The organism is Rhodopirellula baltica SH 1, from assembly GCF_000196115.1.
In the GTDB taxonomy this organism is placed as follows: domain Bacteria; phylum Planctomycetota; class Planctomycetia; order Pirellulales; family Pirellulaceae; genus Rhodopirellula; species Rhodopirellula baltica.
Genome location: NC_005027.1, coordinates 5080001 through 5137671, shown reverse-complemented (window position 1 = coordinate 5137671; position 57671 = coordinate 5080001). Strand labels below are relative to the sequence as shown.

The 57671-nt window shown below is 55.0% G+C and carries 46 protein-coding genes (1 of these 46 cut by a window edge); 14 read left to right on the top strand and 32 right to left on the bottom strand.

Annotation, left to right across the window (positions count from 1 at the left end):
• The first annotated feature begins 101 nt into the window (after positions 1–101).
• The 3 genes from arsD (at position 102) to RB_RS19570 (ending at position 3108) form a co-directional block, all read left to right on the top strand.
• On the top strand, positions 102–470 hold the full coding sequence (gene arsD / locus RB_RS19580) for an arsenite efflux transporter metallochaperone ArsD (protein ID WP_007324069.1): 369 nt from the start codon (positions 102–104) through the stop codon (positions 468–470).
• Positions 471–532: 62 nt separating this feature from the next.
• Positions 533–2314 (top strand): arsenical pump-driving ATPase, encoded by a 1782-nt coding sequence (arsA, locus tag RB_RS19575; RefSeq protein WP_011122358.1) that lies wholly within the window; start codon positions 533–535, stop codon positions 2312–2314.
• A 59-nt stretch (positions 2315–2373) separates the two neighbouring features.
• Positions 2374–3108 (top strand): phytanoyl-CoA dioxygenase family protein, encoded by a 735-nt coding sequence (locus tag RB_RS19570; protein ID WP_011122357.1) that lies wholly within the window; start codon positions 2374–2376, stop codon positions 3106–3108.
• Positions 3109–3227: 119 nt separating this feature from the next.
• Here RB_RS19570 and RB_RS19565 read toward each other — a convergent pair whose 3' ends face one another.
• Positions 3228–6266, bottom strand: coding sequence for a sulfatase-like hydrolase/transferase (locus tag RB_RS19565; RefSeq protein WP_231846506.1), 3039 nt, complete (start codon positions 6264–6266; stop codon positions 3228–3230).
• 414 nt (positions 6267–6680) lie between these two features.
• Between RB_RS19565 and RB_RS19560 the strand changes: the two genes are divergently transcribed.
• On the top strand, positions 6681–7511 hold the full coding sequence (locus tag RB_RS19560; RefSeq protein WP_011122354.1) for a carboxylesterase family protein: 831 nt from the start codon (positions 6681–6683) through the stop codon (positions 7509–7511).
• 32 nt (positions 7512–7543) lie between these two features.
• Here the strand turns inward: RB_RS19560 and RB_RS28180 are convergent, their stop codons facing one another.
• The gene (locus tag RB_RS28180) at positions 7544–7852 is read right to left on the bottom strand and encodes a hypothetical protein (protein ID WP_231845804.1); all 309 of its coding nucleotides are present in this window, start codon (positions 7850–7852) and stop codon (positions 7544–7546) included.
• On the opposite strand from RB_RS28180, the gene RB_RS19555 reads away from it, so the two are divergent.
• Positions 7839–8876: an AI-2E family transporter gene (locus RB_RS19555; protein WP_231845803.1), complete on the top strand. Its 1038-nt coding sequence runs from the start codon at positions 7839–7841 to the stop codon at positions 8874–8876. The two genes, RB_RS28180 and RB_RS19555, sit on opposite strands and share 14 nt — an antisense overlap.
• Positions 8877–8932: 56 nt before the next feature.
• Here the strand turns inward: RB_RS19555 and RB_RS19550 are convergent, their stop codons facing one another.
• Both RB_RS19550 and RB_RS19545 read right to left on the bottom strand, forming a co-directional pair.
• A complete protein-coding gene (locus RB_RS19550) occupies positions 8933–12046 on the bottom strand; it encodes an efflux RND transporter permease subunit (RefSeq protein ID WP_011122351.1) in 3114 nt (1037 codons plus the stop codon).
• 3 nt (positions 12047–12049) lie between these two features.
• Positions 12050–13387, bottom strand: coding sequence for an efflux RND transporter periplasmic adaptor subunit (locus RB_RS19545; RefSeq protein ID WP_231845802.1), 1338 nt, complete (start codon positions 13385–13387; stop codon positions 12050–12052).
• A gap of 321 nt (positions 13388–13708) precedes the next feature.
• Here RB_RS19545 and RB_RS19540 point away from each other — a divergent pair, with 321 nt between their 5' ends.
• Positions 13709–14413, top strand: coding sequence for a potassium channel family protein (locus tag RB_RS19540; RefSeq protein WP_011122349.1), 705 nt, complete (start codon positions 13709–13711; stop codon positions 14411–14413).
• Positions 14414–14467: 54 nt separating this feature from the next.
• On the opposite strand, the gene RB_RS19535 is transcribed toward RB_RS19540, so the two are convergent.
• Both RB_RS19535 and cls read right to left on the bottom strand, forming a co-directional pair.
• Complete coding sequence (locus tag RB_RS19535; RefSeq protein WP_011122348.1) at positions 14468–15922, bottom strand: APC family permease; 1455 nt, start codon at positions 15920–15922, stop codon at positions 14468–14470.
• A gap of 34 nt (positions 15923–15956) precedes the next feature.
• Positions 15957–17432, bottom strand: a complete 1476-nt coding sequence (gene cls, locus RB_RS19530; protein WP_011122347.1) for a cardiolipin synthase — start codon at positions 17430–17432, stop codon at positions 15957–15959.
• 329 nt (positions 17433–17761) lie between these two features.
• Here cls and RB_RS19525 point away from each other — a divergent pair, with 329 nt between their 5' ends.
• The gene (locus tag RB_RS19525) at positions 17762–19378 is read left to right on the top strand and encodes an arylsulfatase (protein WP_011122345.1); all 1617 of its coding nucleotides are present in this window, start codon (positions 17762–17764) and stop codon (positions 19376–19378) included.
• A gap of 447 nt (positions 19379–19825) precedes the next feature.
• On the opposite strand, the gene RB_RS19520 is transcribed toward RB_RS19525, so the two are convergent.
• The 3 genes from RB_RS19520 to RB_RS19510 all read right to left on the bottom strand — a co-directional run bounded on the left by RB_RS19520 (position 19826) and on the right by RB_RS19510 (position 23017).
• The gene (locus tag RB_RS19520) at positions 19826–21244 is read right to left on the bottom strand and encodes a hypothetical protein (RefSeq protein WP_231845801.1); all 1419 of its coding nucleotides are present in this window, start codon (positions 21242–21244) and stop codon (positions 19826–19828) included.
• Between the two features lie 56 nt (positions 21245–21300).
• Positions 21301–22425: an HlyD family secretion protein gene (locus tag RB_RS19515; RefSeq protein WP_164922246.1), complete on the bottom strand. Its 1125-nt coding sequence runs from the start codon at positions 22423–22425 to the stop codon at positions 21301–21303.
• Positions 22426–22603: 178 nt separating this feature from the next.
• On the bottom strand, positions 22604–23017 hold the full coding sequence (locus RB_RS19510; protein ID WP_011122340.1) for a DUF3302 domain-containing protein: 414 nt from the start codon (positions 23015–23017) through the stop codon (positions 22604–22606).
• A gap of 348 nt (positions 23018–23365) precedes the next feature.
• Here RB_RS19510 and RB_RS19505 point away from each other — a divergent pair, with 348 nt between their 5' ends.
• A complete protein-coding gene (locus RB_RS19505) occupies positions 23366–24775 on the top strand; it encodes a DcaP family trimeric outer membrane transporter (RefSeq protein ID WP_007340894.1) in 1410 nt (469 codons plus the stop codon).
• A gap of 40 nt (positions 24776–24815) precedes the next feature.
• On the opposite strand, the gene RB_RS19500 is transcribed toward RB_RS19505, so the two are convergent.
• The 3 genes from RB_RS19500 to RB_RS19490 are packed head-to-tail and all read right to left on the bottom strand — an operon-like array spanning position 24816 to position 28680.
• Entirely contained in the window at positions 24816–25754 is a 939-nt protein-coding gene (locus RB_RS19500; protein WP_011122338.1) for an SHD1 domain-containing protein, read from the bottom strand.
• A gap of 32 nt (positions 25755–25786) precedes the next feature.
• Positions 25787–27712: a chromosomal replication initiator protein DnaA gene (locus RB_RS19495; protein ID WP_011122337.1), complete on the bottom strand. Its 1926-nt coding sequence runs from the start codon at positions 27710–27712 to the stop codon at positions 25787–25789.
• The gene (locus tag RB_RS19490; protein ID WP_011122336.1) at positions 27709–28680 is read right to left on the bottom strand and encodes a nuclear transport factor 2 family protein; all 972 of its coding nucleotides are present in this window, start codon (positions 28678–28680) and stop codon (positions 27709–27711) included. The genes RB_RS19495 and RB_RS19490 overlap by 4 nt, the downstream gene beginning before the upstream one ends.
• 178 nt (positions 28681–28858) lie before the next feature.
• Between RB_RS19490 and RB_RS19485 the strand changes: the two genes are divergently transcribed.
• Positions 28859–30295, top strand: a complete 1437-nt coding sequence (locus RB_RS19485) for a carbohydrate porin (RefSeq protein ID WP_164922245.1) — start codon at positions 28859–28861, stop codon at positions 30293–30295.
• Between the two features lie 25 nt (positions 30296–30320).
• Here the strand turns inward: RB_RS19485 and RB_RS19480 are convergent, their stop codons facing one another.
• From RB_RS19480 to RB_RS19445, 8 genes are all read right to left on the bottom strand, one after another.
• Entirely contained in the window at positions 30321–31634 is a 1314-nt protein-coding gene (locus tag RB_RS19480; protein WP_011122334.1) for a BatD family protein, read from the bottom strand.
• Complete coding sequence (locus RB_RS19475) at positions 31631–32260, bottom strand: tetratricopeptide repeat protein (RefSeq protein ID WP_011122333.1); 630 nt, start codon at positions 32258–32260, stop codon at positions 31631–31633. The genes RB_RS19480 and RB_RS19475 overlap by 4 nt, the downstream gene beginning before the upstream one ends.
• Entirely contained in the window at positions 32260–33213 is a 954-nt protein-coding gene (locus RB_RS19470; protein WP_007333663.1) for a vWA domain-containing protein, read from the bottom strand. Before RB_RS19470 ends, RB_RS19475 begins: the two co-directional genes overlap by 1 nt.
• Positions 33210–34247 carry a vWA domain-containing protein gene (locus RB_RS19465; RefSeq protein ID WP_164922244.1) on the bottom strand — a complete coding sequence of 346 codons (1038 nt, stop codon included), beginning with the start codon at positions 34245–34247 and terminating at the stop codon, positions 33210–33212. The genes RB_RS19470 and RB_RS19465 overlap by 4 nt, the downstream gene beginning before the upstream one ends.
• Positions 34241–34750: a DUF4381 domain-containing protein gene (locus RB_RS19460; RefSeq protein ID WP_011122331.1), complete on the bottom strand. Its 510-nt coding sequence runs from the start codon at positions 34748–34750 to the stop codon at positions 34241–34243. The genes RB_RS19465 and RB_RS19460 overlap by 7 nt, the downstream gene beginning before the upstream one ends.
• Positions 34747–35676: a DUF58 domain-containing protein gene (locus RB_RS19455; protein WP_164922243.1), complete on the bottom strand. Its 930-nt coding sequence runs from the start codon at positions 35674–35676 to the stop codon at positions 34747–34749. The genes RB_RS19460 and RB_RS19455 overlap by 4 nt, the downstream gene beginning before the upstream one ends.
• Before the next feature lie 42 nt (positions 35677–35718).
• Positions 35719–36678 carry an AAA family ATPase gene (locus tag RB_RS19450; protein ID WP_164922242.1) on the bottom strand — a complete coding sequence of 320 codons (960 nt, stop codon included), beginning with the start codon at positions 36676–36678 and terminating at the stop codon, positions 35719–35721.
• A gap of 298 nt (positions 36679–36976) precedes the next feature.
• Positions 36977–38512 (bottom strand): arylsulfatase, encoded by a 1536-nt coding sequence (locus RB_RS19445; RefSeq protein ID WP_007324038.1) that lies wholly within the window; start codon positions 38510–38512, stop codon positions 36977–36979.
• A 636-nt stretch (positions 38513–39148) separates the two neighbouring features.
• Here RB_RS19445 and RB_RS19440 point away from each other — a divergent pair.
• Positions 39149–39340, top strand: coding sequence for a hypothetical protein (locus tag RB_RS19440; protein ID WP_007324036.1), 192 nt, complete (start codon positions 39149–39151; stop codon positions 39338–39340).
• A 199-nt stretch (positions 39341–39539) separates the two neighbouring features.
• Positions 39540–40397, top strand: a complete 858-nt coding sequence (locus RB_RS19435) for a pirin family protein (RefSeq protein ID WP_011122326.1) — start codon at positions 39540–39542, stop codon at positions 40395–40397.
• Positions 40398–40450: 53 nt separating this feature from the next.
• On the opposite strand, the gene RB_RS19430 is transcribed toward RB_RS19435, so the two are convergent.
• The 3 genes from RB_RS19430 to RB_RS19420 all read right to left on the bottom strand — a co-directional run bounded on the left by RB_RS19430 (position 40451) and on the right by RB_RS19420 (position 42783).
• Positions 40451–40897, bottom strand: a complete 447-nt coding sequence (locus RB_RS19430) for a GNAT family N-acetyltransferase (protein ID WP_164922241.1) — start codon at positions 40895–40897, stop codon at positions 40451–40453.
• 123 nt (positions 40898–41020) lie between these two features.
• Positions 41021–41287: a hypothetical protein gene (locus tag RB_RS19425; RefSeq protein WP_007340909.1), complete on the bottom strand. Its 267-nt coding sequence runs from the start codon at positions 41285–41287 to the stop codon at positions 41021–41023.
• Positions 41284–42783 (bottom strand): YeiH family protein, encoded by a 1500-nt coding sequence (locus RB_RS19420; protein WP_231845800.1) that lies wholly within the window; start codon positions 42781–42783, stop codon positions 41284–41286. The genes RB_RS19425 and RB_RS19420 overlap by 4 nt, the downstream gene beginning before the upstream one ends.
• Here RB_RS19420 and RB_RS28175 point away from each other — a divergent pair.
• Positions 42782–42940 (top strand): hypothetical protein, encoded by a 159-nt coding sequence (locus RB_RS28175; RefSeq protein ID WP_231845799.1) that lies wholly within the window; start codon positions 42782–42784, stop codon positions 42938–42940. The two genes, RB_RS19420 and RB_RS28175, sit on opposite strands and share 2 nt — an antisense overlap.
• Positions 42941–42984: 44 nt before the next feature.
• Here RB_RS28175 and RB_RS19415 read toward each other — a convergent pair whose 3' ends face one another.
• Positions 42985–43497, bottom strand: coding sequence for a MarR family winged helix-turn-helix transcriptional regulator (locus RB_RS19415; protein WP_007340912.1), 513 nt, complete (start codon positions 43495–43497; stop codon positions 42985–42987).
• Positions 43498–43780: 283 nt separating this feature from the next.
• Between RB_RS19415 and RB_RS19410 the strand changes: the two genes are divergently transcribed.
• Entirely contained in the window at positions 43781–45220 is a 1440-nt protein-coding gene (locus tag RB_RS19410) for an FAD/NAD(P)-binding protein (RefSeq protein WP_007333676.1), read from the top strand.
• 50 nt (positions 45221–45270) lie between these two features.
• On the opposite strand, the gene RB_RS19405 is transcribed toward RB_RS19410, so the two are convergent.
• On the bottom strand, positions 45271–46863 hold the full coding sequence (locus RB_RS19405; protein ID WP_011122320.1) for an ABC transporter permease: 1593 nt from the start codon (positions 46861–46863) through the stop codon (positions 45271–45273).
• Between the two features lie 175 nt (positions 46864–47038).
• On the opposite strand from RB_RS19405, the gene RB_RS19400 reads away from it, so the two are divergent.
• A complete protein-coding gene (locus RB_RS19400) occupies positions 47039–47833 on the top strand; it encodes a DUF1559 domain-containing protein (protein WP_011122318.1) in 795 nt (264 codons plus the stop codon).
• Between the two features lie 20 nt (positions 47834–47853).
• Here RB_RS19400 and RB_RS19395 read toward each other — a convergent pair whose 3' ends face one another.
• From RB_RS19395 to RB_RS19365, 7 genes are all read right to left on the bottom strand, one after another.
• Complete coding sequence (locus RB_RS19395; RefSeq protein WP_011122317.1) at positions 47854–48858, bottom strand: class I SAM-dependent methyltransferase; 1005 nt, start codon at positions 48856–48858, stop codon at positions 47854–47856.
• Positions 48855–49955, bottom strand: a complete 1101-nt coding sequence (locus tag RB_RS19390; RefSeq protein WP_007331193.1) for an ABC transporter ATP-binding protein — start codon at positions 49953–49955, stop codon at positions 48855–48857. Before RB_RS19390 ends, RB_RS19395 begins: the two co-directional genes overlap by 4 nt.
• On the bottom strand, positions 49952–52282 hold the full coding sequence (locus RB_RS19385; RefSeq protein WP_011122316.1) for a hypothetical protein: 2331 nt from the start codon (positions 52280–52282) through the stop codon (positions 49952–49954). Before RB_RS19385 ends, RB_RS19390 begins: the two co-directional genes overlap by 4 nt.
• Complete coding sequence (locus tag RB_RS19380) at positions 52279–52641, bottom strand: hypothetical protein (protein ID WP_007324023.1); 363 nt, start codon at positions 52639–52641, stop codon at positions 52279–52281. The genes RB_RS19385 and RB_RS19380 overlap by 4 nt, the downstream gene beginning before the upstream one ends.
• A 12-nt stretch (positions 52642–52653) precedes the next feature.
• The gene (ppk1, locus tag RB_RS19375) at positions 52654–55050 is read right to left on the bottom strand and encodes a polyphosphate kinase 1 (RefSeq protein WP_164922240.1); all 2397 of its coding nucleotides are present in this window, start codon (positions 55048–55050) and stop codon (positions 52654–52656) included.
• Positions 55047–56249, bottom strand: a complete 1203-nt coding sequence (locus RB_RS19370) for a c-type cytochrome domain-containing protein (protein WP_164922947.1) — start codon at positions 56247–56249, stop codon at positions 55047–55049. The genes ppk1 and RB_RS19370 overlap by 4 nt, the downstream gene beginning before the upstream one ends.
• Positions 56250–56687: 438 nt before the next feature.
• Positions 56688–57671: the 3' portion of an ATPase with chaperone activity gene (locus tag RB_RS19365; protein ID WP_231845797.1), read on the bottom strand. Its footprint extends 699 nt past the window's final position; only the last 984 of its 1683 coding nucleotides appear in the window; the start codon falls outside the window, past its right edge; the stop codon is at positions 56688–56690.

The window sequence follows — 57671 nt, the reverse complement described above, 5'->3', positions numbered from 1 at the left end:
GATACGAAAGGGCGAGTTGACTGATTCGCCCGTTCCTTCGTCCTTCTATTTATCTATTTGTATCGTCTAGCGGCGATTGGCGATCTGCAGAGGAAGAAACAATGAGTCACGTTCAAATTTATGACCGAGCGATGTGTTGCAGCACCGGCGTTTGCGGGCCTCAGGTGGATGAAACGTTGCCAAGGTTCGCAGCCGATTTGGATTGGCTGAAACAACAAGGTCATCGTGTTGATCGATTCAATTTAGCGCAGGAACCAGCCGAGTTTGCTGGCAACGCGACCGTGCAGCAGATGTTGAGCGAAGAAGGTGTCGAGTGTTTGCCTTTGGTTCTGGTTGATGGCCGAATCGTCAGTCGCAGTGACTATCCTTCGCGAGAGAATCTGGCGTTGTGGACGGCAACGAAGACGCAAATGAAGCCCATGCTGCCAACGGCGGATGGTGGATGCTGCGGCGGTTCGAGTTGCTGCTGATCTTGTCTGACGATCCATCGAACCGATGGCCGATCAATTCCTTCTTTTAGCGGTCCACAGTCATGCACTATCTCGAATCACCCACTCGCAATTTGTTCTTCACGGGCAAAGGAGGCGTTGGCAAAACGTCCATGGCTTGTGCCACCGCGGTTCGTTTGGCGGATCGAGGCCGGCGCGTTCTGCTCGTGTCGACCGACCCCGCGTCAAACTTGGACGAAGTCCTCGGCGTGACGCTCAGTAACAAGCCGACATCCGTTCCGGCGGTGGACAACCTTTCGGCGATGAACATTGATCCGGAGCAGGCGGCGGCGGAGTATCGCGAGCGAATGGTGGGGCCGTATCGAGATGTTTTGCCCGAGGCTGCTGTTCAGAGCATGGAAGAACAGTTCTCGGGATCGTGCACGGTGGAGATCGCTGCTTTCGACGAATTCGCCAGACTGTTGGGCGACGAAAACGCGACGGCAGACTTTGATCACATCGTTTTTGACACCGCGCCGACCGGACACACGTTGCGGTTGTTGACGTTGCCATCAGCTTGGTCGGGATTCATGGATGAAAACACGTCCGGAACATCGTGTCTGGGACCGCTGGCAGGTTTGCAAAAGCAGCAAGCGATCTACCATTCGACGGTGGAGTCCCTTGGCGATTCATCTCGCACAACGTTGGTGTTGGTGACTCGACCGGAAGCGTCCACGCTTCGGGAGGCTGATCGAACCAGCGACGAACTGAGGGAGCTCGGCGTTGAAAACCAAGCCTTGGTGATCAACGGAACCTTCGAGGCAAGAGACAAATCAGATCCGATTGCCAACGCGATGGAACAACGGTGCAAAGAAGCGTTGATGGCGATGCCCAGCGGGCTCGCTCAACTGCAACGCACGGTTGTGCCTTTGGCACCTCATGGCTTGGTTGGTATTGACGCTCTACGTCTGCTCGGGAGAACTGAACCGAACGGGGAGATGGCCAGGAACGAGATTGCCGGTGAAGAACGCGTTTCGATCTTGGAGGCATTGCCCGCATCCGCTTTGATCGATCAGTTGGCGACTCAGCAACACGGCGTGATTCTGACGATGGGCAAAGGTGGCGTCGGTAAAACAACCATCGCTGCTGCGGTTGCGGTGGCACTTGCCGAACGCGGCTTGAAGGTTCATTTGTCGACCACCGATCCGGCCGCACACGTGAGCGCGACCTTGGCCGCTGAAGAGTTGAGCGGTTTGACAATCAGTCGGATTGATCCCGCCGAAGTGACCGAGGCTTATCGACAAGAAGTCTTGCGGACCGCGGGAGATGGTTTGGATGAGCAAGGGCGAGCGTTGTTGGAAGAGGATCTTCGTTCTCCCTGCACGGAAGAGATCGCCGTGTTTCGAGCGTTCGCCGATGCCGTGGCGGAAGGCGAGGATGGCTTTGTCGTTCTCGACACCGCGCCCACCGGTCACACGATTCTCCTGTTGGATTCGGCACTTGCATATCATCGCGAAGTTTCGCGGCAGACCAACGAGGTGCCTGAAAGCGTTCGGGAATTGTTGCCACGCTTGCGAGATTCAGATTTCACGCGGGTGTTGGTGGTGACGCTGCCCGAGTCGACCCCGGTACATGAAGCTCAGCGGTTGCAACAGGATTTGCGGCGAGCGGAGATCGAGCCGTTTGCTTGGGTGGTCAATCAATCGCTTAGTCCGTTGGTTGTCAAGGATCGGATTCTGGTTGGGCGTCAACAAAACGAAGAGCCTTACCTGCGTGAGGTATTCACTCAGCACGCGAAGCAAGCGGTGATCATTCCCTGGCAACTTGACCCGCCAATCGGAATCGAAGGTTTGCGGGAGTTGACCGCAGACAAGGCTTCTTGCTAAGACAGAATCTTGTTTGACGATTCGATTCAGGCAAGGCATACCGACAGGCGACCAATTCAATGAGCAGCGACGAGCTGGATCGAGATGGATTCCAGATTCTTCGCGGCGCGGTGCCGAGGTCGATGGTTAAGCATCTGCTGGATGTTTGCACGCAGACTTTGATTCAGGAGTCAGAGTCCGTTCGGGCTCGATCCAGTCGCGGTCATGTGTACGCGGCTCGCAATTTGATCGGCAGCATTCCCGAGGTGACGACGGTTTGGCAATGCGAACCGTTGATTGACTTTTTGAAGAAGCAACTCGGTGATGAGTTGGGATTGGTGCGAGCTTTGTTTTTCGACAAGCCGCCCGATCGGACCTGGGCGTTGCCATGGCACAAAGACACATCCGTTGCGGTTGAAGATAACGCAGTGGATTCCGATTGTTTCTCTCGTCCGACCGTCAAGGCAGGAGTCCCTCACTTCATCGCAGCGGACGACGTGTTGCGACGGATGCTGACACTTCGGATTCATCTGGACGAAGTGACGGATGAGAATGGCCCACTGCGAGTGATTCCCCGTTCGCACCATTCAAGCGACAGCGATGGGGAAGATGTCAGTGCCGCCATGTCAATTTTCGCGAAGGCGGGCGATGTGTTGGCAATGAGACCCTTGCTCAGCCATTGCAGCGGCTCATCCCAGCCGGGCACGCGGCGGCACCGGCGAATTCTGCATTTGGAATTTGCCGAATCGAGGATTCTACCGGACGGCGTGAAGTGGCATGACTTCGTCGCACCAACGTCTGCGAGTGGCTGTTAGCTGGATAAGGTCACCCCAGCAGCTGACATGCAGGAGAGATCTTGCTTGGTCGTTTCGACGCGGATCGGCAATGAGTTGGTTGCCCGGACTTCTGCACCGAGTGGACGCGTCTCGCCTGGTCAGTTCGAGGGTTCCAGTGTTGGATCAACCTCTTCAAAGTAGAAGTCGTACCACGCTCGTTCTCGCATCTTCTTTCCGATTGGCATGCCTTTGGGCGATAATTCGGATGTCCAGGATGCCAAGCTGGCGTGAAGTTTGTTAGCGAGTTCTGGATATTCTTCCGCGAGATTGCGATGTTCGTGTTGATCGCTTTCCAGATCGAAAAGGAAGCGACGACCATCGCCAGCGAAGATGTATTTCCACTTGCCACGGCGAATCGCGGCTTGATCCCAGAACCGGAAATACAACGTTCGGGTGGGTGGATTTTGGATGTCGTTCAATCGAGGAATCAGATCGATGCCGTCGAAGGCTGCGTCACCGGACGGGAGTTCTCCGCCGGCGAGTTTCAAAACACTCGGTGCGATGTCCAATGCACTGACCGGCCAGTCGTAGGTGATTCCGCTGGGCAATTGAGTGGGCAGGCTCCAAATCATTGGCACGCGGATGCCGCCTTCGGAAAGCATTCCTTTTTCGCCGACCCAAGGATCGTTGAGTGATCCGTCCCAACCACCAGCGTCGCCGTTGATGGGTGAGTCGGTCTTTGTCATTTTCAGCGGTGCGCCGTTGTCGCTGGTCATGACGATCAATGTGTTGTCGAGCACTCCTTCGGCTTTCAACTGGTCGACGATTTGACCCACGCCGTCGTCAATCGCTGAGATCATCGCCAACGCGTAGCGACGTCGCTCCGGCATCGGTCCGGGAAAACGATCGAGGTATTTTTGAGTTGCTTCTAAGGGCGTGTGCGGACCGTAGTAATTCAGCTGCAAGTAGAACGGCTGATCATGATTGCGTTGAATGAACTTGACCGCCGCATTGGTTTGGACATCAATGCGAAAACGCTCGTCACGAATCGGTTTCATTTCTGCGAGCAACTCACCCGAGGTGAGGTCAAAGTTGGTGCGATAGTTTGTTCGCTCGCCCCAGTAATATTCGTCAAAACCTTGTTGCGATGGTGAATAGGGTTCGATTTTATTCCATGGAATCCGGACCTTGCGTCTGGGTTTACCAGCCATCGCCGGCAATTCGCGACGCATCCAATCGATACAGGTGACGTTGGGTTCCAAGTGCCATTTGCCGACGAAGCCGGTTTTGTAGCCTTTGGGTTGCAAGTGTTCGGCGATGGTCACCGCATTGGTCGGCAGTGGCATGTCCGGGATGGTGTCAATGCCGAGACGTTGTTGGTACCGGCCAGTGATCAATCCGGCACGCGATGGGCTGCACTGGGGGGCGGTCACATAGGCGTTGGTGCAGCGAACTCCGCGTGCGGCCAAGCCATCAATGTGTGGTGTCTGAATATCGTCGACCTCGTTCTGACAACTCAGATCGGCCCAGCCTTGATCGTCGGTGAGGATGACGACCACATTGGGTTTGCTGGCGGGAATGACCGCTTGAGCCGTCCGGTCGCCAATTTGGAAGTAACCAAGTTGTTTGTCTCCATCGGATTCTTTTACCATCCAAATGGCGCCCGGGCGGGTCGATTGGGTTTTCGTTTGCCCTGGCTGAATCAGACCATAAGACTTTGACTTTGATTTGGCATCGATCCAGCATAATTCGACTGGACCACGCTGTTGGTTGATGAAGTGCACCGGAAACGGGTTTCCGTCGGGCTTGGACGCGGGGATGCCTCCCTCGGGGATCGTACGAAAGGTTAGTTTCGCGAGTGACTTCACCGACGGTTCGATACGTTTCGCGAATTTTGTCGGTGATGTTGAACGGAACTGGGCGAGTTGTTCAGACGACTCTGGTTTCGTTGCCAAATTGTTCCATTCGTAGGGATCGGCTTCGATGTTGTAGAGCTCTTCGCTCCCGTCTTGATAGTGAATGTATCGATGAGTCCGACCGCTCACGGCGTAGGCACCGGGGTGAGACAGGTAGGTGACCGAGTTGTGTTTCCAAGTGTCGGTCTTTGGTTCCTTCAGCAAAGGCAGAAGACTTGGCCCATCATTGACCGGATTGGAGGGTAATTGACAAAGGTCGAGCACAGTCGGAAAGAGGCTGAGTAGATTCACCGGAGCATCACAACGGGCTCCAATCGGCGTGCCGTTCGGGAGCGACGGACTGGATGTTTTTGGAACTCGAATCATCAATGGGACACGAGTAACACCTCGCCACGGCGTGTACTTTTGCCAATGCTCTTTTTCACCCAGTTGCCAACCGTGATCCGACCAAAGCACGACGATGGTGTTGTCGGCATTCGGTCCAGACTCCAATGCATCTAACAGGCGACCGAGCATCGCATCGGCAAAGTGGATGGAAGCGAGATAGCCTTGGATGCCCTGTTTCCATTGGTCCTGCTTTTGGATGTGGGCAAAGTAGCGATTGCGTGCAGCACGCTGTCCAATCGGAGGGACGTCATCCAAGTCATTCTCGAGGTATCCCGGTGGGAGCTGGATCGAGTCGAGAGGAAAAGGTTCGAAGTATTTCTTCGGTACGAACCAAGGTTCATGTGGCCGATAGATTCCGCAACCGAGGAAGAACGGTTGATCATGCTTTTGTTGTAGTTGTTCGCCGATCCATTGGCTGACCGCCCAGTCGCCACCGAACTCTTCATCTGTCACGTCGAGTGCCGCCCAGTCCGTTTCGACGTATTGCCATGGTCCGCCGCGTTTCAGGTTGACGGGGCGTTGTGAAGGATAGAAAGTTTGTGGGAAAGGATTCTCGGATTCCGCTTTGGGGAAATATTCATCCCAGGATGCGGCATCGATGAAGTAATGCAGCAGTTTGCCCGATCCCGAAGCGTGGTAACCATGGTTCCTCATGTATTGAGGCAAGATGACATCGTCCGGCATGACCTCACGCATTTGTTGGCGATTGTCATACAGGCCCGATTGGTTGGGAGCTCTTCCGGTGAAGACAGCCGAGCGGCAAGGGTTGCAAGCGGGTGCGGGGCAATGAGCGTTGGTGAAGAGAATACCGCTGGCCGCCAATCGGTCCAAATTGGGTGTGATGGTTTGCGGATGGCCCCCCAAGCAACCTATCCAGTCATTCAAGTCGTCCATTGCGATGAACAGGACGTTCGGCCCCGATGGTGTCGGCGGTGAGTCCGCGAAAGTTGACGGCGCGGCCAACAAAATCCAAATCATCGAAGCGAGCAAAAGGCGATGCATCATCGCGAATCTTTCGGGGCGCGAGAAAACGGGCGTGGGTGTTGAGAACCGATCGTAACTCGTTCATCGAGACAGAATGAACGTTGCAATCGACCATTGGTCTCCGGGAAAGTCCGGGTGCAGGTGTCGATGATACAATGCGGCCGTCATCGCTGTTTTGTTTCGATTCGTGACAGCGGACAAACTGCCGCTATCCATGGATTATGCTGCAATGCGATGACGTTCCATCGCAGGATGCGGAGGCGGATCGCTATGCGTCGCCTCTAACTATTCCCATCTGCATCAGCTACTTTTGATAGGCAAACCATGAAACGCAGTCCCCACGCTTCCTTTGTCCTGATCTTTGCTTCGACGATCGTTGCCATGAATTGTCCCTCCAGCAACGACTTGTCGGCACAGGATTCTGCGTCATCGGATGTTGAATCTGCGTCGCAAATTCAGGTGGAGCCGGGCCAGCAGTCTGAAAATTTCTTTGTCATTCCTGAACCCGCTGAAGGTCGGCCGGAGAAGCTTCCGTTCTTGCTTTACACACCGAGCAACTACCAAGCCGGGCAGAAGGTTCCGATGCTGTTGTTTTTGCATGGGTTGGGCGAAAGCGGTGATGGAAATTTCAAGCAACTGGCCGTTCACGGGCCACCCAAACGAGTCGCGAAGGAAGGAAAGGAGTTTCCGTTCGTGATCGTGTCACCTCAAAGTCCGAAGCCGGGTAAGGATCGCGCGGACGTGGTCGAGTCGTGGAAAGTTGACGAACTGATGGCTTTGCTTGATCACGTGGAAGAACATCTTTCGATCGATACGTCTCGCGTTTACTTGTCCGGGTTGAGCATGGGCGGTTTTGGGACATGGCGTTTGGCAGCGACTCATCCTGAACGGTTTGCCGCGGCCATTCCGATTTGCGGTGGCGGCAAGACCGAATGGGCTGACCAACTCGCGACGCTTCCTATTTGGGCGTTTCATGGCGGGAAGGATTTTGTCGTCGAGCTTAAAGAAAGCGAAGAAATGGTCGCCGCGATCCAACGAGCCGGCGGGGACGTCAAGCTCACGATCTACCCAGAAGCCGGGCATGACAGCTGGACAGAAACGTATGCCAACCCTGAGGTTTACGCCTGGTTGTTGCGTCACCAAAACGAAAAGTGAACCGCTGCGAATCTATGATTCGCAATAACACATCAGTCGCTGATGCATTGATGCCAGCGAAGAACAAACGTGACTGATTGAACAAGTTGTCTGGTCACGAGCGGTGACTGATGATGAAAACGGCGATTTGGTATAGTTCCGCCGAGCAGCCCGAGCGAATCCTGCCAAGCCGCAATCATCGTTTCCAACGCAACCAAGACGAAGTCACCCATGACGAACCGGCCTTCACGAAGCAACCCGGTCCAGGATGCCTGTTTGCTGATCCTCACGGCAATTGCGTTGACGGCGGCGGTGTATTGGTTGAGGTCTGTATTGATTCCGTTTGTCGTGGCGTTGTTCATTGTCAGCGGGATCACGCCGATCCTGGACTTTTTGCAGGCCCGTTTGAACGTGAATCGCATTGTCGCAGCGGGAGTCACGTTTGCGCTGGCGATCGGTGGAACATTCCTGGTTGGGATGAGCATTTGGTTGTCGATGGCTCAGATGTCCGAAGAGGGCAAACTGTACCGAATGCGGGTGTCCGAGATTGTTTCGAACGCGGAAGACTGGCTGCATGAAAATGTTGCTGAGCGTTTTGAATCCAGCGAAGTGGGAGAACGCTCGGAAGCTGCGGTTGCTGATTTGGTGGAAGAATCAGAAGCAACGGTCGTCCCCGCGGAGCGGCAGGAACCCGACGAGTTGCTGGCCAATGCGGCAGCGGATTTGCGAGACCAGTTGGAGGCTTTTCTACGAAACGCAGTAGCGACGCTATCAAGCGAACTGTTCCAGCTTGGGTCGACCAGCATTGTGATTTTGATTTATGTGTTCTTTTTGCTGCTTGGCAATTTGAGCGGATATGGCGAGAACACATTAGCGTATCAAGTTGATCGGCAGGTTCGATCGTACTTGTTCGTCAAGACGATGATCTCTCTGGCAACCGGCATCGTGTTCGGGATGGCACTTTGGTTGTTTGGTGTTCCGATGGCGCTCACGTTTGGGTTGTTGGCATTCCTGCTCAATTACATTCCCAACATCGGTCCTATTCTGGCCAGCATTTTGCCGCTGCCTTTCATTTTGTTGCATCCCGATGGCAGTATGCTTTGGATGATCATTGCGATTGCGGTGACGTGTTCGATTCAAGTCGCCAGCGGAAACTTGTTGGAACCGAAGCTGATGGGTAATTCGGCCGACTTGCATCCCGTGGTGATTTTGCTGGCACTGATGTTTTGGGGAACGCTTTGGGGGATCACCGGGATGTTCTTGGCGACGCCCATCACGGCAGCAATCAAGATTGCACTGGATCGAATGGATGTGACTCGTCCGGTGGCACGCGTCATGGCAGGTCGTTTAGGACCAAAGGCCAACGACTCGATCGCGACAAGCTGACTCTCGTCAGTGGCGCCGGGATCGAGCTAGCAAAGACAACTTTCGTCGTCGTGATATCAATTGTCGGACTTGGGTGCCATTCGTTCGGACAGCGTTCGGAAGACGACAAAGAACGTGGGGACGAGTAGCAGCGCGAAGACGGTGGCGGCGATCATGCCGCCGACAACCGCGGTTCCAACCGCTTGGCGACTGGCAGCACCGGCACCGGTCGCAACCAGGAGCGGTAAGAAACCAAGGATCGACGAAAACGCCGTCATCAGGATGGCTCGGAATCGAAGCTTGGCTGCCGTGGTCGCTGCATCGCGGGGGGATTTCCCCTCAGCACGTTGTTCGCTGGCAAACTCCACAATCAGAATTGCGTTCTTGCTGGCCAGAGCGACCAGCAACACAATTCCAATTTGAGTGTAGGTGTTGTTATCGCTTCCTCGAAGCATCAGCGACAAGGCAACACCGAGAGCGGCCAGAGGCACGACTGCGATGACCGCGGCGGGGCTGGTCCAGCTTTCGTACTGTGCGGCAAGAACCAAGAAGACGAACAAAATTGCCAGGCCGAAGATCAAGTACTGACCACCGGAGGCTTGTTTTTCTTGGAATGACATCCCCGTCCATTCGTAAGAGAATGAAGCGGGTAGGGTTTGATCAGCCGTTTGTTCCATCAGCTCCAGTGCGGTTCCGGAGCTGACGCCGGGTGCTGCGGAACCATTGACGGCGGCGCTCGGGTACATGTTGTATCGACGTACCACGTCAGGCCCAAAATCATCTCGCACCGTCACGATCGATCCGAGTGGGATCATGTTGCCATTGCTGTCACGTACATCGAGCTGCGTGATGTCCGAAGCGGATCGTCGAAACGGTGCTTCGGCCTGCGCTCGGACTTGATACGAACGATTATTAAGAGTGAAGTCGTTGATGTAGGACGAACCCAGCGATGCTTGCAAGGTCGCGAACACGCTGCTCAGCGGAATGTCCATCGTCTTCGCTTTTTCTCGGTCAACATCCACGTAGAGTTGAGGGACGGTGGCTCGGAAGGAACTGTTCAGAGCTGCCAAACTGGATTGGGTGGATGCGTTGGCGACGAGTTCTTCCGTCGCGTTTTGCAACGGAAGGTAGCCATTGCTGCCGCGGTCTTGGACTTCCATTTGAAATCCGCCGGCCGTCCCCAAACCATCGATCGGAGGTGGAGCAAACGTGAACAGGATGGCGCGTTGTTCGGACGCGAATTTTTGCTGAATGTATTGCTGGATCGCAGTGACGCTTTCGGTTTTGGCATCCCGGTCTTCCCATGGTTTCAACACCAGAACCGAGAATCCGACGTTGGGACCACCACTCCCACCGAGCAACGAGTAGCCGGTCACGGACAACCAGCCATGGACTCCTGGGGTTTGTTCGAAGATCTGGTCTAAGTCTTTGATCACTTCATCGGTGCGTTCTTTGCTGGCTGCGTCAGGCAACTGAACGTTGACGAACAACACACCTTGGTCCTCGTCTGGAACAAATCCAGTGGGCAACTGTGTGAGGATCCAGCCCGTCGCCATCACCAAGGCGATGGATGCAACCGACACAACCAATGTCAAGCGAACCAGTCTGGCCACCGTGGCACCATAGATGGCCGTGGTTCGTTCAAAGGCTTGGTTGAACAGTCGAAATCCGATGAACTTAGTCTCGGTTGGTGGCCGAAGGAAAATCGCGCAAAGGGCGGGACTGAGCGTCAGTGCGTTGATCGTGCTGATGATCACCGATGCTGAGATCGTCAATGCAAACTGGCGGAACAATTCACCGGTGATGCCGGGCATGAATGCACACGGAACAAAGACGGCTAGCAACACGAGTGTTGTGGCGATCACTGGCCCGGTGATCTCGGACATGGCTTTGACTGCGGCGTCTCGGCTGGACAGCCCATCGGCGATGTGTCGTGATACGTTTTCAACGACCACGATGGCGTCGTCGACCACGATGCCAATGGCGAGCACAATGCCGAACAGGGATAACATGTTCAGCGAGAACCCGATGCCTGCCATGATGGCGAAGGTGCCGATCAAAGAGACCGGAATCGCCGCGACGGGAACCACCGTCGCTCGCCAATCTTGCAGGAAGACAAAGATGACGAACACAACCAACGCGATTGCCATCGCCAATGTCTTGTAGACTTCGGTGATGGAGGCGGTGACGAATTCAGTCGCGTCGTATGCGACTTGGTATTCCACGTCATCCGGCCAGTTTGCCGCCGAAGACAGTTCGTCCATCTTGATCCGGATCGCCTCTGCGGTTTCCAGAGCGTTGGCGCCCGGCAACTGGTAGATCGCGAGCGTCGCGGCGGCGTCGCCAGTGAAAGAACTGGAATAGGTGTAGGCCTCGGCCCCAAGCTCAATGCGAGCGAGATCGCCCAGACGCAGCACTTCGCCGTTGTCACCGGTGCGGACGATGATGTCTTGGAATTGTTCGACGCTTGAAAAGCGACCTTGCGTGTTGACTGAAAATTGGAACGCGGTGCCGGATTCAGCAGGCGGAGCCCCAATTTGTCCCGCCGCGACTTGAACGTTTTGTTCGGAGATCACCGAGACCACATCTTCGGTTGTCAGTCCACGCTGTTTCAACAAACGCGGGTCCAACCAGACTCGCATGCTGTAGTCACCATCGCCAAATGACTGAACGTCGCCGACGCCTTTGATGCGACTGATCTCGTCTCGAACATCGAGCGAGAAGTTGCTCAGGAACAATCCATCGTGAGCTCCACCGGGTGATGTCAGCGCGATGAATTGAAGTGTTTGTGTGGAACGCTTCTTGGTCGTGATGCCTTGTTGCCGAACCTCTTGAGGCAAGCTGGCTTCCGCACTGCCGACTAGGTTCTGGACCAAGACCGAAGCGATGTCCAAATCCATTCCCAACTCGAACGTAACCGTCAGGGTGTACAGACCTTCGTTAGTGCTTGTCGATGACATGTAAATCATGCCTTCGACGCCATTGACCGCTTGTTCAATCGGAGCGGCAACGGTTTCAGCGACCGTTCGAGCATTCGCGCCGGGATAGACCGCCGTCACTTGGACCGTGGGCGGCGTGATCGGTGGGAACTTCTCGATCGGAAGTCCAAAGAACGAGACCGCACCGGCGATCACAATCACGATGGAGATCACCGTGGCAAAGATCGGGCGGTAGATGAAAAACTTTGACATGGTTCAGTCCGCGGTGGATGAATCGGGGGCGGGTTCATCGTTGGTCGGATTGACCGTCGGTGCTGTTTCAGAATTGGATCCTGGTTCGGCGGATTCATTGTTGGGGCCAACCGCCGCTTGCAACATTGGGCTGTCCTTCGTGGACAATTCCGTTGGCTTGGGTGTGACGGTGCTGCCTGGTCGAGCGCGTTGCAGCCCATCCAAAACAAACGTGTCTGTGGCGGTAAGACCTTCTTTGATCAGTGCCCAGCCATCGAGCGTTTGGCCAATGGAGATCTTGCGTTGTTCGATTTGGTTTTCGGAACCCACTAACATCACGTACGATCCCGTTTGATTGCGGACGATGGCTCGCTCGGGAATCAAAATGGCATTCGAGATTTCTCGGACCGGCAAACGGATGATCACAAACATGCCCGGCAACAGTTTGCCGTCTTGGTTGTCGAAATCGGCTCGCAAGCCGAACGTTCCGGTCTCTTGATCGATACCACGTTGATCGACGTAGTCCAACTTTCCTGACAGCCATTGGTCGGTGTCGCCGTCACGTTGCAGATAGACCGGGATCTTGGACCAGTCCTCGGGGGAGTCTGCCGGTTCATCGGTTTCAGGTCGGGCTTCGACGAGTTCCAACAACTTTCGATCGCTGATGCTGAAGTTGGCAAAGATTTTTCGTTGGTCCACAACGGTCGCAAGTGTGCTGCCGACTTGAACGAGGTTGCCGAGTTTGATTTCTGTTTTGGAAACGCGACCTTCGATCGGGGCACGAACGACGGTGTACTTCAAATCCAGTTCTGCTTGCGCCAGTTGCGCTTGAGCTTGAAGCAGCTTTGCTTTGTCGGCTTCGATATTCGCCTCGGCGGCCTTTTGCTGGGCCAATGCTGAATCACGACTGGCCAGTGCGGCATCGAGTGTTGCTTGGGATCCCGCATTGGATGCTTCCAAGCGTCGTTCACGCTTCAGGTCGTTTTCGGCCTTCTGTACTTCGGCCAACGCGGCGGCCAGTGCAGCTTCGCTCACCTGGATGCTTGCTTTGGAAGCCTCCACCGATGCTGCGGCGGCATTGCGGTTGGCCTCATAGGTATCCGGTTCGATCCGGTAGAGCTCTTGGTCGACGCTCACAAATTGCCCCGGTTCAAAGGAAAGCTTTTCAACGAAGCCTCCAACTCGGGCACGAATGTCGGCCTGTTCCACCGCTTCGGTTTCGCCGTTTTCTTCGATGAAAATGGTGAGGCTTTGTTGAACGGGATTCGCCGTCGTCACTTCAGGAGGCGGAGGAGCCTGGTATTCGTTCGAGGCGGGTGTGCAACCGAACACTGCGAGCAGGCACAGGACCAATGAGTTCAACGTGCTAGCGAAGCAGGTATGCCGCCTCGGTTTCGCAAGCGTTGGACAAAGGCGGGCAAGTTGGAGTTTGTTCATGCGTCAAAAGGGGACAGCGTGATGAACCTTGGCAATGGAAAGTCCCGACGAGAGTCGTGAAGTTCCTGGTGAAAATAGAAACCTTGCGAATCGAAGCGATCGACTCAGTGGCGGGATCCGCGTAGCATCCTACACCAAGCGGATTGAACGTCCTACGCAGCAATTCCGAAGCGGGGGAATCTGAACCGGGAATTCTTGCTCTCTACAATCCGTGGCTCGCTTTCCTCGACCCATTGATCCGTCGGCATGACACTCCCACTCAAATTTGAATCGCACCGATGGTTGAGAGAACCTCGGCATGGCGAATTGTTGCTGGCTTTGATTGCCCTGATTTTTGTTCAATCATGTTTGTCCGTGGAGAATGTGGTTCATCGGGTAGTTCTCAACGGATTTTTCTTTGTGGTCGTTCTGTCGGCGATTCGTTCATTTTCCGGTTCCACCAAACGGATGTGGGCGACTTTGCTGGTGGGAGTCTTGGCGTATGCAACTTCTTGGGCCAACGAGATCACAGAGATAATGGGTTTGGCAATCGCCAGCGATCTGTGTTTTGCAATGGTGTTCTTTGCTCTCATTCATGCGGTCGGCGTGAACGTCTTTTGCGAGGGCCCGATCGATGCCAACCGAATCATCGGTGCCGTGTCGATCTACTTTTTGCTGGGGTTGCTGTGGGCGTTTCTCTACACGTTGGTCGAACTTGTCGAACCGGGTTCGTTTTTGTTTCCGATGCCAGCATCGGAGATGCCGCAGAACACTCGATTGATTAGCGAATTCATCTACTTCAGCAACGTGACGCTAACAACGCTTGGCTATGGTGATGTTGTGCCATTGTCTCGGCCAGCCAAGATGTTAGCTGTCATGCAAGCGATGTTGGGACAACTTTACGTGGCAATCGTGATCGCACGCATGGTCGGATTGCAAGTGTCACAGCGCCGCGAAAACGCGGAAGAGTGATCGGCCTGTAGCAACGGATCGAGCGTTTGTTGCATTGCGACGCGTATTCGAAGTTCAGCTTGGTTGCTCGTGCGTGTTGTCTGATTTGAACTGAGTCGTCAGCACGTACATTGTCCCGCCAACCATGAATGTGATTCCAGTCGCAATCAATTGCTTTGGATCATTGAGCGTCATGATGGCGGCGGAAACGATTGTTGCGGCGACATAGAAAGCGGGGGCGATCAGCCAATGTTTGGGCGCAGCCTTTGGGTGATTGCGGATTGATGGCAAGAAGAGGCAACAAACCGAGCAAGCCGCAGACAGCGAAAGTGTCAGTCCGAGGTAGGATAACAAGCCTTGCAAGTCTGATATCAATACCAGTGTGATTGCCACCATCATTTGCACCACCGTCGCGGCGAAGGGCGCTTCCCCTCGGAACCGCATCCAAGCGGGCAGCATGCCATCGTCAGCCATTTTCGCGTACACACGTGGTGCCGCCATCATCATGCTGAGGACAGATGTCAGCAAACACAGTGCAATCGTCCAGCGGACGAAGTGAGCGAATCCATTGCCACCCAGACTGGCGGCCGCGATTGCCGCCACATCCGGTTTGCCAACGATGCTCGCCGCGGAGGGGGCAAACACAAAGACGGCGTTGAGGCATAAATACAGCAACGTCGTCGCGAGTGTGCCGAAGACCAATGCTCGAGGCACCACACGAGTCGCGTCGATAACTTCATCGGCGACATAAACCGCTGCGTTGAAGCCCGAATAGCTCAGCGAGATCCAAACCAGACTTCCAGCGAAGGCAACCCACGGCGACCATGAGGTGGTTTCGGCAGTCATTTGCACTTCAGAATTGCGGACGATCAAATCGCCACCGAACCACTGGTAGACGGCGAAGAGAAGGATCGTGGCCAACAGAATCAGTTTGACACTGACAGCGATGTTCTGTGTGGTGGCACCGACCCGAGGATGCAAGCCATGAAAGAAGCCCGCCAAGACGATCGCCATGATGGTGACGATGCCGGCGGGCATCCATTCGGGACGCAAGTGTTCGGGTAGGAGATAACCTTCCAGTGCCGTGGCCGCGAAAGCGATCGCGCCCGAAAAACCTGCGATCAATGAAACCCATCCGGCAACGTATCCCAGCAACGGGTGTGCAGCCCGCGAAAGAAATAGGTATTCGCCACCCGACTGTGGCATGACTCGGATCAACATGGCGTAGCTGATGGCGCCCGCGACAGCGATGACACCGCCGGCCAGCCACGCCCACAGGACTAGTTGGGGAGAACCCAGATCGGCCAGCGAATACCCAGAAGTCGTGAAAACGCCAGCGCCGATCATGTTGGCGATGACTAGAAACGCGAGGGTCCAGAATCCGTATTTGCCGCTCAAACGACTGCTTTCGAGATGATATTCCGAGCTTGAATCGGTGCCGGCAGAAGCAGGGAAACAGATCGTCCGGGGCCGGTGGTCGCTAATGTAGTCCAATCGCCGGACGTCTTCACCGCCACACGTCGCAATCACATTTGATTCCGGCAGCGACCCAAAAATCGAGGACCTAAAGAATCGGGCCGAGTGTCGCCAGCACGTTGTTCCACAGTCGCCGGGGAAGCGACCAGTCGGAAACCTGCTGTGCCGTGATCTCGTTGGAGCGTTCGATATAGACGCGTTGTCTCGCGAAGACATCAGCGGTCAGTTGCGGGTCATGAAACAAAATGTTGTTTTCGTAGTTCAGATCAAAGCTGCGGCGATCCATGTTGGCGGAACCGATCAGAGTGACTTCGTCATCCAGAGTCACAGACTTGGTATGCAACAACCCACCGGTGTATTCGTAGATTCGGACGCCGGCTTCTAGCAGTCCCGCGTAGTAGCTTCGGCTGGCTCCCCCAACAATTCGCGAATCATTGTTGGCGGGCAGGATGATGGTTGTTTCGACGCCTCGCCATGCCGCGGCGCAGAGAGCTTGTTGCATGGATTCGTTGGGCACGTAGTACGGCGTTGAAATTGTCAGTTTGCGTCTCGCCGTGTGGAACAACGTTTCGAAAACCTCGGGCATGGCAGAATCGCGAACGGTTGGTCCCGTTCCAATGACTTGCGCTGAAAAACCAGGCCCGGTGTTGGGAAGCGGTCGGTCGAGCAGATCGGTCAGGTCGTCATCGGTACCGGCCATCCAATCAGCGACAAAGAGTTCTTGGTTCTGTCTGACCACCGGTCCTTCGAAACGAATCACAGCGTCGACCCAGGGAGCGTACTTGGGTTTGACGCGGAATTCGGGATCGGCGCAGTTCTGGCTTCCGCAGTACGTGACCGATCCATCGATCACCAGGATTTTTCGGTGATTGCGAAGGTCGATGCGTCCGCGAAGTGCACGTAGCATCAAGTTGCCAATTGGCAAAGTTCTCGAAAGATGAACGCCGGCTTCCTGCATCTCCTTCCAATGAGTCGATCGAATGATTGTCCGTGACCCCAAGTCATCCGCCATCGCTCGGCAAGTAACGCCTCGCTTCGCCGCTCGTTTGAGTGCCTCCACCATCTTCAATCCGTTGTTGTCGGGCAACCAAATGTAGAAGAGCAAATGCACATGGTCGGTTGCTCGATCGATGTCGGCGATCATGGAGTCGACGGCGGAGTTAGAATCTTGCATCAACGTTCCGGAGTTGCCACCGATCGCTTCGAATCCATTGATTGATTCACCCATTCGAAACAAATGCTGGTATCGGATTGGGACGTTGGCCAATGTGTTCCGAGATTCCTCAGGATTGATCTCTGGCATCGTCGGCAAGCGTTTGATCACTTGCTTCATGCGTTCCATTCGGCGACGACCGATGTTGGTTTCGCCAAACAACACATACAGCAGCACACCTAAAAACGGCACCGCTGCAATGATGGTGACCCAAGCGACACGAGACGCCGGTTCGCGATGGGGCCGCGTCATCACGCGAATGATGGTGATGGCTTCTATGGTGACGTGCGCGACCAACCCGATCGAAACCGCATCGATATGAATTTGAAAGTATTGTCCGAGATCCATCATTCGATCAGTTTATGTTTCGTGAAGGTGCGTTTTGGTCGGACATTGCAACCGAATGTCGTGTGGCACCGGAAGACGCACAGTGTAGGCCCGCACCGCGGTGCTCGGCAGTCTTCCAAGACGCGTGCGTATGGACAATGATTGTTCACAAATAAGCTACCTTCGACATCAGAACGTTGTTTGGATTGCGCGGTTCTGGATATTATTGTTGCATTCAAAATGCAAAAATGCTTGAGAGTGTTGAAGCATTTTATTGGAGCAATCTTGTTCCGGCACCTCTGTGAGTGGCAGGCAAACGTCGGCAAGCGAATCATCAGAGCTGCTCAGTCGGCATGAACATCAATATGGAGCAGCAGATGGTTGCAAAGTGGTTGCGTGGTTTTGGCATTTTGTGCGTTCCTGCTTTATGGAGCGTGTCGATTTGCAACGCGGACACGCCTGGGTTGGATCGAACCGTCGTTTCGCTCGAGAATCACGAGGCGGCAATCCCGCTTGCAACGCAAGATCAGGCCGCGGAAGACAAACTGGCTGAGATCAAAGCCAAGCATGGAAAGCGTCCGAATATTCTGTGGTTGGTGGTCGACGACATGGGGTACGGGGATCCGGGATGTTATGGCGGAGGTGCCGCGATTGGTGCTGCAACGCCTAACATTGATCGGTTGGCCAGCGAGGGATTGAGGCTGACGAGTTGTTATTCCCAGCAGACCTGCACTCCAACTCGTTCGGCGATTCTGACCGGTCGTTTGCCAGTCCGGACGGGGCTGACTCGACCGATCTTGGCCGGAGACAAATTGACTCGAAATCCTTGGGAAGACGAGGTTAGTCTTCCGAAGCTGTTGAGTGACGCCGGTTACTACACGTTGCTGACCGGGAAGTGGCATGTCGGAGAACCAGTTGGAATGCGTCCGCACGACATCGGTTTCGATGAGTACTACGGGTACTATCCTGCCCAGAAAGAAATCTCTCAGCGATTCGATGAGCGACGTTTTCCCGATTTGGTCAACAATCCGGAACGGGCACGCGCCTTTGAGGCAATCGCACCGGACAACCATCTGACGCATGGTTTCAAGGGTGGCCGGACAGAAAAGCTGAAGCAGATTCAGTCCACGGAAGACATGGGGCGCGCCGAAAAGGTGCTAGCGGATTTTACGATCCAGCGGATCAAGGAATTGGCCAAGGAAGACCAACCTTTTTTCTTGGAGCATTGCTTCATGAAGGTCCACTGCGACAACTTTCCCAACCCCGACCTGGGACCTTTGAGCGCCGCGAAATACTACTACAAAGAAGCGGTTGCAGAGGTGGACCTGCATGTTGGCGAAATCATGGCTGCGTTGAAAGAAGCTGACGTCCTAGGAAACACGTTCGTGTTCTTCACCAGTGATAACGGACCGCAAATGGACGGATGGCCTGATGCAGGGTATACGCCGTTTCGTGGCGCCAAAGGAACGACTTTTGAAGGAGGCGTTCGCGTTCCGGGGATTGCGTATTGGAAAGGTGTTGTTTCCGGTGGGCGACAAAGTGACGGATTGTTTGATTTGCTCGATTTGTTTGGTGTGTCGCTAAAGTTGGCAGAAATCCCGACCAGCGATTTGCCGGTAGATCGTTACTACGACTACATCGATCAAACGTCCTTCCTGCTGCAAGACGATGGGCAATCCAAACGTGAAGCGGTCTACTTCTGGTGGGGGAAAGAACTGATGTCCTGCCGCATGCACGAGTACAAGGTGCACGTCAAAGCGGTGCTGCCGGAATCCACGCACATGCACATCGACTATTCAACTTTGGTTGATGTCGGTTTAGCGCCTTGGCTGTTCAACCTCTACATTGATCCCAAAGAGCAGTTGCCCGTGGGGCACCGACGCAATGCGTGGCTCGCAACGGTTCTAGGAAAGCTGAAGGCTCATGCGACAACTTTCAAAAAGTATCCCGCCAAAGAAGTTGGACTCTAAGAAGCTTGAGAAGACGCTCGCCGACAATAGTAGGCCAGCACCATGGAAGTCGAATGGCAAGTCTCACCTTGATGGGGCGACTCTGTACAGACCATGCTCGGGAATTTGTGTTCGACATCGTAGGGCTGCAGAGCAACAAAAAACCGATCGACAAACCAGTTTAAGTCTGGTGTCGATCGGCTTGAAGAGCGTCGAAGGAAGGCAATTTGTTGCTTAGCACAACGAGCAAAGGATAAGTGTCGGACAGAGAGTGTGGTATAGGTTTCCTGCCTGTGTTCCTCGCAATCACAGGCTGGAAGCCTATCAGGCTGTTGATTTAGTCGCATACCGAATGACAATCATTAGCCGTTGGGCGTTAGCCCCGGTTGGCGTCTAATCAACCGCCGCTAACGCGGTGCGGCTCAATACATCAACAGCCTGCTATGCCACTTGTTTACCGCTCAGTCCTTAGAACTGCATTTTGTACTTCTGAGTCATGTCGCGACGCATGGCGGCGGTCAGTTTGTCGATTTGGTTGAGCGCTTCGCGGTAGTTTCCATAGGCGTTACCTTGGGCGATGGCACTGGTGACACGCTGATAGTCGGAAGTGCTGTTGGAGTTGTAGTATCCATAGCCATCGTTGTAGTAGCCCGTGTCCAAGCTTTGACTCGCTTTGACCTTTCCGGCATCGATGTTGGTTTGACGAACCGTCAGTGCGTTTCCGCGAAGAAGTTCGGCCACGTTGGTTCCGTACTGAATCATGTCGGGGTCGACATTGAGCGTGCCGAGTTCATCAATTTGGCGAGCACGTTGATCGCTCCACTTTGCCATCGCCCCGGCGGTCTGCGATTTGTGGTCACGTGTGTGTTCGATAATCGAGTTGACTTCATCGAAGTAATGCTTGGATTCGTAGGCAACGCGTTGCTCTTCGCTCTGCTCGGACAGGCTGGCTCGTGCGGCGGCCTGTTGAGCTTGGCTTTGCAGGCTGAAGATTCCCATCAAACCGCTGAGGCTGGATTGAGTGATGGGACCTTTGAGTGAAAGAGCATTTCCGTCGACCGAGACTTCCCATTGTTTGACTTCCGGAGCGTCAGTTCCGTTGCGTTGAAGAATTTCGGCAAGCAATTCGGGAGCGATCAGTTTCAACGAGGAGGGCGATTTCGAAAATTCGAATTTGGCGATGCATTCGTTGAGGCTTCGTCGGCCAACGATGATGCTGCAACCTTGGATCGATGCCAAAGTGCCAGCAACGGATTCGGGCGAGTTGGATTTCAGTGATTCGAGTCCTTCGAGCCGAGTCTTCAATGGGATAGGCGATAGAACGTTGTTCAAATCAATCGCCAACATGAACGACAGATACGACTCCGGTTGCTTTGCATGGGCGCTCAAAAACGGCGTGTACTTCACGTCGATGACTGGAGTCAACCATCCCGCCAGCAGCGAGCGGTCGGTCGGACGAAGGATGCCCAAACGTTCCGGGTGGTCCTTGCCAGGAACGAAATAGGTTTGATTGGGAGCATGAACGACATCTTGGTTGACGACATTGTCGACATAGCCACCCAATCGATCAGCCAATTTTTTGGCGTCGACGGGTTGATTGAGGACGGCATATCCGGCTTCCCATTTGGGACGCAGGGATCCGATGTCGAGGTCAGCGAGAAACCAGACTTCGCTGACTGTCGAAGCAGCGGCTGGGGAGAAGCCAGCGTCCTTCATCAATTTGTTCAGTGCAGGAACGTTGACGTAACCGATGGCGTTGCCTGGAGCAGGTGAGCGATCGAGCAGCAGTTCGATCTTGGCCTTTTCTTCAGCCTGAATAACAGTTGAAGAAATTGAGAAAAGAAGAGCAAGGGCCACGGCAGGGCCTGACTTCAACAGCGTTCGCATGGTTTCGGCTCGGTACGTCAAAGGATGTGGATCAAAAGTGTCGATCCGCGGAGCGATTAGAAGAGATAGTTCATCCAACTGTTCGCACGGATAAGAAACATGATAGGAATTCCGGCAATTTGGACGTCGCCAGTATAGACAGCGGCTTGCCCTTGTGCACCGCCGGGCAGCGGGTACGAATCAACGTCGTCAAGCTGGATCCGAACCGCGAATTGCGTTGGTTTTCCGTCCGCTAAGTCCGTTGGGACCATGCCGCCGGCGACCAATTGACCCTTGCCGGAAACATTGATCGAGTTGAGCACTCGCCCGGTTAGTATCTCACCTGGATAGGCGTCCATTGCTAGTTCTGCGTATTGATCGGTCCTGATCCTTAAGAAGTTCTTTTCGACGAACACCGCGACGACGACGCCTTTTTGACGTTCGTCCGTGTCACGAATGAACGACATGACTGGGCCGGTTGCCGGTCCCAGCAGCATGCCGGGATGAACCTGAAGGTTGGTCACATAGCCATCCGCGGGTGCTTTGACGGTGGTTTGCTGAAGGTCGTACTCCGCGTTTGCCAACGTCGTTTCGGCTTGTGTCTGTTTTGCTTTTGCAACTCCAACCGAGATGCCGGCTTGTTTCAGAGATTGTTCGGCCTGAGTCAGAGCGGCGTCGGATTGTTGAAAGAGAGTCACTGCGCGTTCCAGTTCGTCCTGGCTGGCGCCTCCCGATTCGCGAAGCTTTTGGTAACGATCGCGATCATTGGTCGCATAGGTCAGATCGGCTTTGGCACGCACGAGTGTCGCGCGTGAAAGTTCAACGGTCGACTCGGAAAGCTGAACATTCTGCTTGGCTTGCTCGAGTCCCGCCTTGGCAACCTCCACCGCGTTCTCGTATGGAATCGGATCCACGGTGAACAAAACATCGCCCGCTTGGATCGGTACGTTGGGCGAGACGAAAACTTCCTTCACCCGGCCGTTGGTCGATAGTTGAGCGGTGATCGGATCGATTTGGGCGATGACAATCGCTTGCTTCGTGTAAGGGTGAAAGTACTGGGCGCAGAACAAAAGGACGACGATCAATCCGGGACCAACCGATGCAAGGATGATGGCCAAGGGCAATGAAAGTCGCATGAGCTTCAGCTTTGCGAAGACCAACCAAATGATTCCGCAGTAGACGCCGCCGAGAATCCAACTCATGACGATTCTCCTTGAGATGGTTTGGAGTCCAGTCGCGCAATGCGTTTTTGTAACGAGATGATTCGACATGCGAGGTCATCGCTATCTGCCATGACGTCTGGCTCGGCGGGCGTGGCTTCGGGAGCGTTCAAGCTTCGATAGAGGTAGATCACGAAAACACAACTCAGTATGGCAGGGATCATGACTGGGCTCCGCTTTGAGTTTGCTCAAGTGAATCCACCAGCGTTTCAAGTTGTCGGACTTGGGTGGCAAGTCGATTGGTCTGGTCGGTTGAGACGTTGTTACCACGAGGCCCCATGTGTGCCCAAACCATTGCCAGCACCCAAACGATTCCAGTGGGCAAACCCAGCCAGCCGGCGACATTGACCGCGTCGGCGAATGGATGGTGTCGTCGGCGGGCGATTTTGCCTGGGAGGGCGGCCAAGCCCACGATGCAGGCCAAGATCAACACAGCAAAGACGAGTAGGAAAACCAGTGAGACAATGCGAAGCGCCGGGCCGGCGGATTGCAGTCCATATTCCATGGCAGGCTCGATGTTCGAGATAGAAAACGCGGTGATGATGAGTCCCAAAACGCTGTCTCTGGTAAGCAACCGGCATCACTGAGAGGTTATGTAAGTCGCCCACCGGAACATCGCTCATCATACCGGTGGGGTCCAATCGGAACCAGCAACACGTCACGTTGCGTTTGGTCGTTTGATGGCGGAAAGACAAACAGATCGTTGTTCATTTTCGATGAAGAAAGCTGCTGAATGGCCAAGGCGTTAGATTCGGGAGAATCGTTCAAGTTTGCCAACGCGGATGACGAAATCAACATTGATTCAAAAGCTGCTGCGCAGAAATTTTGTCGCGATGGCGGGTTGTTGTACGAATCAGTTGGAGCGAGTTGGTGTCCGGTTGATCGCTGGCAATTACGAGGAATTCATCCCAATCGAAGATGCATGAGTTCCAGCTTCAACCCAAAGACGATCTTTGAGCTTGCCTTCGGGCGATTGCTCTTTCTTTTGATCAGCCTTGGATTGCTCTCGTCACCGCTCAATGCGGAGGACAGCTTCGCATCGCTCTTGCGATTGGCGGAGCAGGATCAAATGGAAGATCCGTTGCTATTGACGCAGTTCACTGAATTCAGTGAAAGTTTGGACGCGATCGAATCGCCCGTCACGGAAGTTTTGCAGGAGTTGGACGAAGGATTGTTGGAGCGTTCGGTTCGCCAGTCCTTTACATCCGATTCGTTTGATCGTTCACGAGGCGAGCAGCAGCAAAACAACTTCACCGCGTTTCCTGATTTTGATCGTGGGATCGTTGTGTACGGTGAAGAGGCCGCGTTGAAGATTGGCGGATTTGTCAAAGCGGATTTCATTTCCGACTTTGATCCCATCGACTCGGTGGATTCGTTTGACACCAGTGAGATTCCTGTTGGTGCCGCGGACCGCAAGAATGCTCGCTTCCATGCACGCTCGTCGCGATTGAGTTTCGATACTCGATGGAAAGTTCAGCAAGAGGTAGTCCGAGCCTTTGTGGAAGCGGACTTTTTCGGTGGCGAGGATGGTAGCAATGGCTCACTGAGGTTGCGTCACGCCTACGGGACGATGGGCTATTTCACAGCAGGACAAACGTGGACCACGTTCACGCATCCATCCGCCGTTCCACAAACGTTGGATTTCGAAGGCGCCGTTTCGAACGTGAATCGACGTCAAGGTTTGGTTCGATTGGATCTGCCGCTGGGTGAATCGGGATGGTCGTGGGCGGTTTCGCTGGAAGACCCACGCATTGAAATTGACATTCCAATCGGTGTCACGGGAGAGGGACGTACGGAAACGCCTGATGTGATCACACATGTGAAATTAGAACGAGACCGTGGCGATTTCCAGGCGGCGTTTGTGATTCGCGAATTAGGTTTTCAGCCGGTCGGGGATCCGGTGCTGACGGATACCGCGTGGGGACTGAACTTCACCGGATCGGCCAAGTTCCTGGAAGACACGCGGGTTTATTCTCAGATCACATTCGGAGAAGGGATCGGTAGCTATCGAGGATCGCCCGATGTGGTGTCCACCGGCCCGAACACCGCCGAGATCTTGCCAATGTTCGGATGGATGATCGGGCTGAAGCACGTTTGGAACGAACGCTTGACATCCAACCTGACCTATAGCGAGTTGACGCTCGATCCGATTGCGGGTCAGGCGGGAACCAACCTGCGTTCAACCAACTATTTGGCGGTGAACCTGATTCACAACCCGATCGACCGCGTATTTATCGGAATCGAGTATTTGTACGGAAATCGAGAGAACCAAAACCGCAACCAAGCCGATGCGACTCGGTTGCAAATGACGTTCGGTTTCTATCTGCCCTGACGATTCAGAGGGGGGCAGGGCGACATGTGTCGTGCCAGTTTCAATAGCTGACTTTGCGGACACCGATCATGGAATAGCCCGGGTAGTTTGGCAGAACCATTTGAGTCGCGGTCAAGCTATCTCGAGCGGTCACCATCACACTGGTCGGCCGTCCATAGATACCCACGTTGGGAGCAATCTGGACTTCCCAAACGGATGTCAGTCCAGTTCGCACGGCAGCCATGTTGAACTTGAGGACTTCCAATTGTTGCCGTTGTTGCTCTTGCGCCATCGTTTGCTGGTAGTGAGATGCTTCGGAACGCATCATCAAATCTTCGCGGGCACGAGCTTCTTCGTCGGAGTGATACTTTTGCCAGTTCTCCCAGCCGGCTTGAAGAACGTCGAGGTCCTCTTCGCCAAACATAAAGAAAGGGACCGCGATTTGGTCGCCCGAAGGCAACTCCATCAACACACCTTCCAGCGGGTATGTCTTGGGTTGCCCGGCAAAGAGCGAGACAAATTTGTTGAGGTCGGATTCTTTCTCCAGAGGCGTTTTCTCAAGCACGCTGAGGACACGCAGGATGAGTTTCTGGTGCAGCGGATCAAAGGTTGAGAAGGCTTTGCCGTTGATGGTCACGGCGCCCAGTTTTCGATCCAGCGTGTATTCCTTTTTTCCATAAGCGAGAATTTTGGCACGGATCTTCAGGCCATCTCGAGAGGTCCAGGTGTGCATCTCGATGTCGCCAGAGGATTCCCGTTCAGAATCGTCCTTGGTTTGCTTCTTGACGAAATCGCGATCCTCTTCGGAGAGATCTTTCAATTCGACCGCGGCCAAGCGACCGGAACCACGTCGCTTCAAAATCGCCGTGGTGTCATTGGATCCAATCAATTCACCTTCCAATTTGTATGCGCCATCAGCACTGGTCCAAGTGCGAGGCTTGGCACTGGCGAACGAGGCGGTCGAGAGGACGGCGGCAAGGAGAAGGAAGTGACGAAGCATGGTGTTGTCTCATCGGAGTGGTTGAAAAGGAATCAGTTTTCGTCGTTGGACGTGTCTCCGGATTCGTCGTCAGATGAATCCGCTGATTCGTCGGAATCTTCGGGGCTGGGCAATCGCACAAGCATGTAAGTGTCTTGTGTCTTCGTTCCAAAATGAACCAAAACGGAGGCTTCATCCTGGGTCAAGTTGTACAGGCCTGTTTCAGCGACGACATCTTCGCTCTCGCCAATTCGCATAGCGACCCGTTGAGTCTCTTTGTCGACTCGTCCTTGAATGGCCTGAGTCTCATCCGTCTTTTGGTTGTAGAGCGTTCCGGAAATGATTCCTTCTTTGTTGACTGCGAGCTGGATCACTCGATCGGGGTCAACATCGTCGGCATCCGTCGTCAACGCGAAGGTTCCCAAGGGGAGCCATTCGGATTGTTCAGCGGACTCTTCATCTTCGGGGGCTTCGACGGTCGCGAGGTCAGCGGCGGTTTGCGCGAACTCTTCGGTCGTCGCCACTTCTTCGCCACCGATATAAACACGATTGTCTTGATAGGTCACGTTGCCTTCGCTGCCATAGTCATAGTAGACCGGTTGCGAGAGCGTCGTCGAAGACGCAGTTGGTGTGAACCAGTTGGTGACCATTGGATAGGTCGGTGTGCTCCACCAATACGTGTAAGGGTAATATCGATACGAATAGAAGTAGTGCCAACCACAGAACCGGAATGGGTGTCGAACCCACCAATTCGGTCCAAAACCATGGTAGTGCCAACCTCGGCGAACTTGATTGCCCCATCGATGGAAATGATCAAATCGATGTGGCGGGATGGTGGGCCAATTGCTGACGTTGGCCATTCGGTTTTGCCAACGATTGTTGATCTGGTTGACTCGATTGTTGTCGAGGTTCGCCCAGCCAACTTTGTTGTTGATGATGTTGTTGTTGCCGATGTTGACATCGCCGATGTCGATGTTTGGGCGACGGTCGGGCGGCAATCGATCACCGGGATTGGGACGCTGATCCAGGCCGGGACGTGTTCCTGCCCCAGGACGATCGGCGAGCGACGGGCGGTCGCCGTTGCCTGGGCGATCTCCGATTCCAGGTCGGTTGCCATCGCCGGGCCGATCACCCGTACCGGGTCGGTTTGGTCGTTCCGGGCGATCAGACAAGTTTGGACGTTCGTTGCCGCCGGGACGCAGAGGACCATCAATCCCAAGGAAGTTGCCGACATCTCCAGCGGATGGACGCCCCCCAGGAAGTTTTCCAAAGTCGGGCATACCGGGGCGAGTGCTTCCGCCGGGACGATCTCCGCCGGGCAGATTCGGCCGACTGGTGTTTGGACGATCAATGTTTGGTCGATTGGAGCCTGGTCGGTCGGAGCCGGGGCGATTCGATCCGGGGCGATTCGAACCAGGACGGTCCAGCTCGGGACGGTTGCCGGGCAGGGTGCTGGGGCGATCGGGGCGATTGGACTGGTTGCCGCCCGGACGTGTGACTCCGGGTTGGTTCGAGCCAGGGCGAGAGAGATCAGGACGCGACGTGCCTGGCCGAGACGGGCGTGATCCGGTGCTGGGAATGCTTGGCCGACTGGTGTTAGGAATTCCGGTGCTGGGACGGCTGGTTCCGGGACGGTTTGTATTGAAGTTAGGTGGGCTGATGTTCGGGCGACTGAAGTTGTTGCCGCCAACATGTGGCATGCTGGTCTGAGGTCGATTGACGGGCATGCGGTTGCCACCACTGAAGTTGCCGCCCATGTTTCCGCGATTGAAGTTCGCACCTCCGCCCATGCTCGGACGAGCTCCACCCATGCTGGGTCGTGCCCCTCCGCCGCCTCCAAACGATCGACCGCCTCCACCGCCGCCTCGCCCGCCAAATCCGCCGGCATCGAGCGATGGTTGCAGCATGGTGCTGATGGACAAAGCGATGCAGACCGACACCCAACGCAGAGGCTGCATTTGATTGATCAAAAGATTCATTGGTTGGCTCCCGATGGGGTCGCGGTGTTGGTCGAAGGTTCGATGGTCGATGAGGTTTCTGTTTGCCGGGTCAGCGTGACGGCCTTGCCGTTGGGAAGTGGTTGACCATTGACGACACGCGAAATGATTCGAACGGTCATCGTGTCTTGATCAATTGGTCGAACAATGCACGTCGCGGTCGCTTGTCCACCGTCGGCGAGAGTTTGTGTCATCTCCATTCGCCAATGATCCTCCTCGCCTGCCCAGTGACCACTGCCAAAGCTGCCATCGGCAAAGTAGGTCCATGATTTCACAAGGTTGGATCGTGGGTCATAGCCAATCATCTCGTAGCCGATAGGTTCAGCACTCGATCCCATCTGAAACGTGCGACGCAGGAAACGATTCCCGGGTAAGAATTCAATGCGGCTGTTCAGTCCATCCTCGGCGTCCTCTTTCCAAGTTCCCACCAGCCAGGTGAGCGACTCGATCGGGTTTGCGGATGCAGCGGAGTCAATCGATCGTTCGGTGATCGATTTGATAGTCCAACCTTCTGATGTTTTTACCAACGCTATCTCGAATGAGGAAACTTCGTCGGGGGCATCTTCGGATGTCAGCGTTGTCGTTCCGCGAACGGTCGCCTGATTGGGATCGGTCTGTTCGATGTCTTCGACGCTCGCACTGAGTTTGAGCGTTGGCTCGGCCTCCACGGCGGTTCGGATCAAATCAATCAATTCGGTGGAGGAGTGTGCCGTTCGCCCTGATGTTTCATCTTGGTAATGAACGTCCGCCGCGAGGAACTGGCCGAGTGAATCCAATTTGCGATCATTGAACGCGTTGGCGTATTGTTCCAGCCTTTCGCGAACCGGCGAAGCCAAAGGAGATTCGGCAACGGTCGGTTGGCTGTCTTGTGCGACGAGGCCGGGAGTGGTCGATCCGAAAATCGCCGCGGTGAGGCATGCACCGAGCAGCAGTGTGGGGCCTGAATTCATTTGTGAGTGTTCCAGCCAGCAGTTGAAAAGAGAGGTCGGAGCAGGGCAAATGCCGCCGATGATCGTCCTCTAATCTTAAAGAGTCGGGTCGCGAATTGCTCCTGCCGAAGACCAGATAATCCGCAGAACTTGATCTTCCAGCGAAATTTCCGAAGCATTGTTTTTTAGCATTCAGGAAATGAACGGTTCCGGTGCTCAAACAACCGAAATGGAGGGTGTGAATTGTTTGGACAATGAAGCCTTTTTTGAGCGATTTCGAGGCACCTCGATGGACCAAAACCAATCTGCACAGAAGCTTCACATTGCGAAGGTTGTTCTTTGCGCCGCCTTCATTTTGGCGAGTTTTGGTGTGCAAGCTGCGCATGCTCAGGTGGACGATTGTTCTCCGTTGTTCGGGTGTGATTCGCTCGGATGCGATTCGTTGTCTTGTGATTCCGCCTTGTGCTGCGGCGAAAACTGTTTGGGTGAGGATTGCCTTTGCAAATCGATTCGCCAATGTCTCGCGGACAGTGGAATCACATTTTCAAACAATTTGACCCAGTACTACTTTGGCACGGTCAGCGGTGGTCTCGAAGAAACCGCCCGTTACGGAGGCCACGGTGACTATGTGGCAAACCTGGATCTTGGAAAGCTCGGTGTCCACGAAGGGTTGTATCTCAAGCTGCGGGCCGAACATCGATTCGGCCAAAGCATTGGTGAGTCCGCGGGCGTGATTTTGCCGCCCACCTTGGCCGCCGATTTGCCAGTCGCTGATAGCGAAGGTTTGTATCTGACCAATGTGCTGTTCACGCAGTTTTTGTCCGAACGTTTCGCGGTTTACGCCGGCAAACTGGATACGCTGGATGGTGACACCAATGCTTACGCGAGCGGTCGAGGTATCACCCAGTTTTCCAACGTAGCATTCATCGCTAACCCAATCGTGTTGCGATCGGTTCCTTATGCTTCGCTTGGTTGCGGTTTCATCGTGATGGGTGAGGAAGGTGAACCAGCCTTCAACTTCTTGGTGATGAATCCAACCGACACCGCTGATTCCGATGGCTTTGATGAGCTGTTCGCCGACGGAGTGGCCGTGTCCGCGGAAATGCGAGTTGCGACCGATTGGTTGGGGACGCCGGGGCATCAATTGATTGGAGCCTCTTGGAGCAGTCGCGACTACGTTTCATTGGGACAAGATCCCCGAATCATTCTGCCCAATGTGCCGATCAATCGTGCATCCGATTCGTGGTCGGTGTACTGGAATACGGACCAAGCGTTGTGGGTTGACCCGTGTGACTCGACACGTCACTGGGGCTACTTCGCTCGGGCTGGAATCGCCGACAGTGATACGAACCCGATCAGCTATCTGCTCAGTGCAGGTTTGGGTGGTGCGAGTCCGCTTCGCGATGGGGACACGTTTGGTGTGGGGTATTACTACAGCGGAACGAGCGACGAGATCGGGCCTTTGTTGGTCGGAGCCTTGGGGCCCATCGGCGACTCGCAGGGCGTGGAAGTCTTTTATCGCAGTCAGTTGACCGAATCGATTTCGGTGACACCAGATTTTCAGTGGGTCGACCAAGCCCGCGAACAAGTCGCGGATGCGTACCTGTTGGGACTTCGGATGAACATTGCGTTCTGAGAATGAAGCAGCCGTTTCGCTTCGATCAAGTGATGGGGTTTAAAGGCGGCAGACTTTCGTCGGCAATGACATCACCGGATGGTGGCCGATGAATGTGTTGTTTGAAGGTCTCGTTCAAGGCTTTGCCGCCCCAAGCGGAGATGGCCGACGAAGTGGTTGCAGAAGTTTGCCCGTAGAGTTGACGATGTAAATCCAAGACCGACGATCGCAAGTCGTTTGAGAGACGAACGTTCTCGGGTTGTGTGTTGAGCCACTGGTTCCAAGCGGTCTCAGCCGCGCGGGCATCGTTTGCATGGCACGCTCGGACGAGTTTCCGAGCCGCAACTCGGTCGGGCGGATTGAGGCGAAGCTTCAGCGAACGCAACCAGGAGGCGATGCGGTTGAATTGCGTCGCGACCAAAATGGCCAGCACGCCGAAGGTCGAGATCGTCCATACCAACGGTTGCCAGTTGGGATCTTCCACCGTTGCGAGTTGTGGCTGAGGAGCAGCAGCGACATCGAAGGTGGCCTCCGGCAAGGTATGTGAACCGTAGGATTCATCGTCCGGCTTCCACCACACATACCGGATCGCGGGCAGGGTGAGTGTTCCGGAACCTTTGAATTGATACGTCACCGTGTCGATTCGTTCGCCCAGAAATTCACCACGCTCTGTTTTGTCAGTGACTTGCGGAGATTTGACGTAGACCTGGATGCCGTCGGGAGCGTTCGTCGGCGGCGGGGCGAGAACCATCCCGGAGACTTGGTCGGCCTTTTGCGTGATGGTTCGGTGAATCACGTCACCTTGTTTGGCCTCACCCGGTGGTGGATCCCAGGTCTCTTGAACGTTGATTTTGTCAGCGGTGACCAGAAAAACGTTGGGATCGTAGTCAGGAGGTTGTTGAATCTCGACGGTCACGTCGGAGGTCCGCTGTTTGTGGTCCGTGGCCGGTCCAGTGAAACCATCTCGGTTGGCGTAGCGAACTTCGAACGCGGGAATTTTGACGGTTCCGGAGGTTTGCGAGTACAACGCGAATTCGTGAGTTTGAACGAACCAGGAATCGTCTCCGACATCCTCGGAGGAAACCACGGGCGTTCCGACTTGTAGGATCACGGTTCGGGGGATCTGTGGCAGCGAAAAAGAAGTCGCACCCACGAACGATCCGGGCGCACGAACTTTGACGTAGAACGGCAGACGTTGTCCCACCCAGGCTTTGGGTGTGGGGACTTCGATTGTGACCGGCTTTGGCGGTTCGTCAGCCGCAATGGCAGGAGCAACTTCCAGTGCAAGAGCCCATGCGAGGGTGATCAACAGAACGTGCAGTGGTGCTGCACGAAAAGCATGTTGCGAATGAAGAGTCACTGAGGTTCTCCTTCGCTGTCTTCAATTTCGGCTGGTTCGTCTTTCGCATCTTTGTTGCGATTGGACATTTGGTAGCGGAACTTTGATTTCAAGAAATCAGCGGGCTTGGTTTGCACCTGCCGCAGCCAAACTGCTTGCACCGACGCATCGTTGACAGCTTGTTCAGCGGTGATGTCCGTGTCCTGGCCCTCGTTTTGCTTTTTCTTGTCTTTGTCAAACACAATCTCGTCGGCCCCGAGACGTTGGTCACCGGCGTCGCCACCTTTGGACTCGGTCGCTTTTTTTCGTGCCTTTGCGAGGTCCAGGTTCTGTTGGGCTTCCGTCCAATCCGTGCGTTGCTTCATTGCGTCTTCATAGCTGGCAATCGCTTGGTCGTACTTTCCCAACATCAACCAGCAGTTGCCGAGATTGAATTTCGCCTCGGGACCGGACGCTCGTGAAAAGGATTGTGCGGCGGACTTGAATTCGCCGGCGCGGTACCAAGCGACACCCTGCCACATCGGATCATCAAATGCGTTGGCCGCATCGGTGTATCGTTCCTGCTTCATTTGTCGCTGGCCAAGTTGGTCGGGAGTCCACCACCAGCTCGACCAACCGATCACGCCTAGAATGAGCCAAGTTTTCATCAGGAGGCATCCTCGTTGGCGGTGCGTTCGCGGCGAAAAGACAATGCCACTATGGCCGCGAGCAACGGTGATAGCCAGTAACCGGATTCTTGCCAGCGGTCGCTTTGTCCCGCGATGCCCGATGTCGAACGTCGTTCTGCGAACTGGATGATTGACTGGATGTCTTGATCATCCACGGTCAGTGGAACCCGAGTGCCGCCGAGCGTTTTTGCGATGGCCTGAAGCGATGCGGTCTCTTGAGAATCCTCCGGCAGCAGACTCAATATCTCGATGGGTGGTGAGCCGATCGCTTGATGAGCCGCGGCGACTTGTTTGGGATCGACGCTGGCCTGATTCGCGATGATCAACAACGTCGCACCGCCTTCTTCGCGGTTGATCAAACGACCCGCTTCGGTGATCGCTTGGTCAAGTGCATCGCCCGCGACGGGCATGATGGCGGGGCTGATTTCAGCGGCCATGTCCGCGACGACCGTGGTGTCTTCGGTGGGCGGCAACACGGTGTGAGCGGATCCGGAGTAAGCGATCAAACCCAGCGGATCGCCTTTGCGTGCCTCGGCCAAGTCGGCGATTTTGAGAGTGGCCCGTTCCAGCGGCGTGGTCGTGAGCGCGGCCGACGCCATGGTCTCGTCCGCTTTCATCAAAATGATCAATGGTTGAGCGTCCTGGGCAAACGGATTGGCTTCCACTTGCCAAGTGGGACCCGCGATCGCGACGACGCACACCGTCCATCCAGTCAACAACCATGCGACCGCTGGGAATCGTTGCCACCAATGCGAGGATCGTGGCCCATCGTGGTGAGCCAAAGCATCGAGCAGATCGGAGTCGATTTGGTTCCGCCACCCTCGAAGAGGATCACGACTGCGATGCCACATCCAAGCCAGACCGAAGGCCACCGGAATCAGCAGCAAATACGCCGGCCGAATGAAATGAAATGCGTTCCATGCACCGATCATGCCGCCACCTCCATCTCGCCCGTGATCGGATTGACGTGGATCCGTCGGTCTTGTTCAGCGGGAGTTGTGTGACGTCGGCCTCGCCAGGTTGCAATGGCTTTTTCAAACATGGACAGCAGCAATGCGATCAGAAGCGGCCAGTAGTAGATGTCGGTGCGTGGGCGGTGGCTGATGGTTTGGATGGTCTGTGTTTCGATTTTGTCGAGCTCGTCATAAATCCCCGCCAAGTGCTCTCGGTCCGCGGCGAAAAAGTACTTGCCGCCAGTCTCCGAAGCGACGTCTTTGAGGCTTTGTTCGTCCAGCTTGTCTTCGCCGACGGTCGTTGGGTCGCCAATGGCAACGGTGTAGATCTTGATGTCTCGCTGAGTTGCGACGCGAGCGGCTTCGACCGGAGGGACTTTGCTTTTGGTGTCGTTGCCGTCGGTCAATGCGATGATCGTTTTGGCTCGCTCGGTGTCTTCGTCGAACAAGTTGACGCCCAGTCCGATCGCGTCACCAAACGCGGTTCGTGGTCCAGCCATGCCGACTTCGCATTCACCGAGAAGTTCCTGCGATAGCTGCAGGTCGGTTGTGAACGGAGCCTGCAGGTAAGCGGCATCGCCGAAGACGACCAAGCCGACTCGATCGCCTTTGCGTTTCGCTAGGAAGCCGTCGAGAACTTCCTTGACCGCATCCAGTCGCGAAACCTTTTTGCCAGCATCATTCTTGAAGTCTTCTTGTGCCATTGAGCCCGACAAATCAACGAGCAGCAACAGGTCACGTGTTGGGATCTCTTTTGTGATGGGAGGTTCCAGCCATTGAGGTCTCGCAACCGCAGTCAACACGCAAACCCAAATGGCAACCGACAACACACGTCGAGGCCACGTTTGCGGCTGGGTGCTGTTTGAATGCTTGCCACCTAGGACTTGTTGCAAGCGATCGCCGAAGGGAACTTGGACGGAGACTTGGTGGCGTTGCTTGGGCGGCAAGAACAGACGCACCAACCAAGGCAGCGGCAGAAGGAAGAAACACCAAGCGTAGGCAAACGTCAGCATGATCGTTCCTCGCTGGTGGTGTTGGAATCCGCCGAATTTGGCGAAGTGGATGGATGCTGAGTGATCCAAGTGGCGGCGAACGCTCTTAGTTCATCCAGTGATTCTGTCTGGGTGTCGCGATAGGCTGCGGTTGCCAATTGTTCGTGAACGGTTGGCGAAAGCGATGCAGCGGACTCGTTTGGAATTTGTTGCGACAACCATTCTGGCCAGCGGTCGCCTGTCATCGCAGCTAGCTTCGATCGCGAGGTGGTTGCCAGGGCAGTGCGGCGGAGCAGTTCCGAGATTGCACCGACCGTGTTTGCGGATTCCAGTTCGCGGATCGCTTCGCGGCGGTAGGCGTTCGCTTTCCAGTTTCGCCAGTTTTTCCACGCCAACCAGCCGCAGGTCGCCAGCAATCCCGCGATCAGCACATACCATCCCGGCGCGAGTGGCCACCAGGGAACGGGGGCGGGCACGACAATGTCGTTCAGCCGATCGAGGCTGGTTGGGTCGCTGGCCTTCATGCGGTGTTCCCAAAGAGAACCCGGATTTGCTCCGCGACAGGTGTGGCCGTGGAAAGTGGCATCAATGGAATTTGCAGGGAACGGAAAACGCTTCGCCAGTGCGACAGGACTTGCCCGAATGCTGCCTGGAAGTCTTCCGGGAAGGAGTTGTGATCCGGGATTTCCCAGGTTCGTCCACCGTGGCTAGCCAACATGTCAGGGGCACCGGTCAATCGAATGCCAAGCGGGTCGTAGACCGCCGTGACAAGCACATCGTTGTGAGCGGCGATCCGAGTCACGAGGCGACTGGTTTCTTCGTCCGCTCCATCGAGGTCGCTGATCAATATTACCAAGTGATCATGCCGAGCGATTCGGGATGCGTTTTCGAGAACTTGATTCAAGGTGATTGGTGCTGCCGCGGATGGTGTCGTTGGCGAGGGCGATGGTGCAGCCAGCTCTTGATTCAGTCGAACGATTTGATGCAGCAGGTGCAGGACTCGGGTCTGGCTGCGGTGCGGGCGGACTTCCGCGATTTCGGTTTCGTTGAACACCAACCCGCCGACCCGGTCGCCGCTGGCAAGTGAGCGCCAGGCACCCATCGCGGCCAATTCGGCGGCCGCGACGGATTTCATTGCTCGTTGGCTTCCAAAGAACATTGGCGTGCGTTGATCGATCAGCATCAATACCGGTCGTTCGCGTTCCTCGCTGTAAACTCGGATGTGGGGTGATCGCAGGCGAGCGGTTGCCTTCCAGTCCATTTGACGAATGTCATCGCCCTGTCGGTATTGGCGAAGTTCTTCAAAGGACAGCCCGCGGCCACGAAGCCGCGACGCATGGCGTCCGGCTAGCAGCGATCCGACTGGTTGACGAGGAAGTAGCGAGAACCCGCGCGCATCTGCCTTGCATTGCAGCAGATCTTGAAACGTGACGGTGACTCGGGCGGACATGGGCAGCCTTCGTTCAAAGCGGGCAATCGAAAGCAAACTCGATCAGACAGGGACCACGTGCTTCAGCAACGCGTCGATCACTTGCGTGCGAGTCACACCGGCGGCTTCCGCTTCGTAGGTCAAGTGAACTCGGTGAGCCAAACAAACCGGTGCCATCGCACGAATGTTGTCGGGGGAAACGAAGTCTTGTCCAGCTAACCAAGCATGCGCCCGTGCCGCCGCGTCGAGTGCCAGCGTTCCACGAGGGCTGGCACCAAGCCAAATCCATTTTGGCAAGTCACCTTCGTAGCGATCCGGGTGCCGTGTCGCCATGACCAAATCGACGATGTACTTTTCCGCGGAGTCAGCGACATGAATCGCACCGACTTCCTTTTGTGCGTCAAAGATCAACTGCTGCGAGACCGTCTCGTGCGCCGCAGAGGTCGCGCCGGTCTTTTCGCCTCGAACCAATTTCAAGATCGATGTTTCGTCTGCGTCTTCGGGATAATCCACTCGCACGTAGAGCATGAAACGATCCATCTGCGCTTCGGGCAGTGGGTAAGTTCCTTCTTGCTCAATCGGGTTTTGGGTGGCCAGCACCATGAATAGTTCTGGCAGTTTATGTGTTTGCGATGCGACCGTGACCTGCCGTTCTTCCATCGCCTCCAAGAGAGCCGATTGGACTTTGGCGGGAGCTCGGTTGATCTCGTCGGCCAAGATCAAGTTGCCGAAAATCGGGCCTTCTTGAAATTCAAAGGTACCGTTTTGTTCGCGATAGATTTCCGATCCCGTGACGTCGGATGGCAGCAAATCGGGGGTGAACTGGATGCGTCCGAATTGGCTGTCGACCAGATTCGACAGTGTTTTAACCGAGCGGGTTTTAGCGGTCCCGGGCAGGCCTTCCATAAGGACATGGCCTTTGGCCAGCAAGGCGACCAGGATTCGTTCCACCACGGATTGCTGGCCAATCACGGCCGCGTTCATCGCGTCGGAGATTTGCTGGATGGTTTCCCGCGGCGTCATGCAATTGTTCCAGTGGAGAAGATGAAAGATTGTTTGTAGTGGCCGTGTTTGCACATCGCAACATGGCGGTGGGGACTCCATGAAAAACGGCCTCGCCCAAAGATGGGGGTGAGGCCGTTGATGCAGAGTTTCGTGGCTCGGCGGATAGGTTCGGGCCAAGCGTGGCAAACAAAAGCCGACCTAAGCAGGGATGATTGGGTTTCACCTTGTGAGCCGTTTGGGCGTTAGCCCCGGTTTTGCGTGGGAACCGTGGCGAACGCCAAACGGCCCACATACCCGATGACACCTGCGTACCTGCCTAATTCCGTGGTGGCGAAACTTGTTCGAGTTTCTTGATCCACTCTTGGGCTTTCAAGGTTTGATAGTTGATACCAGCCGCGTTCAGGCTGGATCCCGATTGCCAAGGGTATTTCGGAATGGTTGCCATGAACTGTTGAATGTAGTTCTGCACGGGGACGAAGGTCCACATGTTGTCGGCGTACCAGCGAAAGTAACCCAGCGTGCCTTCTTTCCACATTTTTTCGTAAGGGTCGGCGCGAAGGTTGATGATCAACGGCCAGCCCGGGATTTCTCGCGTGCCGGTGGCGATGTTGCCGTTGACGGTCGCGAAGTGGATCTTCCAGTTCTGGACGCGAACCGCGTTCAGGTCGCCGCCTTGTCCGAAGTAGTAGATTTCTTTGCGGGGCCCTTCTTTGGCGTCACCTTTGAAATAGGGCAAGAAGTTGTAGCCGTCCGGGTGAACTTTGAATTCTTTTCCGTTGGCGTTGTAGCCTTTCTTCATCTTTTCGACCAAGTCGGGCTCGCCCGCCGCGGCTGCGAAAGTGGGCATCCAATCTTCTTGCGAAATGATGTCGTTGTAGACCGTTCCAGGCTCGATCACGCCAGGCCATTTAACCAACAACGGGACACGGAAACCGCCTTCCCAAGTCGTTCCCTTTTCACCATGGAATGGGGTGATGCCTCCATCGGGCCAACTGAACGTTTCAGCGCCGTTGTCAGTGCTGTAGACCACGATCGTGTTATCTTCGATGCCCAAATCTTTGATCTTCTGAAGCACTTTGCCGACATAGTCGTCGTGCTCGACCATTCCGTCGGGATACAGCCCGATGCCGGTGCGGCCTTGTGATTCTTTCTTCAGGTGAGTCCACACGTGCATGCGGGTCGAGTTGTACCAAAGAAACGCTGGCTTCTCTGATTTGGTGGCTCGTTCGAGGAAGTCCATGGCTTTGGTGTGGACTTCTTCATCGATCGTTTCCATGCGTTTCTTGGTCAGTGGTCCCGTGTCTTCCAAGCGACCATCGGCGAACGAATGGATGACCCCGCGAGGTCCATACTTCTTTCGGAACTCAGGATCTTTGGGGTAGTAATAGGTTTCAGGTTCTTCTTCGGCATTGAGGTGGTAGAGGTTGCCGAAGAATTCATCGAACCCGTGATTGGTGGGCAAGTGTTTGTCTCGGTCGCCCAAGTGGTTCTTGCCGAATTGGCCGGTCGTGTAGCCTTGTTCTTTCAACACGTCGGCGATGGTTGGTGTCCAGTCAGGGATCCCGTGTTCGCTACCTGGCATGCCGATGGTCAGCAATCCGGTGCGGAATGGATGCTGGCCGAGGATGAACGAGGCTCGTCCAGCGGTGCAGCTTTGCTGAGCGTAAGCATCGGTGAACATCGCGCCTTCTTTGGCGAGACTGTCGATGCTGGGCGTCTTATAACCCATCACACCATGGTTGTAGGCACTGATGTTGTGCACGCCGATGTCGTCACCCCAAATGACGACAATGTTGGGTTTGTCTTGGGCTTGTAGCGACAGAGCAGGCAGGAGAGCTGCCGCTATGAGCACGAGTCTTGAAACAACGGACATCGGTTGGCTCCGAAAGAAGTCGGGAAGGAGAAGGTTGCATTTCGCAACCGAGTCATTCTTCGCGAAGCACCCAGCTCGTTCAACTGGGTTCGATGAGTTTTTGTGCAAGATAAATTGAATTTTTTACCGGTCGATTTACCCGGTCGATTTGCCCAATCACTTCGAACGCGCACGCATGGATACAGGGGGGTGCTGCGAAGTTCTGACCCTGTGTTCTGCGATTCCATCGGGACGTCACGGTTTGTTGTTCGCCAACACCTTGGCGAGGAAGTTGGCGGCTGCCGGCTTGATTTAGCAATACGTTTGACGTGTTCGTTCCGAGGCCGAAGGGTTTGCTTTGAGGTCGGGACAGAAGGTCGCATCCAAATGACCACGCATGCCCAACATCGTCATTGGGAGGCATAATGTTTCGACGTGAATCGTTTTTGCGGCGACACAGTTGATTGGTGAGTCGATCGTTTTGCTGCGATCGCGGTCGTTTTGCAATCGATTTGAATGTAAGAAAAGAGATGTTCTGCCCGATGTCGCCCTTGGCAAATTGGTCATCGGAATTGCAGACCAGCCGGACTCGCTGGCGGAAGCTCCCCACCAACGCCAAGCACACGAAGAGAATCGATGGAACAGTTTCGAGGTTTGTGGCGTGACACGAAAATCGTTTGGATGATTTTTGTCTCGATCATTTTCGCGTTCGCGTTCTTTGTTTCGTGGTACTACCTGCTTTTGCTGCCATGTTTGCCGGTGTCGTTTGTGTATTTCGCATTCATTCGATACGACGATGAGGGCAACGAGCGAGGTGACTTCACTTAGCAGGCTGTTGATTTATTGAGCCGCACCGCGTTAGCGGCGGTTGATTAGACGCCAACCGGGGCTAACGCCCAACGGCTAATGATTGTCATTCGGTATGCGACTAAATCAACAGCCTGTTAGGGAAAACGGGACGCTTGTTGCCGCATCGGATCTCGCGTAGAAGGGAGGAAACCGGAACTCTCACGCGGGACAAAGTGCAATGAAATCGATTCAACGAGTCATTCGGGGCGTTCCTCAGCACTGGGTGGGCGATGGGTTCCCGGTTCGAAGTTTGTTTTCGTACGCCGGCGGCAATGAGTTCGACCCGTTTTTGTTGCTCGACTATGCCGGTCCGCACAACTTTGCCCCTGACGAAGCCAAGCGCGGTGTTGGTGAGCATCCCCATCGTGGTTTCGAGACTGTCACGATTCTCTATCAAGGTGAACTGGAACACCGAGATTCGAGTGGCAGTCAGGGCACAATCGGCCCCGGCGATGTGCAGTGGATGACCGCTGCCTCTGGCGTGGTTCACGAAGAATTCCACAGCCGACGATTCGCAAAGGAGGGCGGAACGCTGGAGATGGTCCAGCTATGGGTGAACCTGCGATCGACGGACAAGGCTGCACCGCCGAAGTATCAAGATCTGCGTGACGAACAGTTTCCTCGATTTTCGTTGCCTAACGACGCGGGGATCGTTCGTGTGATTGCGGGTCAATTGGGTGATGCGGAGGGGCCTGCCAGCACGTTTTCGCCCATCAATTTATGGGACATTCAGCTCACTGGAAACGCAACGGCCACGCTGACGGTTCCCGCTGGGCACACCTGCGTTGTGATCGTTCAAAAAGGAAGCGTCCAAGTCAACGAAAGTTTGATTCACGCGGTCGAGCTGGCTTTGTTGGAACGATCCGGCGACGAGGTGGTTTTAGAAGCGGAGTCAGAATCCCGCGTCTTATTGATGACCGGCGAACCACTGGGCGAGCCCGTCGTGGGGCAGGGGCCATTCGTGATGAATACGCGTGACGAAATCCGTGTTGCGATCGCTGACTACCAAGCCGGGAAAATGGGCCGTTTGGACTGAACAACTTGCTCGGCGAAGACGATTGGTTTTGATCGTCTTCAAGCCAAGCTGTATCAAACGGTCGAAGCGGTATCGAACCGCAGACGAAGGACGGGATGCCCTGACGGTTCGTGAAGTTTTTGTTCCAGCGAAACGAATCCATAGTGTTGGTAGAAACCGCGACCGGTTGGATTGTCAACAAATACTTCCAGTTCCAGGTCGCCGCGGACCGAAACGGCATGATCCATGAGTTGCCGGCCAATCCCGCGTTTTTGATGCGTTGGATTGACGAAAATTGCACCAACTTCGTTGCCTAGCAGGGCGATAAATCCCACAACGGTATGGTCCAATTCGTAGACCCAGGTTTCAGCATTGGGCAGATAGATTGCTGGAATGTTTTCGCGTTCTTGGGCGAGAAACTCCGGGCTGAGAAACGGATGAGCCAATCTTGAGGCCGACATCCAAACGTCCAACAATGCGTCCAGGTCGGTAGATTCGTAGCTGCGTATCACTGGATTCATTCCGTGGATGGTTGCAGGCATTGTCGGCGTTGAAGACCGATCTTCATTGCGAGATGGCGGAAAAGACAAAGGCCGAGCCTTGAAGGTTCGGCCTTTGTTTGGTTTCTCGTCGTGCAATCAACTCTATTGATTGGGGCCGTCGCTTTTCTGGCGAAGCTCCGCCAATCGTTGCTTGGCAAGGATGTCCTCCATGACCTCCAGTTCGGTGTAGTACATCGCACTAGGATCGATGCCCCGGTCGTCGAGCCATCTCAAATGCTGTCGCATTTTGGGCTGGCGAGAATAAGCGGGAAGGATCACCAGCCAAACGATCGAAAGCAGCAAAGTGATTCCGACCAACGCTGCTGCTCGGTAAGAGCGTTCACGCAAACTTGGTTCTCTGTCGCTCATGGCGCCACCGTGTCAGCAAAGACGACTTTGAACATCAAGTACGCCATCACCAACGTCAAAACCAAGTTGAGCGATTGACCGCACACGTACAGAACAAGCGGCTTCCCGCCCTTGAGTTGAGGAAGCAATTGACGGAAATTGGTTTCCAGTCCGATGCTGACAAACGCGAGGCAGAAGAACCATCCACGAAGCGTTTTGGTGGAACCGCCGATCATCGCGTTGATGAGTTCGGGACCGTTGGTCATGTAGGAATACAGGATCGAAAACAGAATCGACATCGAGACGAATCCAAGTACGAACTTCGGGAAGCGGTACCAGATTTCAGAGATGCCGATCCTTGGGCCGGCTGGATCTCGTTCGACGAATGTGACCCAGTAGATGGCGACACAGAACGCGGTCACACCGATCAAGATGTTTTGGATCATCTTCACCGTGGCAGCGACTTCGAGGGCTTCATCGCCCAGAACTGCACCGGCAGCGGCGACGGCGCCGGTCGAGTCAATCGTGCCGCCCAACCACGCACCGCCCAGGATCGGGTCGATTCCCATCGCGGTGATCACCGCTGGCATCACCGCCATCATGATCACGGTGAATCCCAGCGACAAACCAATTGAAAGTGACAGTTCTTCTTTCTTGGCCTTGCAGGCCGCCGCCGTTGCAATCGCGGCGGAGACACCGCACACGGACATGTCAGCGGAGATCACCATGTTGAGTGATTTGGATTGGATCTTCAGGACCTTCTGGCCGAACCAGTAGGTCGTGATCAAGACAACTGGCGTGACCAACCAAGCGACAAACACACCGGGCAGACCGAGGGCCAGCAAACGACTCATCAGCACCTCGGCACCGAGCAAAACCAATCCGGTTTTGATGTAGAACTCCGTCGAGATTGCGGGACGAAGGAAGTCCGGTGTTCCGACGGTGTTGCTGATGATCAATCCAACGAGCAAGGCCCAAAGGGCGTATTCAAGGTTGTAGGCTTTGACCACGCTTTGCCCAGACATCCAATACGCCAGCGTTGCCAGCAAAAATATGACCGGGAATGCGGCCAAAAATGCCCCAGCGGATTTGCCGCGCATTTGATTTGCGAAAGCAAATAGTGCAGCGATGATCAGAAACACTCCGAGAATGCCTGACCAACTTGAAGAAATGGCATCCAGAGGGTTGGCTGTCCATTTGCCCGGTTTGGCCAGGAACGGCTTGAGTGGGCTGGCGTATTCATAGGGTTCTTCTTCCGCCACTTCTTGCGTCTCGGCTACTTCTAAATCTGCGTTTTCTGCCGGCGCAGTGTTTTCAGTTTCGATCGCTTCGTTCTCTGCTTCCGCTGATGGGCCCGCGTTCTCTGGGGCCGTCTCGACTTGCGAGACTTCTTCCATGGTTGAACCGGCGATCAATTCGCTCAAGTTTTCAGGCTGGCCAATCCACACTGCTGCGAAAGCGATGAGCAGCAACAAAGCAGCGCACCAGATTGCCCACCAGTCCTCGTTGGTGGTCATGTCTTTCCACAAACTCGGTCGCGGTGGCGGAGTTGCAAGTGCGGAGTCGTCACCGGCGGAAGCCATGTCGCTCGTGTCGGGGGAGACGTTGTCGGGTGAAGAATTATCCGAGGAAGGTGTGTTGGAGTTCATTGGCGGGAGTGAGGTAGGAGGTTAGGCGGGAGTGCGATGAGGAGAGAAATTGCAAGGATACGAACCAGGTCAAAGTCCCGAACTGGAAAGCGATTCGCTGGCTCTTCGTTCGACCGCTTTGTTCATGCTGGTCCGGACAAGTTGCAGCAATCGAATCAGTTCTTTTTGTTCGCGACGTTTTAGTTCGCTCATGACTTCGTGTTCAAGTTCGCGAAGATGTTCGACAATTGGCTTTACCAATTTGCGACCTTCTTTGGTGATGGCAACATAGACCGTGCGGCGATCGGTCTCCGAACGTTCTCGCGTGACCAGTTCTCGTTTTAGCAGTCGGTCAACCAGCGCGGTGACGGCTGGAACCACTTGGACCAGACGCTCGCCAATCTCGCTGCACGTCAGCGGTCGATCTTCCATGTCCAAGATCCGAAGCAGGTTGTACTGCGAGAACGTCATGTCGTGCTGCCGGAAGAAACGCGCCAAGTGGTTACCGAGTTGGTCACTGGTGCGCACCAAACTGACAACGGCTTCTTGATCGACGCTGGCAAAAGGTTGACAGCGGTGAAGTTCTTTTGAGAGGTCGTTCATCGACGGAACCAAGGGGAGATTGGCAAAGAAGAGCGACGGGTCGGCGGTGTCTGACGATCGGTCGCTCTAGCGAACAACGTATCCTTCGCAGGGTGGCATCGGATCGGGAAACTGTTGACGCGGGAATACTTTATCGATAAAGTTTTCGCGTATCAAGCTCTTTGTGCAATCGGTTGCGAATCGTTCCAACAGAGATTGGTGTCCCGCCCTCAGCAGAATCTTGCTACGTGTGTGCGTCTTCTTCGACACTTCACGTTCAACCTCTCATCACGAATTTGTCGTTATGCCAACCACGGCCATCATCGGTGGTGGATTCAGCGGAACGCTGGCCGCCGTTAACCTTGCTCGCTTTGCCACATCGCCCCAGCGAGTTGTGATCGTCAACTCCGGACGTCCATTTGGTCGTGGGACCGCGTATGGAACGACGCGCGGTGAGCATTTGTTGAATGTCGCTGCTCGAAACATGTCAGCGTTCCCGGATCAACCGACGCACTTTTTCGAGTGGCTGCGTTCGCGGTCGGAGTTTGATGCGATTGATGACCATACTCTTCGAGAGATGTTCATTCCCCGTCGCATTTTTGGTGACTACATTCGCGGGATGGCGACGCACTATTTGGGGACAGCGGACCCTCGCTCGCATGTGCAGTGTGAAGTGGTGGAGGATTCAGCCGTGGATGTTATTCCGCGCGGCGTTGAGCCTGGTTCAAACCAGGGCGGCGTCGTGATGCTGGAAAATGGTGAACCGATCGAAGCGGAATCGGTTCTGCTTGCGACTGGAAATCAGCCGCCCGCTGGATTGCCAGGTGCGAAGAAGCTCGCCAACGACCGCCGCTATTGTGGCAACCCGTGGAAAGATTGGCATGCGAACCTCCCAGGTGAAGACCAGCACATTGTGATCCTGGGAACGGGGCTGACCGCGGTCGATGTGATCGTGACGCTTCGCAACAAAGGCTGGAATGGCAAGGTCACTGCAATTTCTCGCAATGGCATGTTGCCACAGCGCCATTTCCGCGGCATCGAATGGCCTCACGCAGTTCCCGATGATGGGCAAACGCGTTCGCTGAAGGAGCTGGTGAAATTGATCCGTTCAGATTGTGAGCGTCTTCGTGGGGTCAGCCAGAACCCGGCGATCGCGGTCGACAAGTTGCGAGGTCGAACGCAACAACTGTGGAAAGCATTGTCGTTGGAAGAGCGTCAGTTGTTCTTGAAGAAGTATTCGGCCGATTGGAATGTGATCCGGCACCGAATCGCGGGACCCATCCACGATGCCATCACGGATGCCCTCGATTGTGGTCAGTTGACCATCACGCCCGCAACGATCGAATCGTTGGCATCGGGTGAACACGGCATCGAGATTCAAATGGTGGAACGAGACGGATCGTCCAAACAAATCGAGGGCGATTTGGTGATCAATTGCACGGGACCCAAGTCTCGGTTCTCGGATTCTGCGTTGCCGCTGTACCGAAATTTGTTCGAACGAGGTCTGGCTCGACCGGACGACATGGACATGGGGATTGCCGTCACCGAGGATTTCACCGTACTGGGAAAAGACGATTTACCGACTCCGTTTTTGCATGCGATTGGTCCGATCCTAAAGGGCACGTTGTGGGAGAGCATCGCCGTTCCTGAATTGCGGCAGCAAGCTTACTTGGTCGCACAGTCCATCTTGCATCAAGAGCCCGTCGTTGTTTCTAGTCTGGATACAACCGAGTACTGCATCTGAATAGACGTCACGTTTGTTTGACTCGGAACTTTGCCGGGTAAACCGAGTGACTACTTCTTCTCCCGAGCAGCCAGGACCGCTTCTGGAGTGGCTGTTTTGATAGCTAGGGAACGTCGACCAACCGTTGCAATTGAAAGCAACAAAGCGATCAGTCCGCAAACGCCCAGTGCGCCGATCAAAAGGTCAGAAACGCTTCGATCGACAATCATGCCAATGGTCCAAGCCCAGTTGGTGATTTGCCACGCCGAGTAGTCGTATTGGCGATAGTCGTTCAGGTGCAGCCCAATCGCGTAGGGAATCAGTGCGGCCAGCACAGCGACCACGATGAAGGCGGCCAAACCAATTTCGACTCGCGGGTTGTTATTGATTCGGACCAACGCGACGATCCAACGAACGCAGAACAAAAAGATCACCAGGTACGACGTGTAGGCGATAACTAAGTGATAAAGGGTCGTCACCGCACCGCCAGGCATCGGCGTTCCCACAATTGATTCCGCTCGGTAGGCAGCGGCCAGCAACAAGGCTGCAACGAGGATCGAGCCTAGGCTGGCGAACACCAAACCCGTTGCGGGCCCGGGCGTAAGAAACGTGAGCGTCAGTCGACTGAGGAAGTTGCCGGGTAGCTCACGTTGAATTCGTGGCGTCAGGCTGCTGGATTCTGCCGCCATCATGGCCCCGGCTCCGGTCCAGACGCCTGCCAGAATCATCGCAACCGGAATCCACAGGATCATTCCTTCTTGTGAATCACCCGGGTTCCACTCCATTGTGAAGGTTGCCAGTCCGATCAAAGTCGCGGTGAGCACCAAGATCGACCAGCGAATCCCACTGGATCGATTTTCGCTTTCTGGAGTCAGTTGGGCGGCGGTGGTTGTTAGCAGCAAATGGCTGATGCAAATTGCGGTGAGCAGGCTGCCAACACAGATGAACGACGTCCAACCGGCATTGAGCGGATTGCCATATAGGATCAACGCGACGGCTGCGGCGCCCACCAAATACTCGCATAGCATCAGGATCATCAGAACCACCAGTAGTGTCGAGATTCGTCCGGTACGACCTCGAGCCAGCGGCGCAAATGACAAGGCAACCACGGTCAGTAGCAAACCGCTGCCAATCAATATTGCCATGATCAATCCCACCGTCGGCAGGTCGATGCCGCGCAGTGTGTAGGCGTAAGCCACGCAAGGAAACAGCGTGATCAAATACAGCATCATTTGCAGCGAGGCACTGGCCAATTTGCCCATCACGATTTGCCAGGCACTCAGCGAAGTGATCGAAAGCAGTTCCAGCGTCCCGTCGTCAATTTCGGCTTCGAGAGAACGGTAGGCGGCCAGCGGGACGATCAGCAGCATCGGCACGGCGAGCACAAAGTAGTAACCGATCAACAATCGAGGTGCCGACGGCGACGTGTAGATTTGGGGCATCAGCATCAGACTGCCGATCACTGTCCATGCAAACGCGGCGACCAACAGCACCGAGAACGTGACCACGAATTGTCGGCTCTTGAGCGCTTGACGCGTTTCTTTGATCAAGATCGGATTGAGTTTGTCGCCTGTTCGAGCGGCCCATTCATCCAAGCGTAGCAACCACGACGCGGTGTTCTCACGAACGGAAGCGTTTGGATCCGATATCGATGCGGTGCTCATGCGATTTCAACAGAAGAAGAGAACAATTGGCGTCCTGAATGATACCGGGTTTTGCTCCGTTGCGAGGTGGCTCACGCCAATGCTCGCTGGTTCAGCACGTCGCTCGCGAGCAGGGTAGAATTGTGTTGCTCGTCAATTTTGGCTGCTTTCCCCGCACATCCACAACGAGATCGCCATGTCTGATTCGCCTGATCCACTCGTTCCTGGAAATCATTACACCGAAACGATGCCAGTCGAGGCGAAAGTGGTGGGACAGGGCGGTTTCAATTCTGGGTGCGTGATGGCTCCTCTTTTGGCGCTCGCGTTTGTGGGAGTGCTTGTCTGCGGGGGCATTGCGGTGGGGATCATGCTTCCGGCGGTGCAGGCCGCACGTGAAGCGGCTCGGCGAATGAGTTGCAGCAATAACATGAAGCAGATAGGGCTGGCGCTGCACAATTACCATTCCGCTTACGATCAATTGCCGCCCGCATACACGGTCGATGAGAATGGCAACAAACTGCATAGTTGGCGAGTTTTGATTCTGCCTTTCATGGAGCAGGAATCCCTGTATCAGCAGATTGATCTTTCGAAACCTTGGGATGCACCCGAGAACACTTTGGTGGCATCGACCGCGGTGTCCGCTTATGCCTGTCCTTCCAAGGTGGGCGATCCATTGATGACCAGCTATGTCGCAGTGGTGGATCCGTCGGGTATGTTTGAAGGTGCGATTCCAACGGGATTTGGCCAAGTGACTGATGGCTTGGCAAACACTATCTTGTTCGTCGAAACCGAGCACCAGAACGAGGTTCACTGGATGAGCCCCGAAGACATTGATCTGCAAACGTTGCTGGAACTTGCGGAAGGCGACTCTCACCAGGGCGGAGGGCACGTGGTTTTGGGTGATGGTGCCGTCAAGTTCATTACGAATTCCATCGATGTTGGTCTTTTGGAAGCGTTGGCAACCAAGGATGGTAGCGAAGTCATCCAATAGTATCTGATTGTCTGTCCCGGTCAGCTGGTTCGGGTGATTCGCCAGCACCGGTGAATGCGTCGATTGCGGAAGTCTTCCGGAACGGTTTGCCGGCTGATTTCGTGGACTTTGGCTCCCGGGAAAGCGGATTCGTCCATCTGGAATTGTCGGAAATTCGTCGAGAAGTAAATGACACCATCTCGAGCGATGTGTTTGAGGGTTTGCTGAAGCAAGTCCTTGTAGTCGTCTTGCACAACCCAGTCTTTCTGGGTGCGTTTGCTGTTGCTGAAAGTGGGAGGATCGACGACGGCCACATCAAAAACCGCGGTGGCCGGCAAGTTTTTGATAAACGTCATCGCGTCCTCGGCAACGTACTCGTGCGAGTCGCCTTCGAAGCCATTCAGGCGCATGTTCTCTTTCGCCCAGGTCAAATACGTGTTCGACAAATCCACCGTTGTCGTGGATGCGGCAGCACCATCGGCGGCATAAACCGTGAACGAACCCGTGTAGGCAAACAGATTGAGGAATCGTTTTCCAGCGACTTCATCACGAACCATCGAGCGTGTGATGCGGTGATCGAGAAACAAACCCGTGTCGATGTAGTCCGACAGATTGACCTGAAACTTCAAGCCACCTTCTTTCGCTTCGATCTGGTAGTGTCGACTGGCCACAGTTTCGTGCTGGGCCGTTCCGCGTTGACGTTTACGTTGTTTGAAAAAGACTTTGGAACGTGAAACATCGAGGGTTTTCGCGGCGACCTTGACCATGTGTTCCAGCCACACGGTGTGCTCATCGTCGCTGCGATCGTGGGGGCGTTCGAACTCACCAATGTGCAAATGGTCTTCATATCGATCGACAACCAAAGGCACCTCAGGAACATCGCGTTCGTAGAGCCGGTAGCACGTGATGTCTTGTTTTGTGGGCCAACGGCGAAGGTGTTTGGCTCGTTTGCGCAGGCGCGCGGCGAACTCTTCGCTTTGTCGAGCGGTGACCTCGGGCGAGGGCAGGGGAGTCACGGGTTTGGGTGGGGTGAAGAAGTCGCTCATTGAACCAATCCCTCGGTGACCTGCAGGAAAACGTCCTCGAGGCTCTTCTTGTGAGCGGCGACTTCGGCAATCAGAAAACCTTGTCCGATCAACCAGGCGACCAAGTTGGCTTGATCGCGAACGTCGCCTTCAAATTCAAACCGGACCAGTTCGCCGTCAACGACGACTTGGGACGCGGGCGGCAAAGATTGTTCGTCGGTTTCGGAAGATTGATTTTCGACGGGAGCACCGTTTGATTTGGAAGATTGTTCGGCCAAATGGTTGCGAATCAGATCGGCGGCGTCGTTTGCACGTTCGAGCACTCGCAGCGTGAGTTCGCGATGTTGAGCTCGTTGACGTTGGATGTCTTCGACGCTGCCGGTCGCTAACAGTTGGCCTTGTTCGATGATTCCGACGCTATCACACATCTCTGCGAGTTCCGTCAGGATGTGACTGCTGATCAGAACGGTTTTGCCGCGATTGGCCAACTGGCGAATCATTTGTCTCAACTGAATCCGGGCACGCGGATCCAATCCGGCCGCTGGCTCATCCAGAATCAAAACGGCGGGGTCGTGGACCAAAGCTCGCCCGAGACACAGGCGTTGCTTCATACCTTTGCTCAAACCACGAATCGGTTTGTCCTTCATGCCCACCGTGCCGGTGAATTCCAGCACTTCACGCAAACGTCGCGTGCGATCACGGCCTGTCAAACCGTAGGCTCGAGCAAAGAAATCCAGGTACTCTTCGCAATTGACGTCCCGATAGGTGCCGAAGCTGTCGGGCATGAAACCGAGTCGGCTGCGGACCAGTTCGGGATCATTGACGACCGAAAAACCATCGACAAACGCGTCGCCAAAACTGGGCAGATCCAACGTCGCGAGGATTCGCATCGACGTTGTTTTGCCAGCACCGTTGGGGCCGATGTATCCAAACACGTGTCCTCGGCGAACCGAGAACGAAATGTCATGCACCGCATGGGTCTTGCCAAAGTAGCGATGCAATCGGCGGAGTTCGATGCAATCTGCAGTGCCCGCGTGGACTCCGGCTGAGATGTGGTTGCTGGCCGAAGTGCCAGTCGCTTGAGCGGTCGATTGGGATTCTTGCGAAGTCGTGCTCATGGCAGGTCTCCCATCACGAAGTGGATGCTGTTTTCGATGGAGATACCATCGATCGCGGGGACGTCGTCGGACAAATCAGCAAGTGCGATGTAAGAGTGATTGGGCAATGATTTACCCAACTGCATGCGCTGTTGAAGCTCGTACTCAAACACACCATCGGAAGGAGCGGATGTCATTGCGAGTGACGATCGAACTTTGTTGATGACGTCGAAGGTCTCCTCCATCATGCGACGTCGCATTTGCCGATCCGCCGTATCGGATTGACGGTTCGTTTTCGAATTCACCAACCATTGGCGTTTGTACCAATCCCCCATCAACTTCGAAGCTTCGAGCGTGGTCAGTAGTTTTGCACGAGCAGTCTCACCTGGACTCACATCTTCAGCCACAAAGAACAATCCGTCTTGATCGCGGACCAAGATTCCTTGCAGGTTCAGCTTGCAGTCGTTCTTCACTTCCACGCTGACGCGTTTGACGGCCTCCGGTTCAGATTCGGTGATTCGAACCGTGCCAAATTGGTCGCGAGGTTGTTCCACCACGAACTGACGTTGCTGACGACTGGGAAGCAAGCGACTCGAGAAACGAATTTCGTCCTCGGTCACGGTGACTCTTCCGCGGGGATCGAATCGTTGTTGGACTCGGTCTTCCCAACTGGTTTCCTCATTGTCCAAAAGCAGCGTGACCGATGCGTCGCTTGGGAACCGCAGCCCATTGGAAGGTCGGATACCAGCGAAGTAGGTCGAGCGAGTCCGGGACATTGCGTCACCATCGGAATTGACCCAAGTGATTTGTCTGGCTCGCATTCGAGTTCCAAAACCGTCGGCGATGATTCCGTATCCCATCATCGCGACGGTGGTTGCGACGGCGAGCACGGGAGCGATCAAGAACATCAGGTAGCTACGTCCGCTCTTGGTTGTTTTGCGGTAGGCCACCGGCCCAACCAGAACAACGAACAATCCCAAGAATCCCATGAAGGTGTAAACCGGAGGTTGTGAGACGCCCGGGATCATCCATTCAAAGAAACGCTGGGTGCCGATCATTGGATCCACGCCGCGGCGAAGTGTTCGATAGGCATGAAAGCCCAGCAGAGATTTGGTTGTCCGCCAATCCAGCATGCTGACTGGTTCGTCAGCATTGCGAGCGGGCATTTGCACGAGAATCCCCGCCTCGGACGGAAACACCATCATGCCTTTTTCGGTGCCCAGCCGATCGATTTTCTTATTGTTGTTATAGGCGTTCACGACCGAGCGGCGGAACTTTTCGATGGCATTGAGCTCAACCTCGCCCGTGCCCATTCCGTTCAACTGCATGTTGATCGCGTTGACACTTCCCCACTGGCTAGGCATGTTTGCCACGTCGGTGCGAAGTGTTTGCGACGCCGAGGTTGCGATGGCATCAATCGTGGCGGCATCGAATGCGGCAGCAGAGCTGCTGATCATTTTTGTATCGTTCATTTGATCGGGCAGGGTGCCTCGGATCAGAATCACGCCACCACCATGCACCCACCGCATCAGCGGTTTCCACCATGGCGGTTTTTCGGATTGATGTTTGATGTAGTCTTCACGATGAAAGACGATTGCATCGAATGGAAGCAACGATCGCCAGTCGAGCGGCATTTCGTCGGCAGAGTGTGATTGTACGGTGATGAAATTTTGATTGACGTTTCCGTTTTCATCGACGTTTGACATGTTGGGTTGAAAGGTTTCGCTTTCCCATTGCATGTCAAAGGTGGAATCAACCAACGCCTGCAGCGAATCATCTCGCAACTCCATGTCTTCATCGGAGTTGACCCAAATCAATCGCCAACAGATTTCGTCACGCATGGCCTTTTCCACCGCGGTGTAACGCTGCAGCGGTTTGCCAATCTCATTTGGTATGTCGGCGATCGAGCGGCCGTCTTCTAGGATCGATGCGTCGTACAAATCCCCGTAAGAAGTCTTGGGGACATGGCGAATGATAGTTTGCTGGGTGGAGTTCTCGGGAATCCGGAATGGAATTTCCACTTCCAAGGCCGACTGCGGTGGGCTGTGTCCGTTTCCACGCGGTGCAAGGACCAAAGTGAAGTTGTGGTCGGCTGTGGTGGGGCCGCCTGTCGAACTGAACTCAATCTCGACACGCTGCGTTTCGGGAATGTTTGGCGCGGATAGGCGAACGCTGATTTGGTATCCCAGTCGATTGATTCGGCCACGTGGGAAAATCGTGGCGTTGTTACCGTCGTTGACCCAGAAGCTGTCCTTGCCAGTGTGTGGTTGTGCACACGCGTTGGTTTCAAACAATCCAACGAACAGCAAGGCGATCGTGAAGCAAACTGCAAGCGTGGAGCGGTTCATAGTTCTTTCTCCCGAGGCTTGAGCAACTGCGGTGGCAATTCGTCTCTGGCGAACGGGCTGCCCTGGCGAGATTGGTCGACGCGACCGATGGTCAATCGAGCGACCAGCCAAGAAACCAAGAAAGCACAGGCGGCCATCGCGAAGAAGAGAACAAAGACACCCACCACGGCTAGGGCGGCCTTTGCAAAGACGGCCCCGTTGCCCGCCGCTCGAGTGATCGCGGCAAGGATGGCGGCCAATGCTGTGATCGCCATCATCATTCGGAACGAGACACGAGGCAGCACACGGCTGCGAATGACCGGTTGAATCGACGGTGTTGGCGTGATGATCGGTTCGGGGGCAGGCATGCGTTCGATCAAACAGAGACAAGATCAATCAGGACGATGAGTTTCGAAAGTCGATTGCGGGGCGTGCTTGCCCGCTTTTCGATTCTCGACCACCTGATGATACAGTGTCTCTTGAACCCGCATGGGGGCTTCGTTCTTTCGCGGCTTTAAACGCTGGTAACTTCCGTCAGGTTGCATTCGCCACGCGTTTTGGTTGTCGCGGAAATACAGCTGCAGCGTTTCTCGAAGGCGTTTTCGGGCGGCGGGATCGATCACGGGAACAAGCAATTCGACTCGGCGGTCCAAGTTACGAGGCATCCAGTCCGCACTGCTGATGAACATCTCGTGGTCGCCACCGTGACGGAAATAGAATGTTCGTGCGTGTTCCAAGAACCTGTCGACAATGGAAACGACCTCAATCGTTTCGCTCATTCCCGGCACACCCGGCCGCAAACAGCAAACGCCACGGACGTTCAAGCGAATTTTCACGCCCGCTTGGCTGGCCATGTACAGAGAATCGATGACCTCGGTGTCCACCAACGCGTTCATCTTCGCGATGATCTCGCCTTTCTGACCCTGCCGGGAACGTTCGGTCTCACCTTGGATTAAATCCAGGATTTGCCGACGCAGTGTCAGCGGCGCCATGCCAAGTTGTTGAAGTGGTTGCGGTTGGCTGGCCCCGGTGACGGCGTTGAAGAACATCGTCGCGTCGGTCCCCAATATCTCATCGCACGTCAGCACCGAAATGTCACCGTACAAATTGGCGGTGACTTCGTTGTAGTTACCGGTTCCAAAGTGGACGTACCGCACCAAACCCTGTGGTTCGCGACGAACGATGATGCAAACTTTCGCGTGCGTTTTCAAACCGCGGATGCCGTAGATAACCTGCACGCCGGCCTGTTCCATTTCGCGAGCCCATTCAATGTTGCGGGCTTCGTCGAATCGGGCTTTCAGTTCCACAATCGCGGTGACGTACTTCCCTCGCTCAGCCGCACGCATCAGCGCGGCAACAATCGGGCTGTTGCGGCTGGTCCGATACAGGATCTGCTTGACGGCCAAGACATCGGGGTCGACTGAGGCTTCTTCCAGCAATCGGACGACCGGATCAAAGGACTCATACGGATGCATCAGCATGATGTCTCCGTCCGAGATCGATGTGAACATGGATTCGGCGGGGTCGATTCTCGGGCTGCGTTGCGGAGGCCATTCATCGTCGCGAAGGGTGTTCATTCCCTTCAGCCCATGCAGTGCAAACAGATACGTCAGGTCCAAGGGACCGTCGATGTCAAAAACGAATTGAGGGTCAACGTTGAAGCTCTTGATCAGGTAGTCGCGAATCTCTGAATTCGCGTTGGCGTCGATCTCCAACCGAACAACATCGGACAAACGTCGGCTTTCGAGGACTTCTTCCATGCCGCCGAGCAAGTCGCCTGCGCCGTCTTCGCGAAGTTCAATGTCGGCATTGCGGGTGATACGAAATGGTTTGCACTGAATCACTTCGCGACCAGGGAAGAACTCGTCAACGAAGTGTGAGACCAGATCTTCCAACAATGCGTACGAGTAGCCCGACTCGATGGGTGACGTGTCGTCGCTTTCTTTGGGAGCCACGCCCTTTTCGATTGGCGGTTTCTCGATCGGCAGCGGAATCACACGCCCAAGCGTGCGGCCAAGCGGGATGACCGCGAATTGAGTTTCGGGTTCGGTTTGTTCTGCACCGTCTTCCGGCGCCGAGATGTTTTCGGCTGGGGTGGGTTGTTGGTTGGCAGTGTCAGAGTTCCGCTTCAAATTTGATGGAACTCGGTTGTCCAAAGAGTCGCTTGGTGGTGGAGTTCGTTGCGGACCGATTTCATCGCCCGGACGCAATTGCACGCACAAGTGGATTCCCAAACCAGGCAGCATGGGAAAGCGTCGATCGTGAAGTGCCTGAGGTGAAAGCACCGCCAGCACATCACCACGAAAATGGCGTTCGGCAGCTGCGAGCAATCGGTCGCTGCATTCGGCCGGATCGACTTGATTGATTTTGTGTTCGCCCAGCAACGGCAGCAATTCGTTTCGGAGCAGTTCGTATTGCCGGTCAACGTGTCCTTGGCAACGTTTCGAAATCGCCTGCAACTGTTCCGTCGCGGTCCGACCGGACGGGTCACGTCGACCACCTCCGCTGACTGCTTGCAGTTTCAAGCTGCCCACGCGGACCATCATGAACTCATCGAGGTTCGAACTGGTAATCGCCAGGAATTTGGCTCTTTCCAGAAGTCGTACCGACGGATCATCCGCTTGATCCAATACGCGAGCGTTGAATTCCAGCCATGCCAACTCGCGGTTGATGAACCGAGGTGCGTCAGCAGCCGCAGTTTCCACTTTGCGTCGCGACGCGGTTTTGGTGCTTTTCTGAGGGCGTTTGCCGACGGACTGAGAGGGGGCAGGATCGTGGGACAACGTCAAACTCGCGAAGGGACTGAAGGAGATTGAATGGCGATGGGGATAGCGAATGTGTCCAATCGGACGGTCGAGTCGGTGGGGACCGCATCCAGGGTGATCTCGGGCGACTGCTCTTCTTCGGATTCGCTCTCTTGAGCCGTCTCGGGAGCTGACTCCGGTGGCCAAGGCTTGCCCAGCAGAATACTGATCGCCTTGGGATAGAAGTCTTTTCCATAGGTCAGCTCACCACCTTGGTGACCCACTGCACCGACCATGCCAGCGACGACCAGCAATCCGATTTTCCAGACGTTTGTTAGACGCTGACGTCCCGCTTCATCGTCACTTCGCAGCGACTTCAAAGCAATGATTGCGAAGATGGTTGATAGAACCGTCACGATAATGGCCGACCACCGATGCCAAAACAGTTCGGAATCAAAGTTGACCTTTGTCCAAGAGCCGTAGCCTTTTTCGACCGAGAAGGACCAACCCATCATCGTTGCCACGATCGCGGTCGCGGCACCGAGCAGCAGACAAACCAACGGGACTTGTGCGCCGAGTGCGGGCCACTTCCAACCCAGCACGACGAACAACCCGCCCACCAAAAACAATGCGATGGGAAAGTGGACCGTCGCCGGATGGAGGAATCCTTGGAATGACCAAACCCGGGCTAGCAGTCCCGCGTCAGTTGGGTCGATGCCTTTGCGAATGCCATCGGCCAACTCAATTGGTTGTCCTGAGCCATCCAGATCGGACTGTACGACGTTCGCTTCATCGGGCCAATTGGCACCTTCTTCGATCCAGATCCGAATCAACGCCAGTTCCGCCGGCGAAAGCGGGCCGCCATGACTTCGCGGAGGCATCAACATGTCATCGTCTTCGCTGATCAAGTAATCGATATACATCGAGCTCGATTCGAGGTCCTCTCCAAAAACGTAGCCAAACACGGTATCGCGATCGTCGACGCGAAAATCAGCCTTGGCTTCTTCGGCTCCGTGGCATTCCAAGCAGTGTTGTCGAAAAATGGGGGCAATGTCCCGTTCGAAATCGACGACCAAGCCTTCTTCGTCGACCGGCATCCGAACCGCACTGGTTTCTGATTCGTCTGCGGCATTGGAGCTGCCGGGGTGCAGCAGCGAGAACAGCAAGGCCAATACGAACGGGCCGCAAAAGGCAAACTGGTGCGAAGTTTGGGCTGTGTTCGAGCGAGAATGAGATTCGGGCATCGGCGGCAAGGGAGAATAGATAGGCATGATCGGAAGCAGACTGAGGGGCGGGACTCATTGAAAATGAGCGAAGGGGGATGCTCATTGTACCGGCGAACGAGTGCCCGCCAAACCAGGATCGCAACCCATTTGTCGGTTGCGAGTTGTCTGCCCCGGTCGGTGTGCCGCTTCGCACAAATCTAGGAATCGACGTTGGATTGCCACGCCGAACCGGTTTCTCGCCCTCTGTCATGACGGGCTGAGAAGCGTATAGAGAGGTGTGTTGGTCGAGCGAGGCGGCGGGCGAGGTAGCGGGCGGGACACTTCGCAGTGCCATCGTTTCTGCCGCACGACTCACCCCGCCATCGATGGATTGAGGGTGAACCTTGGTCGTTCAGTGCCAGCCCGGGGATGCTTTGGGCACTCGCTCCGCCGGTGGACAAGCCGTTGATGGAGCGATTACATCACCGAGAAATAGTTGTCGCAGGCGAAGTCGAAGTACTCCTTTTTGAGTTCCACTTCGAGGTTGTTGTAGAGGCAGTAGTTGCGAACCTGAAGCAGCAAATCTCGTGGTTGGCAGTTGCGGAAGGGACGGTCCACGGGCAAGTAATGGGTCTTCACCAAGTAGTCGACCGCTTCGGCGTTATAAGGAATCTTGGTGACCTTGCACATGATTTCAAATAGCTTGCGGAAGTCTGCTTCCGGTGGGTTCTCCACTTCAATCTTATAGGGGATCCGGCGAAGGAAAGCGTCATCGACCAAGTCTTTTGGTTCCAGGTTGGTGCTGAAGATCACCAGTTGGTCAAACGGAACCTGGATCTTCTTACCTGATGCCATGTTCAAGAAGTCATAGCGTTTTTCCAGTGGAATGATCCAACGGTTGAGCAGTTGATCGACGGACATCTTCTGCCGACCAAAGTCATCGATGACCAGGGTTCCGCAGTTACTTTTCATCTGCAACGGAGCTTCGCTGATGTTGCTGGTGGTGTTGTTGAGCACCTCAAGCATTTCCATGGTGAGTTCACCACCGGCGACGATTGTCGGCCGTTTGATGCGTACCCAACGTTTGTCAAAGCTTCCCGAATTCAGCAATCCGCCGGAGCTTTCGGGCATGACCGCCTCGTGATTCATGGGGTCAAACACACGCAGGATGTCTCCGTCGATGTCTACCGCGCGAGGGATCCAAATGTATTTCCCGAACGCGCCGGTCACTCGCTCGGCAATGGATGTCTTGCCGTTGCCGGGGAAACCAAACAGAAACATCCCGCGTCCACTGGCCACTGCAGGACCCAAACGGTGCAGCATCTTTGGGTTGATCAACAAGTCGCTGAATGCTCGTTGCAGGTCCTCCCGTTTTGGGTATTGGCCTTCGATCGTTTGAAGTTTGACACTTTCGATGTAGTCGGGAAGCCTAACCGGGCAACTGCCGTGATAGGTTGAATC

Excerpts from the sequence above, each read along its gene's own strand:
- arsD (WP_007324069.1), top strand. The coding sequence starts at position 102 with ATGAGTCACGTTCAAATTTATGACCGAGCGATGTGTTGCAGCACCGGC.
- arsA (WP_011122358.1), top strand. The coding sequence starts at position 533 with ATGCACTATCTCGAATCACCCACTCGCAATTTGTTCTTCACGGGCAAA.
- RB_RS19570 (WP_011122357.1), top strand. The coding sequence starts at position 2,374 with ATGAGCAGCGACGAGCTGGATCGAGATGGATTCCAGATTCTTCGCGGC.
- RB_RS19565 (WP_231846506.1), bottom strand. The coding sequence starts at position 6,266 with ATGGACGACTTGAATGACTGGATAGGTTGCTTGGGGGGCCATCCGCAA.
- RB_RS19560 (WP_011122354.1), top strand. The coding sequence starts at position 6,681 with ATGAAACGCAGTCCCCACGCTTCCTTTGTCCTGATCTTTGCTTCGACG.
- RB_RS28180 (WP_231845804.1), bottom strand. The coding sequence starts at position 7,852 with ATGAACAACGCCACGACAAACGGAATCAATACAGACCTCAACCAATAC.
- RB_RS19550 (WP_011122351.1), bottom strand. The coding sequence starts at position 12,046 with ATGTCAAAGTTTTTCATCTACCGCCCGATCTTTGCCACGGTGATCTCC.
- RB_RS19540 (WP_011122349.1), top strand. The coding sequence starts at position 13,709 with ATGACACTCCCACTCAAATTTGAATCGCACCGATGGTTGAGAGAACCT.
- cls (WP_011122347.1), bottom strand. The coding sequence starts at position 17,432 with ATGATGGATCTCGGACAATACTTTCAAATTCATATCGATGCGGTTTCG.
- RB_RS19525 (WP_011122345.1), top strand. The coding sequence starts at position 17,762 with ATGAACATCAATATGGAGCAGCAGATGGTTGCAAAGTGGTTGCGTGGT.
- RB_RS19520 (WP_231845801.1), bottom strand. The coding sequence starts at position 21,244 with ATGCGAACGCTGTTGAAGTCAGGCCCTGCCGTGGCCCTTGCTCTTCTT.
- RB_RS19515 (WP_164922246.1), bottom strand. The coding sequence starts at position 22,425 with ATGAGTTGGATTCTCGGCGGCGTCTACTGCGGAATCATTTGGTTGGTC.
- RB_RS19505 (WP_007340894.1), top strand. The coding sequence starts at position 23,366 with ATGAGTTCCAGCTTCAACCCAAAGACGATCTTTGAGCTTGCCTTCGGG.
- RB_RS19500 (WP_011122338.1), bottom strand. The coding sequence starts at position 25,754 with ATGCTTCGTCACTTCCTTCTCCTTGCCGCCGTCCTCTCGACCGCCTCG.
- RB_RS19495 (WP_011122337.1), bottom strand. The coding sequence starts at position 27,712 with ATGAATCTTTTGATCAATCAAATGCAGCCTCTGCGTTGGGTGTCGGTC.
- RB_RS19490 (WP_011122336.1), bottom strand. The coding sequence starts at position 28,680 with ATGAATTCAGGCCCCACACTGCTGCTCGGTGCATGCCTCACCGCGGCG.
- RB_RS19485 (WP_164922245.1), top strand. The coding sequence starts at position 28,859 with ATGAACGGTTCCGGTGCTCAAACAACCGAAATGGAGGGTGTGAATTGT.
- RB_RS19475 (WP_011122333.1), bottom strand. The coding sequence starts at position 32,260 with ATGAAAACTTGGCTCATTCTAGGCGTGATCGGTTGGTCGAGCTGGTGG.
- RB_RS19470 (WP_007333663.1), bottom strand. The coding sequence starts at position 33,213 with ATGATCGGTGCATGGAACGCATTTCATTTCATTCGGCCGGCGTATTTG.
- RB_RS19465 (WP_164922244.1), bottom strand. The coding sequence starts at position 34,247 with ATGCTGACGTTTGCCTACGCTTGGTGTTTCTTCCTTCTGCCGCTGCCT.
- RB_RS19460 (WP_011122331.1), bottom strand. The coding sequence starts at position 34,750 with ATGAAGGCCAGCGACCCAACCAGCCTCGATCGGCTGAACGACATTGTC.
- RB_RS19455 (WP_164922243.1), bottom strand. The coding sequence starts at position 35,676 with ATGTCCGCCCGAGTCACCGTCACGTTTCAAGATCTGCTGCAATGCAAG.
- RB_RS19450 (WP_164922242.1), bottom strand. The coding sequence starts at position 36,678 with ATGACGCCGCGGGAAACCATCCAGCAAATCTCCGACGCGATGAACGCG.
- RB_RS19440 (WP_007324036.1), top strand. The coding sequence starts at position 39,149 with ATGGAACAGTTTCGAGGTTTGTGGCGTGACACGAAAATCGTTTGGATG.
- RB_RS19435 (WP_011122326.1), top strand. The coding sequence starts at position 39,540 with ATGAAATCGATTCAACGAGTCATTCGGGGCGTTCCTCAGCACTGGGTG.
- RB_RS19430 (WP_164922241.1), bottom strand. The coding sequence starts at position 40,897 with ATGAATCCAGTGATACGCAGCTACGAATCTACCGACCTGGACGCATTG.
- RB_RS19425 (WP_007340909.1), bottom strand. The coding sequence starts at position 41,287 with ATGAGCGACAGAGAACCAAGTTTGCGTGAACGCTCTTACCGAGCAGCA.
- RB_RS28175 (WP_231845799.1), top strand. The coding sequence starts at position 42,782 with ATGTCTTTCCACAAACTCGGTCGCGGTGGCGGAGTTGCAAGTGCGGAG.
- RB_RS19420 (WP_231845800.1), bottom strand. The coding sequence starts at position 42,783 with ATGACCACCAACGAGGACTGGTGGGCAATCTGGTGCGCTGCTTTGTTG.
- RB_RS19415 (WP_007340912.1), bottom strand. The coding sequence starts at position 43,497 with ATGAACGACCTCTCAAAAGAACTTCACCGCTGTCAACCTTTTGCCAGC.
- RB_RS19410 (WP_007333676.1), top strand. The coding sequence starts at position 43,781 with ATGCCAACCACGGCCATCATCGGTGGTGGATTCAGCGGAACGCTGGCC.
- RB_RS19405 (WP_011122320.1), bottom strand. The coding sequence starts at position 46,863 with ATGAGCACCGCATCGATATCGGATCCAAACGCTTCCGTTCGTGAGAAC.
- RB_RS19400 (WP_011122318.1), top strand. The coding sequence starts at position 47,039 with ATGTCTGATTCGCCTGATCCACTCGTTCCTGGAAATCATTACACCGAA.
- RB_RS19395 (WP_011122317.1), bottom strand. The coding sequence starts at position 48,858 with ATGAGCGACTTCTTCACCCCACCCAAACCCGTGACTCCCCTGCCCTCG.
- RB_RS19390 (WP_007331193.1), bottom strand. The coding sequence starts at position 49,955 with ATGAGCACGACTTCGCAAGAATCCCAATCGACCGCTCAAGCGACTGGC.
- RB_RS19385 (WP_011122316.1), bottom strand. The coding sequence starts at position 52,282 with ATGAACCGCTCCACGCTTGCAGTTTGCTTCACGATCGCCTTGCTGTTC.
- RB_RS19370 (WP_164922947.1), bottom strand. The coding sequence starts at position 56,249 with ATGCCCGAATCTCATTCTCGCTCGAACACAGCCCAAACTTCGCACCAG.